The organism is Flavobacterium flabelliforme, assembly GCF_017948675.1.
GTDB classification, from domain to species: Bacteria; Bacteroidota; Bacteroidia; order Flavobacteriales; family Flavobacteriaceae; genus Flavobacterium; species Flavobacterium pygoscelis.
On record NZ_JAGFBU010000009.1, the window covers coordinates 1 to 57,671 of the forward strand.

43 protein-coding genes (1 of these 43 running past the window's edge) are annotated in these 57,671 nt (G+C 32.3%); 14 read left to right on the top strand and 29 right to left on the bottom strand.

The window, feature by feature from the left end; translation table 11 throughout:
* Positions 1-504: 504 nt before the first annotated feature.
* Positions 505-1,407, bottom strand: a complete 903-nt coding sequence (locus J3S90_RS15130; protein WP_236023984.1) for a DUF6268 family outer membrane beta-barrel protein — start codon at positions 1,405-1,407, stop codon at positions 505-507.
* A 371-nt stretch (positions 1,408-1,778) separates the two neighbouring features.
* On the opposite strand from J3S90_RS15130, the gene pafA reads away from it, so the two are divergent.
* Positions 1,779-3,392: an alkaline phosphatase PafA gene (pafA, locus tag J3S90_RS15135; protein ID WP_210646886.1), complete on the top strand. Its 1,614-nt coding sequence runs from the start codon at positions 1,779-1,781 to the stop codon at positions 3,390-3,392.
* A 121-nt stretch (positions 3,393-3,513) separates the two neighbouring features.
* Here pafA and lysA read toward each other — a convergent pair whose 3' ends face one another.
* From lysA to gltB, 3 genes are all read right to left on the bottom strand, one after another.
* The gene (gene lysA / locus J3S90_RS15140) at positions 3,514-4,734 is read right to left on the bottom strand and encodes a diaminopimelate decarboxylase (protein WP_188051691.1); all 1,221 of its coding nucleotides are present in this window, start codon (positions 4,732-4,734) and stop codon (positions 3,514-3,516) included.
* A gap of 161 nt (positions 4,735-4,895) precedes the next feature.
* The gene (locus J3S90_RS15145; protein WP_210646887.1) at positions 4,896-6,350 is read right to left on the bottom strand and encodes a glutamate synthase subunit beta; all 1,455 of its coding nucleotides are present in this window, start codon (positions 6,348-6,350) and stop codon (positions 4,896-4,898) included.
* A gap of 2 nt (positions 6,351-6,352) precedes the next feature.
* Complete coding sequence (gene gltB / locus J3S90_RS15150) at positions 6,353-10,870, bottom strand: glutamate synthase large subunit (protein ID WP_210646888.1); 4,518 nt, start codon at positions 10,868-10,870, stop codon at positions 6,353-6,355.
* 418 nt (positions 10,871-11,288) lie between these two features.
* Between gltB and sucC the strand changes: the two genes are divergently transcribed.
* Together sucC and J3S90_RS15160 are read left to right on the top strand one after the other, a co-directional pair.
* Positions 11,289-12,482, top strand: coding sequence for an ADP-forming succinate--CoA ligase subunit beta (sucC, locus tag J3S90_RS15155; RefSeq protein ID WP_188051688.1), 1,194 nt, complete (start codon positions 11,289-11,291; stop codon positions 12,480-12,482).
* A gap of 208 nt (positions 12,483-12,690) precedes the next feature.
* Complete coding sequence (locus J3S90_RS15160) at positions 12,691-14,256, top strand: protein adenylyltransferase SelO (protein WP_210646889.1); 1,566 nt, start codon at positions 12,691-12,693, stop codon at positions 14,254-14,256.
* Between the two features lie 88 nt (positions 14,257-14,344).
* Here the strand turns inward: J3S90_RS15160 and J3S90_RS15165 are convergent, their stop codons facing one another.
* Genes J3S90_RS15165 through J3S90_RS15180 form a run of 4 tightly spaced genes read right to left on the bottom strand, consistent with a single transcriptional unit; the run spans position 14,345 to position 17,577 of the window.
* A complete protein-coding gene (locus tag J3S90_RS15165; protein ID WP_210646890.1) occupies positions 14,345-15,004 on the bottom strand; it encodes an NAD(P)H-binding protein in 660 nt (219 codons plus the stop codon).
* A 1-nt stretch (position 15,005) separates the two neighbouring features.
* On the bottom strand, positions 15,006-15,473 hold the full coding sequence (locus tag J3S90_RS15170) for a DUF1456 family protein (RefSeq protein ID WP_188051694.1): 468 nt from the start codon (positions 15,471-15,473) through the stop codon (positions 15,006-15,008).
* 56 nt (positions 15,474-15,529) lie between these two features.
* Positions 15,530-16,561, bottom strand: a complete 1,032-nt coding sequence (locus J3S90_RS15175) for an aminotransferase class I/II-fold pyridoxal phosphate-dependent enzyme (RefSeq protein WP_210646891.1) — start codon at positions 16,559-16,561, stop codon at positions 15,530-15,532.
* Positions 16,562-16,566: 5 nt separating this feature from the next.
* Positions 16,567-17,577, bottom strand: coding sequence for a dipeptide epimerase (locus J3S90_RS15180; RefSeq protein ID WP_210646892.1), 1,011 nt, complete (start codon positions 17,575-17,577; stop codon positions 16,567-16,569).
* A gap of 283 nt (positions 17,578-17,860) precedes the next feature.
* On the opposite strand from J3S90_RS15180, the gene J3S90_RS15185 reads away from it, so the two are divergent.
* Positions 17,861-18,241 (top strand): hypothetical protein, encoded by a 381-nt coding sequence (locus J3S90_RS15185; protein WP_210646893.1) that lies wholly within the window; start codon positions 17,861-17,863, stop codon positions 18,239-18,241.
* Positions 18,242-18,327: 86 nt separating this feature from the next.
* Here the strand turns inward: J3S90_RS15185 and uvrB are convergent, their stop codons facing one another.
* The 9 genes from uvrB to trmD all read right to left on the bottom strand — a co-directional run bounded on the left by uvrB (position 18,328) and on the right by trmD (position 31,916).
* Positions 18,328-20,319, bottom strand: coding sequence for an excinuclease ABC subunit UvrB (gene uvrB / locus J3S90_RS15190; RefSeq protein ID WP_188051682.1), 1,992 nt, complete (start codon positions 20,317-20,319; stop codon positions 18,328-18,330).
* A gap of 123 nt (positions 20,320-20,442) precedes the next feature.
* The gene (locus J3S90_RS15195) at positions 20,443-23,535 is read right to left on the bottom strand and encodes a TonB-dependent receptor (protein WP_210646894.1); all 3,093 of its coding nucleotides are present in this window, start codon (positions 23,533-23,535) and stop codon (positions 20,443-20,445) included.
* 217 nt (positions 23,536-23,752) lie between these two features.
* Positions 23,753-24,736: a 23S rRNA (adenine(1618)-N(6))-methyltransferase RlmF gene (gene rlmF / locus J3S90_RS15200; protein ID WP_210646895.1), complete on the bottom strand. Its 984-nt coding sequence runs from the start codon at positions 24,734-24,736 to the stop codon at positions 23,753-23,755.
* 74 nt (positions 24,737-24,810) lie between these two features.
* Complete coding sequence (locus J3S90_RS15205) at positions 24,811-25,473, bottom strand: thiamine diphosphokinase (protein ID WP_188051679.1); 663 nt, start codon at positions 25,471-25,473, stop codon at positions 24,811-24,813.
* Positions 25,474-25,751: 278 nt separating this feature from the next.
* Entirely contained in the window at positions 25,752-26,573 is an 822-nt protein-coding gene (locus J3S90_RS15210; protein ID WP_210646896.1) for a DUF4249 domain-containing protein, read from the bottom strand.
* 5 nt (positions 26,574-26,578) lie between these two features.
* Positions 26,579-28,960: a TonB-dependent receptor gene (locus tag J3S90_RS15215; protein ID WP_210646897.1), complete on the bottom strand. Its 2,382-nt coding sequence runs from the start codon at positions 28,958-28,960 to the stop codon at positions 26,579-26,581.
* A 125-nt stretch (positions 28,961-29,085) separates the two neighbouring features.
* The gene (locus J3S90_RS15220) at positions 29,086-30,309 is read right to left on the bottom strand and encodes an isocitrate dehydrogenase (NADP(+)) (protein ID WP_188051676.1); all 1,224 of its coding nucleotides are present in this window, start codon (positions 30,307-30,309) and stop codon (positions 29,086-29,088) included.
* 343 nt (positions 30,310-30,652) lie between these two features.
* On the bottom strand, positions 30,653-31,003 hold the full coding sequence (gene rplS / locus J3S90_RS15225) for a 50S ribosomal protein L19 (protein WP_126454599.1): 351 nt from the start codon (positions 31,001-31,003) through the stop codon (positions 30,653-30,655).
* 238 nt (positions 31,004-31,241) lie between these two features.
* A complete protein-coding gene (gene trmD, locus J3S90_RS15230) occupies positions 31,242-31,916 on the bottom strand; it encodes a tRNA (guanosine(37)-N1)-methyltransferase TrmD (RefSeq protein ID WP_188051675.1) in 675 nt (224 codons plus the stop codon).
* 144 nt (positions 31,917-32,060) lie between these two features.
* Between trmD and J3S90_RS15235 the strand changes: the two genes are divergently transcribed.
* The gene (locus J3S90_RS15235; RefSeq protein WP_210646898.1) at positions 32,061-34,187 is read left to right on the top strand and encodes a M3 family metallopeptidase; all 2,127 of its coding nucleotides are present in this window, start codon (positions 32,061-32,063) and stop codon (positions 34,185-34,187) included.
* 197 nt (positions 34,188-34,384) lie between these two features.
* Positions 34,385-35,317, top strand: coding sequence for a peptidylprolyl isomerase (locus tag J3S90_RS15240; RefSeq protein ID WP_188051673.1), 933 nt, complete (start codon positions 34,385-34,387; stop codon positions 35,315-35,317).
* A gap of 328 nt (positions 35,318-35,645) precedes the next feature.
* Here J3S90_RS15240 and J3S90_RS15245 read toward each other — a convergent pair whose 3' ends face one another.
* Positions 35,646-36,026, bottom strand: coding sequence for a GreA/GreB family elongation factor (locus J3S90_RS15245; RefSeq protein WP_188051672.1), 381 nt, complete (start codon positions 36,024-36,026; stop codon positions 35,646-35,648).
* Between the two features lie 6 nt (positions 36,027-36,032).
* Positions 36,033-37,586: an FMN-binding glutamate synthase family protein gene (locus J3S90_RS15250; protein ID WP_210646899.1), complete on the bottom strand. Its 1,554-nt coding sequence runs from the start codon at positions 37,584-37,586 to the stop codon at positions 36,033-36,035.
* 408 nt (positions 37,587-37,994) lie between these two features.
* Here J3S90_RS15250 and J3S90_RS15255 point away from each other — a divergent pair, with 408 nt between their 5' ends.
* Both J3S90_RS15255 and J3S90_RS15260 read left to right on the top strand, forming a co-directional pair.
* The gene (locus tag J3S90_RS15255) at positions 37,995-38,330 is read left to right on the top strand and encodes a tRNA-binding protein (RefSeq protein ID WP_210646900.1); all 336 of its coding nucleotides are present in this window, start codon (positions 37,995-37,997) and stop codon (positions 38,328-38,330) included.
* A gap of 38 nt (positions 38,331-38,368) precedes the next feature.
* Entirely contained in the window at positions 38,369-38,872 is a 504-nt protein-coding gene (locus J3S90_RS15260) for a DUF2004 domain-containing protein (RefSeq protein WP_210646901.1), read from the top strand.
* Between the two features lie 196 nt (positions 38,873-39,068).
* Here the strand turns inward: J3S90_RS15260 and J3S90_RS15265 are convergent, their stop codons facing one another.
* The gene (locus tag J3S90_RS15265) at positions 39,069-39,449 is read right to left on the bottom strand and encodes a PUR family DNA/RNA-binding protein (RefSeq protein ID WP_188051668.1); all 381 of its coding nucleotides are present in this window, start codon (positions 39,447-39,449) and stop codon (positions 39,069-39,071) included.
* A 71-nt stretch (positions 39,450-39,520) separates the two neighbouring features.
* Complete coding sequence (locus tag J3S90_RS15270; protein ID WP_210646902.1) at positions 39,521-41,281, bottom strand: ABC transporter ATP-binding protein; 1,761 nt, start codon at positions 41,279-41,281, stop codon at positions 39,521-39,523.
* 205 nt (positions 41,282-41,486) lie between these two features.
* On the opposite strand from J3S90_RS15270, the gene J3S90_RS15275 reads away from it, so the two are divergent.
* From J3S90_RS15275 to yajC, 3 genes are all read left to right on the top strand, one after another.
* Positions 41,487-42,593, top strand: coding sequence for a Glu/Leu/Phe/Val family dehydrogenase (locus tag J3S90_RS15275; RefSeq protein ID WP_188051666.1), 1,107 nt, complete (start codon positions 41,487-41,489; stop codon positions 42,591-42,593).
* A gap of 179 nt (positions 42,594-42,772) precedes the next feature.
* Complete coding sequence (gene nusB, locus J3S90_RS15280; protein WP_188051693.1) at positions 42,773-43,684, top strand: transcription antitermination factor NusB; 912 nt, start codon at positions 42,773-42,775, stop codon at positions 43,682-43,684.
* A gap of 30 nt (positions 43,685-43,714) precedes the next feature.
* The gene (gene yajC, locus J3S90_RS15285; protein WP_188051665.1) at positions 43,715-43,987 is read left to right on the top strand and encodes a preprotein translocase subunit YajC; all 273 of its coding nucleotides are present in this window, start codon (positions 43,715-43,717) and stop codon (positions 43,985-43,987) included.
* Positions 43,988-44,046: 59 nt separating this feature from the next.
* Here yajC and pepT read toward each other — a convergent pair whose 3' ends face one another.
* Positions 44,047-45,294, bottom strand: a complete 1,248-nt coding sequence (gene pepT / locus J3S90_RS15290) for a peptidase T (RefSeq protein ID WP_210646903.1) — start codon at positions 45,292-45,294, stop codon at positions 44,047-44,049.
* 138 nt (positions 45,295-45,432) lie between these two features.
* On the opposite strand from pepT, the gene J3S90_RS15295 reads away from it, so the two are divergent.
* Complete coding sequence (locus J3S90_RS15295; RefSeq protein WP_210646904.1) at positions 45,433-46,455, top strand: quinone-dependent dihydroorotate dehydrogenase; 1,023 nt, start codon at positions 45,433-45,435, stop codon at positions 46,453-46,455.
* On the opposite strand, the gene J3S90_RS15300 is transcribed toward J3S90_RS15295, so the two are convergent.
* Positions 46,438-47,148: a DUF3307 domain-containing protein gene (locus J3S90_RS15300; protein WP_210646905.1), complete on the bottom strand. Its 711-nt coding sequence runs from the start codon at positions 47,146-47,148 to the stop codon at positions 46,438-46,440. The genes J3S90_RS15295 and J3S90_RS15300 overlap by 18 nt on opposite strands.
* Positions 47,145-47,756 carry a hypothetical protein gene (locus tag J3S90_RS15305; protein ID WP_210646906.1) on the bottom strand — a complete coding sequence of 204 codons (612 nt, stop codon included), beginning with the start codon at positions 47,754-47,756 and terminating at the stop codon, positions 47,145-47,147. The genes J3S90_RS15300 and J3S90_RS15305 overlap by 4 nt, the downstream gene beginning before the upstream one ends.
* A 172-nt stretch (positions 47,757-47,928) precedes the next feature.
* Between J3S90_RS15305 and J3S90_RS15310 the strand changes: the two genes are divergently transcribed.
* Entirely contained in the window at positions 47,929-48,792 is an 864-nt protein-coding gene (locus J3S90_RS15310; RefSeq protein ID WP_210646907.1) for a hydroxymethylglutaryl-CoA lyase, read from the top strand.
* A gap of 226 nt (positions 48,793-49,018) precedes the next feature.
* Here the strand turns inward: J3S90_RS15310 and J3S90_RS15315 are convergent, their stop codons facing one another.
* Positions 49,019-51,520 (bottom strand): cation-translocating P-type ATPase, encoded by a 2,502-nt coding sequence (locus J3S90_RS15315; RefSeq protein WP_210646908.1) that lies wholly within the window; start codon positions 51,518-51,520, stop codon positions 49,019-49,021.
* A 161-nt stretch (positions 51,521-51,681) separates the two neighbouring features.
* On the opposite strand from J3S90_RS15315, the gene guaB reads away from it, so the two are divergent.
* On the top strand, positions 51,682-53,154 hold the full coding sequence (gene guaB, locus J3S90_RS15320) for an IMP dehydrogenase (RefSeq protein ID WP_210646909.1): 1,473 nt from the start codon (positions 51,682-51,684) through the stop codon (positions 53,152-53,154).
* 542 nt (positions 53,155-53,696) lie between these two features.
* Here guaB and J3S90_RS15325 read toward each other — a convergent pair.
* The 4 genes from J3S90_RS15325 to J3S90_RS15340 all read right to left on the bottom strand — a co-directional run.
* A complete protein-coding gene (locus J3S90_RS15325) occupies positions 53,697-54,464 on the bottom strand; it encodes a carboxypeptidase-like regulatory domain-containing protein (protein ID WP_188051657.1) in 768 nt (255 codons plus the stop codon).
* An 88-nt stretch (positions 54,465-54,552) separates the two neighbouring features.
* Complete coding sequence (locus tag J3S90_RS15330) at positions 54,553-56,481, bottom strand: DEAD/DEAH box helicase (protein WP_188051656.1); 1,929 nt, start codon at positions 56,479-56,481, stop codon at positions 54,553-54,555.
* A 204-nt stretch (positions 56,482-56,685) separates the two neighbouring features.
* A complete protein-coding gene (locus J3S90_RS15335) occupies positions 56,686-57,264 on the bottom strand; it encodes a non-canonical purine NTP diphosphatase (protein WP_210646910.1) in 579 nt (192 codons plus the stop codon).
* Between the two features lie 151 nt (positions 57,265-57,415).
* Positions 57,416-57,671, bottom strand: the 3' end of a protein-coding gene (locus J3S90_RS15340) for an RluA family pseudouridine synthase (protein WP_210646911.1). It continues 434 nt past the right edge of the window; the window shows 256 of its 690 coding nt (coding positions 435-690); its start codon lies beyond the right edge, outside the window; it ends in the stop codon at positions 57,416-57,418.

Genomic DNA, 57,671 nt, shown 5'->3' on the forward strand with positions numbered 1-57,671 from the left:
ACTGCAGTTATGTGGGAGAGTATGTCGTCGCCTTTCTTTAAAAACCCTTCATCTATCGATGAAGGGTTTTTTGTTTTATATCAAATCCCCATTTTAATCTTCTATTTTATTTGTAATTAAAAGTATTGTGGGATCAATCTCAAAAGTTGGGTATTATCCGAAAATATTAGATTATGGATCAATACAAATTGTTATGGGAAATATTAAAATCTAGATATTTGTGATTTCAAATTCTACCAAATGCAAGATTTCTATAGCAAACTAATCAAGTTAATATTAACCGAAATCATTGTTGACTATTTTGTATTAATATGTTTTAAAAAGCAAGAAGAGACACTAAGGCTCATAACGATAGTAAAAAGTATGCATAGATATTCGTTAGATTAAAAAGGAAAAACGCTATGTTCCTCAAACCTCTAAATTAAGATCTAAAAGGTTTTACCTATTATATTAATGTATTTATTGTTGCTTGTATAGTTAATTTAATTTGAGTTTTAATATTATTTATTTAGAAGGAATATCAAAACGATATATTGCTTCTACTTTTAAAAAAGCAGAACTATTTAAATTTGTATTTAACTTTATTCGATTATCTCCAATTTTTATTGGTGTTATTGATAGATCAATTTTATCACCTTCTGTATAAACATCATATTTATTAGTTGAAAAGCCAAATTTTAGTCGAAGCAGAAGGTTTTTATACAATGAATTATTCTGTATGTATGATGAAGATTCAAGAGTTCGATTTTCGGTGTAAGTTATTTTTTTATTTTCCTCATGTATCTTATATGTTTCTGAAACTCCTTTGTAGTCAATACCTAATTTTGTTTTACTTGAAATTTTATAATTCATATCAAAAAGGCCCGGTAGTAAAGCACTAATTTCAAAATTAGAACTAGGGCTAATGTAATATATTCCTACCAATGGCGTAATATAGAAACCATAGGCTTCATTACCTGCATATACCCCAAATTTATAATTTAATCTCTTATTTTTTTTATAAGTCCACAATGCAATTCCACCAGCATAAATATCTTTAAAACTTAGTTTTTTATAATCTGATGAAACTACAGGTAGTAGTAAATACGTACCAGTCCAGTTATCTGAATGCTGACTTGTTACACCTAATTTAATACGATTATAAAATAATTTAGTATTGTCAGTATTAGTGAATAATTGTAATTCCTTGATACTAAAATCAAAACCAGTAATAAGTGCTGTTTTTTGGGTAAGTACAACTGGTAAAGTTAATTTAGCATCAAAAATTCTAATATTCGACGTATCTAAAGTATTTTTAAAAGAAGTTTTTTCAGTCTTTGAATAACTGACACTTAATACATCTACATATTCTTGAGCTTTAGTTAGTAGAGGAATAAATAAAAAGAGTAAAATAAGTGTTTTTCGCATTATATAAATATAACTGTTTTTATAATATGTTTTTTTTATTTACCGTTAATGTATTCATTATTAGTATTTATAATTTGAGTTTTATATTAAAATATTTTTCTTGATAATTTATATTTGATTATAATTCTATTTTAAAATTAGTATACTAATTTTCAATTGTTTTTTTGAATTTATAGTTTTGAAATTTACTTTCTATTCGCAATTAATTAAATTCTTACAATACATTATTTAAAAAAAAATAATAATAATAAGTAAGACTAATTTTTAGATTTTTATCAAGTTAATAATTCATTAAATTAAGAGTCTTATAGTAGTGTCTAAAGTTTGATTGGATTTTAAATTGTATTTTTGTTTAAATTTAAAATTATAATATGAAAAAAATTATTTTCTTTTTGGTATTTATTTTATCGGTTAGTTCGCAAGCTCAACAACGACCAAAATTAGTTGTTGGAATAGTGGTAGATCAGATGAAAATGGAGTATTTATATCGCTTTTCTGATGATTTTTCGCCAAATGGTTTTAAAAGATTAATCAATAATGGATACGTTTTTCAAAACATGCATTATAATTATATGCCTACTTACACTGCACCAGGACATGCTTCAATCTATACAGGGGCAACTCCTTCAACGCATGGAATTGTAGGTAATGAGTGGTTTAGTCGAACTCTTGGAAAACAGATGTATTGTACAGATGATGCTAGTGTCGCTACAATAGGTGATGGTACAAAAGAAGAAGGTGAAATGTCTCCTAAAAATCTACAAGCAACTACTATAACTGATGAACTTAAAATGGCAACTAATTTTAAAGGAAAAGTTATTGGAATAAGTATGAAAGACAGAGGAGCTATATTGCCAGCTGGACATTTTGCTGATTGGGCATTTTGGTTCAGTAAAACAGGAGCTTTTATTTCTAGTTCTTTTTATGGAAAAGAATTACCTAGCTGGGTAACTAAATTTAATTCTGAAAAAAGGTTTATGCCTTATTTAAATAAAGGTTGGGATTTGTATAAGCCTGCAGCTACATACAATGAAAGTATGGTAGATAATAATCCTTATGAAGGGAAACTTTATAAAAGTGAAACTCCAACAATGCCATACAATCTTAAAGATATGTATGATAAAAATGGTGCAGGAGTTATCCGTTCAACTCCTTTTGGGAATGATTTATTAGCCGAATTTGCTAAGGAAGCTATTGCTAAGGAAGAATTGGGTAAAGATAATATTACAGACTTTTTAGCAGTAAGTTTTTCTAGTACTGATTATGTAGGTCATTTATTAGGACCACGTTCGATGGAACTACAAGACACTTATTTACGTTTGGACCAAACAATTGCTGATTTTTTAACTTATTTAGACAAAACAGTGGGTAAGGATAATTATTTACTTTTCTTGACTGCGGATCATGCTGGTGCTGAAAATGTTAATTATTTGAAAGATAATAAATATGCGGTAGATTATATAAATCCAAAAGACATTCGTAAAAGTCTTTCTGACTTCTCTACAAAAACTTTTGGCACGGATCTAATTCTTAATTATTCAAATTTTAATTTGTTCTTTAATAAAGAAATTATCAAGTCAAAAGGATTAGAATTGAGCAAAGTAAAACAAGCTTTTAAAGATTTTCTAATGACACAAGACTATATGAAACGTGTTTATTCAGAGGAAGAAATTTTAGCTTCAACAGGTGCTGATTATTATTTAAATTTTATCACTAAAGGATATGATACTACTCAAAATGGTGATTTAGTTTTATTGCAAAAACCAGGTTATTCAGAGCACGGAGCATTGGGAACTTCACATGGTACTCCTTATTCCTATGATACACATGTGCCAGCTATTTTTTACGGATGGAATATTAAACAAGGTGAATCTTATTCTAAGAAAGAAATTACATCAATAGCGCCAACAATAGCTCAAAAGATTAAAATTACTTTCCCTAATGGAACAGAATCTCATGTATTAGAAGAAGTTTTAAACAAATAATTACTTTAAAAAAAAGCTGTATCATTTGATGCAGCTTTTTTTTTTGTTGTATTTTTTATTTTCTTTAGAAATAAAACAGCTCTATATTAAATGTAGTGCCGTTTTATATTGTAAATTAAATTTATACTTTGGTAACAGTTGTTGGTAATGGTATTTGATTTTTTAATAAATCTTCAAAAGTTTCATGAGCTCTGATTAAATGTCCTTCACCATTCATCCATAAAACTTCTGCAGGTTTGTAACGAGAATTATAATTGGAAGCCATTGAGAAACAATACGCTCCGGCATTCCTAAAACTTAAAATATCACCTTCTTTAATTTCTGAAATTCTTCTGTTGTTGGCAAAAGTGTCTGTTTCACAAATATATCCAACCACAGAATAGAATCGTTCTTTTCCTTTGGGATGTGAAATGTTTTCAATGTGATGTTGTGAACCGTATAACATAGGTCTTATTAAATGATTGAAGCCACTGTCAATACCAGCGAAAACCGTAGAGGTAGTTTGTTTTACCACATTCACTTTTGCTAAAAAATAACCTGCTTCACTCACTAAAAATTTTCCAGGTTCAAATATTAGTGTTAATTCTTTTCCATATTCAACACAAAAAGCATTGAATCTTTTAGATAATTTTTTACCTAACTCTTCTATATCTGTCTCTATATCATCTTTTTTATAAGGTACTTTAAAGCCGCTTCCGAAATCAAGAAATTCAAGATTTTTGAAGTTTTTAGCAGCATCAAATAATATTTCAGCAGCATACAAAAATACTTCTATGTCAAGAATATCTGAACCAGTATGCATGTGTATCCCCACAATATTCATCTTTGTATTTTCAACAATACGAACTAAATGAGGTAATTGATGTACAGAAATACCAAATTTACTATCAATGTGACCAACAGATATATTGGCATTTCCTCCTGCCATTACATGCGGATTTATTCTAATGCAAACGGGAACATTTGGATATTTTGTTCCAAATTGTTCTAGTATAGATAAGTTGTCAATATTAATTTGGACACCCATTGCATTAACTTCTTCAATTTCTTCTAAAGAAACACCATTTGGAGTGTAAAATATTTTATCTGGTTCATAACCCGCATGAAGTCCTAACATCACTTCTTGAATAGACACAGTATCAAGCCCTGACCCCATTTCCCTTAATAGTTGAAGAATAGCAACGTTTGAAAGTGCTTTCATTGCGTAATTAATACGTAACTTATTTACCTTAGAGAAAGCTTTTGATAATCTGTTGTATTGTGATTTTATTTTTTCGGCATCATAAACGTATAATGGACTGCCAAATTGTTCAGCTAATTGAAGTAAATCTTTTGATTGCATGATTATTAATTTTTAGCAAATTTATTGTTCTTTCTTTAGCTCTCCAACTTAATTAGTAGTTTCTAACAAATTATAACATAAAGTTATAAATTAAACAATTTTCTAATTTTTTAATAAATCATTTTATCATACAATTCAGTAAAAATAAAATAGTAATTAATTTATAAAGTTGGTAAATCGCCATTTCCTTTAGTTGGTAGGTTTGTATATCCCATTAAATACTTGTCGACTTCTCTGGCTGCTTCACGACCTTCAGCTATTGCCCAAACAATTAATGATTGTCCACGACGCATATCACCAGCGGTAAAAATATGAGGTATATTTGTTTGGTAATTAGTTGCTTTATAATTACTTCTTAAATCAACTTCTAAGCCTAATTGATCGCTCAACCTTTTTTCAGGACCTGTAAATCCTAAAGCTAATAACGCTAAATCACAAGGCCAAATTTTCTCAGAACCTTCTTTTTCAATTAATTCGGGCCTTTGTCCGGGAGTCATTTTCCAAAATACTTCAATTGTTTTTAAGCCAACTAACTCTCCTTTTTCATTCGAAATAAATTCTTTAGTATTAATTAACCAATTTCTATTGCAACCTTCTTCATGTGAAGAGGATGTTTTTAATTGCAATGGCCAAAAAGGCCAAGGTGTAGATTCACTTCTTCCAATTGGAGGTTTTGGTAAAATCTCAAAATTAGTAACCGATTTTGCTCCATGTCTGTTTGAAGTTCCTACACAATCGGAACCAGTATCTCCACCACCTATAACAATGACATCTTTGCCAGTTGCCATTACTTGATTTTCAATTTTTTCTCCGTACAATGCTTTGGTTTGTTGGGTCAAGAAATCCATTGCTTGCACAACTCCTTTACTTTCAATTCCTTTTGTTGGTAAACTTCTTCTTTCTGTTGCTCCTCCGCATAATACAATAGAGTCAAAAGAATTTAATTCTTCAACACTATAATTTATACCAACGTTTACATTGGTTTTAAAAATAATTCCTTCGGCTTCCAAAATGGCGACGCGTCTGTCAATAATTCCTTTTTCTAATTTAAAATTTGGAATTCCGTAACGCAATAAACCGCCAATTGCATTGTCTCTTTCGAAAACGGTAACAGTATTACCCGCACGATTTAATTGTTGTGCAGCGGCTAATCCTGCAGGCCCAGAACCTATAACAGCAATAGTTTTCCCTGTTCTTATTTTAGGAATTTGCGGTTTTATCCATCCTTCGGCAAAACCGCGTTCGATAATATTTTTCTCAATATTCTCAATTGCTACAGGTTCACTTATAATTCCTAAAACACAAGATTTCTCGCATGGAGCAGGGCATAAGCGACCGGTAAATTCTGGAAAATTATTGGTAGATTGCAAAATTTCTAATGCACTTTGCCATTCTTCTTGATGTACCATGTCATTAAAATCAGGTATCAAATTTCCTAAAGGACAAGCACTGTGACAAAAAGGAATTCCACAATCCATACATCGTGAACCTTGTTCCTTCATCTTGTCTTTTTCCAAAGGAATTGTAAATTCCATATAATTTGACACTCTTTCTTCGACAACTATATTATTTTCGTCCGTTCTATTATATTCTTTAAATCCTCCTATCTTTCCCATGATTATAGTGCTAGTAGTTCTTCAATCTGTTTTTCTTCCGTTAATCTTTGTAATGCTTTTTTATAATCTGTTGGCATTACTTTGATGAAATTTGTCTGTTGGTTTTCCCAATCTTCCAGAAGCCTTTTTGCTACTGGACTACTAGTATATAGAGAATGATTTTTAATTAAACGTCTTAATTTAGTAGTGTCTTGCTCTTCAAGAGTTTCAAAAGCAACCATTTCCATATTGCATAATGTAGCGTCAAACTTTTTATTTGGATCATAAACATAAGCAATACCACCGCTCATTCCAGCTGCAAAATTCCGTCCTGTTTTTCCTAAAACTACTACAGTGCCTCCAGTCATATATTCGCAACCGTGATCTCCAATTCCCTCTACAACGGCTATTGCTCCAGAGTTTCTAACACAAAAACGTTCCCCGGCCATTCCATTTATATAGGCTTCTCCAGTAATTGCTCCGTAAAGGGCAACATTTCCTATTATAATATTTTCTTCTGGTTTAAAAGTTGCAGTAGGAGGAACTTTGATAATTAATTTTGCTCCAGAAAGCCCTTTTCCTAGATAGTCATTGCAATTTCCATGAATTTTAAAAGAAAGTCCATTCGTTGCAAATGCACCAAAACTTTGCCCAGCAGAACCTTCAAAGTCCACTAATATCGTGTCATCTGGTAATCCTTGTGCGCCATATATTTTTGAAATTTCATTACTCAAAATAGCTCCAACAGAACGGTCCGTATTTTTAATTTTGAAAGTAACTCTTGTTTTTTCTTTTCTATAAATAGAAGGAATCGCTGCTTTTATAATATCAAAATCGAGTACGTGCTCTAATGCGTGATCTTGTGTTGTAGTATTGTGATTTGGAACCGTTTTTGCTTTTTCTGGTTTGTATAAAATGGCTGATAGATCTAATCCACTGGCTTTGTAATGTGTAATCGCCTTATTAACATTCAGTTTCTGAGATTGTCCCACCATTTCTTTTAGTGTTCTAAATCCTAATTGTGCCATTATTTCTCTTAATTCTTCTGCAATAAAATACATGAAATTAATAATGTGTTCTGGCGTTCCTTTGAAGTTTTTTCTCAATTCAGGATCTTGAGTGGCAATTCCGACAGGACAAGTATTCAAGTGACAAGCGCGTATCATAATACAACCGGATGCTACTAATGGAGCAGTTGCAAAACCAAATTCCTCAGCTCCAAGTAAGGCTGCAATAGCTACGTCACGACCTGTTTTTAATTGTCCATCACATTCTAAAACCACACGACTTCTTAAATCATTTAAAATTAGGGTTTGTTGTGCTTCGGCTAAACCAAGTTCCCAAGGAATTCCTGTATGTTGCAAGGATGTTAATGGTGCAGCACCAGTTCCTCCGTCATATCCTGAAATTAAAATTACATCAGCTTTTGCTTTAGCAACTCCTGCAGCAATGGTTCCAACACCAACTTCTGATACTAATTTTACATTAATACGCGCTTCTCGGTTTGCATTTTTTAAATCGAAAATTAATTGGGATAAATCTTCGATAGAATAAATATCATGATGTGGCGGAGGTGAAATTAATCCCACATAAGGAGTTGAGTTTCTTGTCGCTGCAATCCATGGTACTACTTTTTCACCGGGTAATTGCCCGCCTTCTCCAGGTTTAGCACCTTGAGCCATTTTTATTTGAATCTCTTTAGCGTTTGTCAAGTAGTTTATCGAAACTCCAAATCTCCCAGAGGCAACTTGTTTGATAGCACTGTTTTTAGAATCTCCATTTTCCTCTTTCTGAAAACGTCTTTGATCTTCTCCACCTTCTCCAGAATTACTTTTTCCGCCAATTCTGTTCATGGCTATTGCCAAATTTTCGTGCGCTTCCTGACTGATAGATCCGTATGACATCGCGCCAGTTTTGAATTTTTTTACAATTTCGGTCCAAGGTTCTACTTCATCAATTGAAATAGGATCTAGATTATTAAATTCGAATAAACCTCTAATAGTCATCAAGTTTTCGCTTTGATCATTCACCATCGTAGCATATTCTTTGTAACTTTCTGGGCTGTTTAATCGTACCGCTTGTTGTAGTTTAGAAATAGTCGTTGGGTTAAACATGTGTTTTTCTCCATTTCTTCTCCATCTATAAATTCCTCCAATTTCAAGTGGTAAAAGATTTGCAATTTCAGAATTTGGAAACGCTTTTTGGTATCTTTTCTTGATTTCTTTTTCGATTTCCATTAGACCAATTCCTTCAATTCTTGACGGAGTGTAAGGGAAATATTTAGAAGAGAATGTTTTATTTAAACCTAAAATTTCAAAAATCTGCGCTGCTCTGTACGAATGTAAAGTAGAGATGCCAATTTTATTCATGATTTTAAGAATTCCTTTTGCAATCGCTTTATTGTAGTTTTTGATGGCGTAATCTGCTTTTACACCAGTGATAAAACCTTGATTTATCTGGTTGTGAATAATTTCATTCACCATATATGGATTGATGGCACTTGCTCCATAACCAAATAATAAAGCAAAATGGTGCGGTTCACGAGGTTCTGCTGATTCGATAATGATGCCAAATTTAGAACGTGATTTAAGGATGTTCAGTGAATGATGAATGTAAGAACACGCCAATAACATTGGTATAGGAGCCATTTTATCACTTACGCGTCTATCCGAAATAATTACGATATTACAACCTTCAGAAACTGCTTTAAATGTTGCTTGAACCGCTCTTTCTAAAGCACGTTCTAATCCGTTTACTCCTTTTTCTATAACATATAATGTAGAAATGGTTACTGATTTGAAATCAACATGGTCAATATTTCTTAATTTATCCAAATCCTCATTAGAAATAACAGGATTTTGAATTTTTAGCTTTTTGCATTGCTTGGATTCAATCTCAAAAAGATTAAAATCACCACCAACAGCTAAACTAATATCTGTGATAATCTCTTCACGAATACCATCCAAAGGCGGATTAGTAACTTGTGCGAATAATTGTTTGAAATAATTATATAAAAGTTGTGGCTGATCGGATAAAACGGCTAGAGGAGTATCGTTTCCCATCGAGCTTAAAGCTTCTACACCATAAGCACCCATAGGATTTATGATTGTTTTTAAATCTTCGATGGTATAACCAAACAAACGCTGTCTGGTTCCAAAATCAACACTTTCAGTTGGAATTGCATTATTGGTATAAGGAACTTCAGCTAATTGGAGTAAGTTTTCATCCAACCATTTTTTATAAGGTCTTTTCGTTGCAATGGCATTTTTAATTTCATCATCCTCTATGATTCGGCCTTCGTTCATGTCTACTAAGAACATTTTCCCGGGCTCTAAACGACCGTGTTGAATTACATCTTCAGGCTTTATATCTAATACTCCAATTTCTGAAGACATAATCACAAAACCACTTTTGGTCAAGGTATAGCGAGAAGGACGCAATCCATTTCTATCGAGTAAAGCACCAATAACGTCACCATCAGTAAACGGAATAGAAGCGGGACCATCCCAAGGTTCCATAATACAAGCATTGTATTCGTAAAATGCTTTTTTCTCTTCAGACATGGTTTGGTGCTTTTCCCAAGCTTCTGGAACAACCATCATCATCGCTTCTGGTAAGGAGCGACCCGTCATCAATAATAATTCGACAACCATATCCATAGAAGCTGAATCTGATTTTCCTTCTAATATAATAGGGAATAATTTTTTTAAATCATCTCCAAAAATAGTACTTTCCATCAATTCTTCACGAGCTCGCATTCTACTGATGTTCCCTCGAAGTGTATTTATTTCCCCATTGTGACACATATACCTAAAAGGTTGTGCGAGTTCCCAAGACGGAAATGTATTGGTAGAAAATCGTTGGTGTACCAACGCTAATCTAGTTACTAGATCTGAATCCGATAAATCAGTATAATAACGACTGATGTCTTCTGGCATCAAGAGTCCTTTATAAATTATGGTTGTAGTCGAAAAACTAGAAAAATAGAACATGTGACTTTCTGAAGTTCTAGAATTTCGAATAGTGTGTTCTGCAATTTTTCTAGCGGCAAACATTTTAGCGTTAAATTGCTGTTCTGTTATTTCTAAACCATTTTTACCAACAAACACTTGTTTTACTGTTGGTTCTTTTTCAGCCGCAATTTGTCCTAGATTTTCAGTCGCAACTGGTACTTCTCTCCACCCTAAAATGGCTAGATTTTGATCTTTTATAGCATTTTCAAAAGCTGTTTTACAAAAAGCAACTTGATTTAAACTTTTTGGCATGAAAACCATTCCTACTGCATATTGTCTTACTTCGGGAAGTTCAAAGTCACATACTTTTTTAAAAAAATCATGAGGTATGTCAAAAAGTATTCCTGCTCCATCACCGGTTCTTCCATCGGCACTTACCGCACCACGATGCTCTAATTTTATTAAAATATCGAGTGCTTTGTGTATAATATCATTCGACTTAATTCCATTTAAATTACAAATGAATCCTGCTCCACAATTATCGTGTTCAAATTCTGGCAAATAAAGGCCTTGTTCTTTAATTTTCATTTTGTTGTGTTTTTAATACAAAAATAAATATTTAAGTGAATTTAATTTAATAAATAATTGATATTGATTCATTTTTCTCAATTTTATTCAAAAATTGATAAATAAATAGCAATTGTGTAATTTATATGTTCGTAAATGATAAATCTTTAAATTCTAATTTTTAAAAAAGTAAAATCGCTTTAATTATAGGGTGTTAGCTACTAATTACTCAATCGATATAGTAATTTTTAATGTATAAGGTCAAGAAGAATATTTTTTCTATTTTCCACTTAAAAACAAAAAAAAGACAAGTTGATTTTTAATTGGCTGTTATTATCTTTTTTTTAATATCAAAACATTTCTCTATTCAGATGAATTTTGCTATTTTTGTCGCACTTTTATTCTGAAAGAAATTCAGAAGCCAGACAAATTCTATATTATGAACATACACGAATATCAAGGAAAAGAGATTTTAGCAAGCTACGGAGTTCGCATTCAACGCGGAATCATTGCAAATAGCGCAGCAGAAGCTGTAGAAGCTGCAAAACAATTAACTACTGAAACAGGTACAAGTTGGTATGTTGTAAAAGCCCAAGTTCATGCAGGTGGACGTGGAAAAGGTGGTGGAGTTAAACTTGCCAAAAACTTACAACAAGTAGAAGAAATTGCAGGACAAATTATCGGAATGCAATTAGTTACACCTCAAACTTCGGCTGAGGGTAAAAAAGTAAGTACCGTTTTAATCGCAGAAGATGTTTACTATCCTGGAGAAAGTGAAACGTCTGAGTTTTATGTTTCTGTATTGTTAAACAGAGCGACTGGACGTAACATGATTATGTATTCTACTGAAGGTGGAATGGATATTGAAGAAGTTGCAGAGCACACACCCCATTTAATCTTTACTGAGGAAATTGATCCTGCTGTAGGATTACAAGGTTTTCAAGCTAGAAGAATTGCTTTTAACTTAGGTCTTTCTGGAAATGCTTTCAAAGAAATGGTAAAATTTATCGATTCTTTATATAATGCTTATATTGGATCTGATGCTTCGATGTTTGAAATTAACCCAGTGTTAAAAACATCTGACAATAAAATAATGGCTGTTGATGCTAAAGTAAATATCGATGATAATGCTTTATACAGACAAACTAAATATGCTGAAATGCGCGACATTCGTGAGGAGAATCCAATCGAAGTTGAAGCTAAAGAAGTAGGATTAAACTATGTAGATTTAGACGGTACTGTTGGATGTATGGTGAACGGAGCTGGTTTAGCAATGGCAACTATGGATTTAATTAAGTACGCTGGTTTTGAGCCTGCAAACTTCCTTGACGTAGGTGGAACTGCTGATGCAAAACGTGTTGAAACTGCTTTCCGTATTATCTTGAAAGATCCAAACGTTAAAGCAATTTTGATTAACATTTTTGGAGGAATCGTTCGTTGTGATCGTGTTGCTCAAGGAGTTGTTGATGCATACAAAAACATGGGTGATGCTATAAAAGTGCCAATTATTGTTCGTTTACAAGGGACTAATGCAGCAATTGCAAAAGAATTAATTGATAATTCAGGAATGCCAATATTATCTGCTGTTGAATTTCAAGAAGCTGCAGACCAAGTAAAAGCTGCACTTTCTTAATTACAAATTGTTATATATTAAAAAAACCTGTTTGCCTTAGCAAACAGGTTTTTTTTTGCTATTTACTTTTTATGAGGTATTTTCTAAATAAGAAAAAGGATTTCAATAATAGTATAAAGTTATCGTAAAAATAAAGGTATCTGTATTGTATAGAATATCTTTGTATCTACTCAAATTATTTAATTTGCGTAGCTAAACAATAGAAGATATGAAATTAAATATACAAAATAAATTTACTTCAGAATTACCAGCTGATCCTATACAAACTAACGATCCTAGACAAGTACATCAAGCTTGCTTCTCGTTTGTTGAACCTAAAAAAACAGAAAAACCTTTCTTAATTCATGCTTCTAAACAAGTAGCACTAGAAATTGGACTTTCAGAGGAAGACTTACTTTCTACTGACTTCTTAAATGTATTTTCTGGGAATTCCATTTATCCTGAAACCCAACCTTTTGCCATGTGTTATGCTGGACATCAATTTGGAAATTGGGCGGGACAATTAGGAGACGGTCGTGCTATAAATCTTACTGAAGTTACTCATGATGGTAAGAAGTATACTTTGCAATTAAAAGGAGCAGGACCAACGCCATATTCAAGAACAGCCGACGGTTTAGCTGTTTTACGATCTTCTATTAGAGAATATTTGTGTGCAGAAGCGATGTTTTATTTAGGCGTTCCCACAACACGTTCTCTTTCTTTGATGCTTTCTGGAGATCAAGTACTACGTGATGTTTTGTACAATGGAAACCCAGCATACGAAAAAGGCGCTATTGTTAGTAGAGTAGCACCTTCTTTTATTCGTTTTGGTAGTTTTGAAATCTTTGCCGCTAGAGAAGATCTCGTTAATCTTAAACTTTTAGCTGATTTCACAATCAAAAATCATTTTCAGAATGTTAAGTCGGAAGGTGTCGAAAAATATTTATCATTTTTTGAAGAGGTTACTCAAGCCACTTTAAAAATGATTGTAGAATGGCAACGTGTTGGTTTTGTTCACGGAGTTATGAACACGGATAACATGTCTATTCACGGACTAACGATTGATTATGGGCCTTACGGTTGGTTAGAAGATTATAATACTGGTTGGACACCCAATACTACAGATAATCAGCATAAAAGATACCGATTTGGCAACCAACCTGAAATTGCCTTGTGGAATTTATATCAGTTAGCGAATGCACTCTATCCTTTAATAGAAGATGCTAAACCTTTAGAAGCAATTCTAGAAGCCTATAGTTCTAATTATGAAAAGCAATATCTGAATATGATGCAAGATAAATTAGGTATTGAAAACAAAAGCAACTATGATCTATTTTTAGTTAATCGATTGACTGAATTACTTGAAAAAGTAGAAACAGACATGACTATTTTCTTTAGGAATTTAGGCAACATAACAAAAGAAGATGCAGTAGTGGTAGCTTTTGGAAAAATAAAAGAAGCTTTTTATAATGAAAAAGAATTGAATGAAGTGCTCTTGAAAGAATGGTATGATTGGTTTGAAATTTATAATTTTAGAATAAATGAACAAACGCTTTCCGACTTAGAAAGAAAACAAAAAATGAATGGTATTAATCCTAAATATGTATTACGAAACTATATCTCACAATTAGGTATTGATGATGCAGAGAAAGGTGATTATTCTTTGTTATATGAATTAATTGAAATGCTTAAAAAACCCTATGATGAACAACCTAATTTTCAAAAATGGTTTGCCAAAAGACCGGATTGGGCAAGAAATAAAGTGGGTTCATCAATGTTAAGCTGTAGTTCTTAAAATATATTTTAATAAATAATTAATTTACTTCAGCAACATTAAAAATAGTAATAAAAAAACCTGCTTGTTACAAGCAGGTTTAAATTTGTTATGATTCTCCCATTTCTTGGAGTAAAGCTGATTCGTATATTTTGAAACCTTTATGCTTTTGCTGTGCAATCTTAAAAAGTGCTTTCGCGACTATTTTGCCCTCTATAGGTTTGTATTTTTTTAAATTTCCAAAGAATAAAAAGGGGAGCATTTTCATAAAAAGACCACCTATTTTCTCTGCTAATCTAAATTCATTACGGTCACCTAATAAAAGAGAAGGCTGTAATACAGCAATGGTTTCAAAATCTGAAGTGCGAAGATAATCTTGAATTTCGCCTTTAGTTTTTAAATAAAAATTACTAGAATTTGCATCGGCACGTAGAGATGAAATTATCAAGAATTGTTTCACCTTGTTTTGTGAAGCAATTTCTGCAAACTGTTTTGGATATTCATAATCTACTTTCCTAAAAGCTTTTTGGCTTCCCGCTTGCTTAATGGTTGTGCCAATTGTACAAAAGAAATCATCTCCAACCACTAATTCTTTATAGCTTTCTGGTTGATCAAAATCAATGATATGTTGCTTTAATTTAGGATGCTTTATACCAGTATCTCTTTTTGAAAAAGTGATTACATGACTGTATTGATCACTTTCTAAAAGTTCCGTTAAGAGGTATGAACCAATTAAACCAGTACTTCCAATTACCAAAGCCGTTTTCATACTAGGATTTTTTATTCTTACCAAAATTAAATTTTACTTTTTCAACTACTTGAACTTTTGAATTTCCTTTTGGATATTGCTTTTTAGATGTGTTTTTTGTAGCAGGTCTTGACTTAGAAGGAGCTTCATCACCTCTTGATTTTTCTTCATCTCTTGGTTTTGCCTTAAACTCAGGTCTGTCTTTCGCTCCGTCTTTCGCCGGAATTTGTGCTTTATGTTTAGCTAAAACATCGTTGGGATTTTTAGGATTCTCTTTTGTTCCACGCAAATGAATTACTAATGCATTTAGGAAATTACGCAACACCTGGTCACCACATTCCATGTAGTTTTCATGTTTTTCATCACGAAAAAAAGCACCTAATTCTGATTTAGTGATTCTAAAATCTACTAGTTCTAATATTTCAACTATTTGATCATCACGTAACATTAAAGCTACACGAAGTTTTTTAAAGATATCGTTGTTAGTCATCATTTTTATTTTTTACAAAGGTACGGTTAAAATGCAATTACACCACGTTTTTAAAATTACAATTGAGGTGCGTTTAAAATTCGAATTATAGTGTCTAAATCTTCTTTAGTATGATTAGCAGTAATAACAATTCTATTTAAATTAGTATTTCCAGTTGGATATTTAAAATTTGTTGCGATGATTTTATTTGTGAGGAGAATTTCCTTTAAACCTTCAATAGAAGGATAAATTAAAGGGTAATTTTCATGAAAAAGAATTAATTTATTTTTGTTTAATTGTTTATCAATGTATTGTAAATTAACTTTTAATTTTTGATGTTGTTGCGAATATATTTCTTCAGCATCAGCTATAGTTTGGACAAATGCAGGATTCATGCCAGCACTAGAAACAAAGGTGTCTAGCTTACTGATTTTGCTAATAAAATCAGTATCGCTTGCAACAACTCCTCCAGTAAGACCTAATGCTTTTCCTAAAGAGGCAATCATAATTTTTCTCTTGATATTTGGAAATAAAATATCCGAATACATACCACATCCATTCGTTCCTAAAATCCCTAGTGAATGCGATTCATCAACCAACAAAGTAATTTCTTTGTTTGAAGGAATGGAATTCAAAACGGAAAGATCAATAAGTTTTGTATGAAAAGAAGGAACTGAATCCGTTAAAATAGTAATTTTTTCAGATACTGAATTTAGCAAACGAGGATTTAATTCTTTTTCTACAAAAAAGGGTAGGCTAGAAGCTACTTTCAGCGCTGTATGTGTGTTAGGGAAATGAAAAAAACAATCCGTTTGACGGGCTAAAACTTCCAACGCTAATTTCCCAGCCAACATACCAGAAGAAACGGTAAGAGCGGCTTCTGCTTTTATATATTTCGCTAAAAATAATTCTCCATTCTCGTATGCAGTTAGTTCGATATTAGCACTTCTGGAACTTCCATAAGCCGTTCCCCATCTCAAAATATTTTGAATAACCAATTCTTGAAAAGCTTTATTTGTTGGCAAACCTAAATAGGCCGTTCCGCCAAAATAAAGAAATTCTTCATTATCGATTTTAATTCTTCGATCTGGAAATTGGTTAACTTTCATTAGTTTTAAATTAAAGTCACGCCAGTTCCATTAAGTTTAGAATAGGATATTTTTCCAAAATCTATGGTCACTCCAGTTGCAATATCTTGGGCTAAAAGCAATCCTCCATCCATATCTACATAATCAAGAAGTGGTAACAATTGCGCAATTGCAGATATTCCTACAGTAGATTCAGTCATGCAACCTACCATTGTTTTTAGGCCTAATTTTTTAGCTTCTTGAATCATTCGTCTTCCAGGAGTCAAGCCACCACATTTCACTAATTTAACATTTACGCCATGAAAATGAGAATGACATTTAGATACATCTTCTTCGATAATACAACTTTCATCGGCAATAATGGGTAGAACTGAATGTTTGAAAACTTCTTTATGTCCTTCCCAATTATCTGCTTTAAGCGGTTGTTCCAGGAATTCAACACCTAGTTTTTTTAATTCTACTGCATTATTTATAGTTTCTTCAACGCTCCAGCCACAATTAGCGTCTATTCTAAAAATAGCATTGGTATGTTTTCTAAGTTCTTTAATAATAGCGATGTCTTCTTTTGTGCCTAATTTAATTTTGTAAATAGGCCACGGAAGTTCTTGCATTTTAGCTACCATTTTCTCAATGGAAGCAATTCCAATAGTATAATCTGTTAACGGATTTGAATTGGTGCTGTAATTCCACAATTCATATAATTTTTTTCCTTTTTGGCGTGCATATAAATCATTGTATGCCATATCCAGAGCGCACAAAGCAAACATATCATGTTTTAAATAAGGATGAATTTTTGCCCAAAATTCTTCGGGTGTTTCGTTAGTAGTATTTTGGATTAGAGTTCTAATTTTTTCTAAATCCTGCATCATTACCGGAACGGTAGTTTTATAATAAGGATTTGAAGTGGCTTCGCCAAAACCAGAAAAACCTTCATTTCTAAGTTCAACAATAAGCGAGGGCTGAAAGTCTATTGATTCTCTAGAAATCGTAAACGTATGTTTTAACTTGAGGTTGTATTCTCTTATAATGAGTTCCATTTAATTCGAAATTTAGAATTTAAAATTAATAATAATTATTGTAATACGGATGATTATTTTATTTTAATAGATATATTATTTTAATACTTTTAAAATTTTATTTTATAAAAATGTTCTTTTGTCTGTTATTTTTTTTAAATTTTTTGGATGTTGATTTACAATTATTTATGCTTTTTTTTGAGTTGGTTTTTGCTTAAATTTTATAAATTCCTATTTAAGCTTTTTTTTACTGGCACACTTATTGTTTTTTGAAAAAAAAGTTAATAATTTAAATTTTGAAAAAATGAAAAATATAAAAGTACTTACATTATTAGGAATGGCTTTATTTGCTACAAGTGCCATGAACGCACAAGTTTCAGTCGGATTTAATATTGGACTCCCAAGCGTAGTTGTCTCAGGAAGTGTTAATAGAGCTCCTGCTCCTCAAAGAGTATATAGAGAATATTACGAAGCTCCTGTTGTATATACCAATGTATATCATAATCGTAGAGATTATGATATAAGAAGATATGAAGCGCAACGTCGATACGAAGCACAAAGAAGATACGAGGCGCAACGCCGATATGAAAATAAATGTAATGATAAGAGATATTACCATCATAAATATAAAAAAAGAGATCACCACGATCGATATGATGATGATGATGATAGAGATGATCGTTAATACGTAATACAAAAAAATAAAAAAGAGAATCATTAATGATTCTCTTTTTTATTTAGAGGTTTTATTTTTTATAAAAATCTATGAGATTAGGTCAATTGGCCTTGTAATTTTTTTATATCGTCACGTAATTTTGCTGCTTGTAAAAAGTCTAATTCTTTTGCTGCTTTCTCCATAGATTTTCGTTTCTCCCTGATCAGTTTTTCAATTTCAGGTTTCGCCATATAAGCAGTTTCTGGTTCAGCAGCGGTATCAAGACTTAAGCCTAATTCATAATCTACTAATGGATTTTTAGTAAAGGCACTTTCAATTTTCTTATTAAGTGCCATCGGAATTAAATTGTTTTCCGTGTTGTAATTTATTTGTTTGGTTCTGCGATACTCCGTTTCGTCAATAGTTTTTTGCATGCTTTTAGTGATTTTATCTGCATACATAATTGCTTTACCGTTTAGGTTTCTCGCTGCTCTACCAATAGTTTGAGTGAGCGATCGATGACTACGTAAGAAACCTTCTTTATCAGCATCTAGAATTGCTACAAGGGATACTTCGGGTAAATCTAGCCCTTCACGTAGTAAATTGACACCAATAAGTACATCAAAAATTCCCTTTCGCAAATCTTGCATGATTTCAATTCGTTCTAGCGTATCCACTTCTGAGTGAATGTAACGACAGCGAATATTAACTTTCGTTAAATATTTTGCTAATTCTTCTGCCATTCTTTTCGTTAGTGTAGTTACTAAAACACGCTCGTCTAGTTCGGCTCGAACCTGAATTTCTTCAATTAAATCATCAATTTGATTTAAACTTGGTCTAATTTCAATAATTGGATCTAATAATCCAGTTGGTCTAATCACTTGTTCTACAACTACACCATCTGTTTTTTCTAATTCATAATCAGCAGGAGTTGCTGATACATAAATTACTTGATTTTGCATGGCTTCAAATTCCTCAAATTTCAACGGTCGGTTGTCCATTGCTGCAGGAAGTCGGAAACCATATTCTACTAAATTTTCTTTTCTACTTCTGTCACCACCATACATGGCGCTAACTTGTGATAGAGTTACATGGCTTTCATCCACCACCATCAAATAATCTTTAGGAAAATAATCCAGTAAACAAAAAGGTCTTGTTCCGGGTAAGCGACCATCTAAATAACGGGAATAGTTCTCAATTCCTGAGCAATAACCTAATTCTCGAATCATTTCTAAATCAAAATTAGTACGTTCTTCTAATCGTTTTGCTTCTAAATGTTTTCCAATTTCTTTAAAATAATCCACTTGTTTAACTAAATCTTGTTGGATTTCCCAAATGGCTCCTTGCAATACATCAGGAGAAGTCACGAACATATTGGCTGGATATATAGTCAATCTTTCAAATTTTTCGAGAACTTTAGAATCTTTAGTGTCAAAACTTTCAATTTCTTCAATTTCATCTCCAAAGAAGTGAATTCGATAAGCTTCATCGGCGTAACTAGGATAAACATCTACAGTATCTCCTTTTATTCTAAAACTCCCTGGATTAAAATCGGCTTCTGTTCTCGAATATAAACTTTGTACTAATTGGTGCAATAATTTTGTTCTAGAAATGTTTTGTCCTTTCTCAATTGGAATCAAATTTTTCTGAAATTCTACTGGATTTCCAATACCATATAAACAGGAAACGGATGCAACAACTAAAATATCCCTGCGTCCAGAAAGTAATGAAGCTGTTGTTGACATTCTCATTTTTTCGAGTTCTTCATTGATGGATAAATCCTTTTCAATAAAAACACCAGTTACGGGCATAAACGCTTCTGGTTGATAATAATCGTAATAAGAAACAAAATATTCTACCGCATTATTGGGGAAAAACTGTTTGAATTCAGAGTACAATTGTGCGGCTAGTGTTTTGTTATGCGCCAATACTAATGTAGGTCTTTGCACTTCCTGAATTACATTGGCAACGGTAAAGGTTTTTCCTGATCCAGTAACTCCTAAAAGCGTTTGAAATTGATCACCATCAATAATTCCTTGAGCTAATTTTTCAATGGCTTGTGGTTGGTCGCCTTTCGGCTGATAATCGGATACTACTTGGAAATTCATTTAATTAAGGTACAAAGTTTTATAATTACAAAGGTACAAAGTTAGATTTCTTTATGCACTTAAGTTTTAGCCAAAAAAAAACCATTCGCCTTAACGAATGGTTTTACTTTAAAAAGATAAAGACTAGAAACTGAAACTTAATCTTGCAAAAAGGAATCTTCCGTTTTGACCAAATTGAGAAGTGTTTCTTGAATATACAAATTGATTTGCATTTGATAAATCTATAGAAGATGGCGCAGCTGTATAATCAATTGCTCCAGCGACTAATCTAGGTTTAATCACATTTTGTGGACCAAGATTTTTATCTGGATAAATATCAAAAATATTATTGGCTCCAATCACAATTTTTGTTGCCTCTGTTATTTTGAAACCAACAGATAAATCAGTGATTATTTTTGCTCCCCAAATTGGGTGTTCTACTTCAACCACTTGGCCATTTACTATTGCTCCTTCAACTCTTCCGTCGCCATTTGCATCAGCTGTATTTGGATCAGTTACTTTTCCAAAATAAACGTTTCTCAAGAAGAAATCGAATTTTTTATAAGAAAGAGAGTTGGTTAAATTTGCTTTTACTCTAGGAATTGCTTCTTGTAGATATACTCTGCTTGCTTCAGAGTAATATCTGTTTACTTGACCTGCAGCTTCTAAAACTGGAGAAGCGTGAATATTTCCTACTCTGTACGTATTGGAGAATGTTCCGGATAAATCTGATTTTAAAGAAACATTGTTTCCGAAATTTGTTTTATGACTTAACACAACATCAATACCTTTTGATTCTGTGTCAATAGCATTAGCAAAAAAAGTAGCAGCAGTTGCACCTGCAGTATCAAACAAGGCATTCAAATTTGCATTTGCAGTTCCTGGTGCTGGATTTCCTCCTGGTCTTGAAAACTGATCTGTAAGAACAACTCTGTCATCAATTTGTACAATGTAAGCGTCGGCAGTTAAAGTAAGATTTGCCGACGGAATTTTGGCAGTAAAACCGATACTTGCACTTTTAGATTCCTCTTGTTTTAATTTTGGAATTCCTAATAATTGTGCAGGTTGTGAGTCGTTACTAAATGTTCCAACTTCAAATGGTACACCGCCTACAAATTGGGTAGCGGTTGAGTTAAAATAGATTTGGTGTAATGAAGGTGCTCTAAATCCTGTAGAAACCGCTCCACGTAAATTAATATTATCAGTTAATTTGTAGCGAGTCGCTATTTTAAAATTGGTTGTATTTCCAAAATCAGAATAATTTTCAAAACGAAGAGCTCCGTTTACTAACCATTTTTCGGTAACATCTAATTCTAAATCTGTATATAAAGCATAACTGTTGCGACCTTTGTCAATCGCATTTGCTGGTCTGAATCCAGGGAAAACTTGTGCTCCACCTGGTCTTGCTCCGTTATAAGCAGAAGATGCGGATCCGTAAATTGCTCCGGGATATCCTCCCAAAACGCCGTTATAAAAGTCAGTAACTTTAATATTGTTTGGCGTTGTTCCGGTTACAATTCCTCCATTAATATCATATAAGTTGTAAGAGTCTGGTACACCTTCATTAATAGAGAAATTTTCATGTCGATACTCTGCACCAAAAGCAACGTTTAAATTTCCAAATTTACGGTTCATGTCAAAATTGGTAGTATTTTGTGCGAAAGCTAAACCTCCAGCATCAAATTTTGTAGGAGAACCTTCTCTCATCGAAGAATTGACTGTATTTTCTATAGAATAATCCATTGCATTTCTTCCATAAGTATTGCTTAAATCAAAATTCCAATTTTCAAGTAAAATACCTCTAAAGCCTGCAGCAATGGAAACATCATTGATTGTAGAATGAATTTCAGGTAAAAAACCATTAGGATACAATCCAGAATACCCTCTAGATTGATTTGGTCTTCTGTAAAAACCTGCTGCTTCTCCATCTCTGTAACTTGTTCCCCCAAAGGCATAGGCTTCTAATTTATCATTAATAGGATAAGCAGCATTCAAAAAGAATTGAGCACTTTTTAAAGAAGATTGTCCTACTCTCATATTAAAATCTTTTCTTTCTAAACCACGGTAAGCTAATTCGCCTGCTGTAGCATCAAAATTTAAAGCGGTTTGCATTTGGGCAATTGTAGTTGCTCCACTGATAGCTGATTGTTGAGCTGTTGTAAAATAACTTACTGATGGAGAGTAAGTTTTGATTGCATTTACAATTTGCGTTTCGTTAGCAGTATTATTAATATTTCCAAATAGAGCGTTTATATTTGTTCCTGCAGCTGCAGCTCTATCTTCTACGGCATTGTACGCATTAAATAAAGTCCCAGTTACATCTTTTGCTCTGCTAGTAGCATCTCTAACTTGAAAGCTTGCTGTTGCATTGATAAAGCTTTTTTCTTTACCAAGACTTGTTCCGTAGTTTAAGTCCAATTGATAATTTCCCCCATCTACGCCACCAGAATGATCGTTAGATCCTTTAGAGAAATTTGCTCCTGAAAAGAGATTTACATCTAATTTATTGGTGTTTTTCTTTACATTGATATTGATAACTCCAGCAATAGCATCAGATCCATATTGTGCCGAAGCGCCATCTCTTAGTACTTCAATTTTTTCTATAGCAAAAGCAGGAATTGCATTCAAATCCGTTCCTACAGATCCTCTTCCTGGGGAACCATTTATGTTAACTAATGACGAAGTATGTCTTCTTTTCCCGTTCACCAAAACTAAAACTTGGTCAGGACCTAAACCTCTTAATTGTGCAGGATCTATATGGTCCGTTCCGTCGGCAACAGTGGTAGAATTTGACGTAAATGATGGTGCCACCATGTTTAAAATTTGACTTAAATTTACTTGTGGACCTTGTGAAGCAATGTCTTTCATTGCAATTACATCAATTGGAACGGCAGATTCAGTTACTGTTCTAGTGGGATTACGAGATCCTATTACAACTACGTCTTGTAATGATTCACCAGATCCCTTTAAGGAAACATTTAGTATTGCTCCGGTTATAGTTACCGTTTTGGTTTCTAATCCTACATAAGAAAATTGCAATACGTCTCCTATTTTTGCACTAATAGAGTACTTACCATCAAAATCTGATGTGGTTCCTTTTGTCGTTCCCTTTACTATAATAGTTGTTCCTGGTAACGAAGCTTTAGATTCATCAGTTACAATACCTGAAATTTTAATTTCCTGCGCTGTCATTCCGACGGAGAAAACCAAGGTTAGAATAAAAATAAATTTTTTCATTTTTCGGTTATTTAAGATTATATTTGCTAAAATACTACTTAAATAACGTTAAAACCTGATAATTTAACTTAATTTATGTTAAATATTATATTGTTCTTTTTCGATACTCTTTTTGAAGTAATCTTAAAATGGATTTGTTTTTTTTGAAATATGATAATTTTATTTTTTTCTGAGTTTGAAAAAAGATCATTAACGGATAAGTGAAATATTTACTTTTTTAAAATTTCCAGTTTTTTTGTTGGCTTTCAGACATAAATGTCCAAGCCAAAATACGGCTTGTTTTTTGACCTTGAGCCATGTTTATTTCTTTGATTTTGACTGCACCTACTTTGTTCAATATTCTAATTAAAGAAATACTATTTTCTTTTTTAGATACTAAAGTAGTAAACCATAAACATTGCATTGGGTATTTTGCACTTTCATATATCATTTGAGTAATAAAACCTAACTCACCGCCTTCACACCAAAGTTCTGCATTGTGTCCGCCAAAATTTAAAACAGGTTTTAATATTTTAGTTTTTGTGTTTCTTGATTCTAAATTATTTACTTTTCGAATAGAACTTTTTGTCGCTTCCTCTTGAGAAGCATGAAAAGGAGGATTACAAATCGTGAATGCAAATCGATCCTCTGGAGTAATTATGTTTTTGAATAGGAATCGAGATTCTGTTTGTAACTGCAAGCTAATCCCATCCATGAGTTTAGGATTCATGGCAATTATCTTTTTGCAATTCTGAATCGCTTTTTCATCAATATCAGTTGCTACAAAACTCCATCCATAAGCAGAATTTCCTATTATTGGATATATGCAATTAGCTCCTACGCCAATATCTAATCCCTGAATCCTATCACCTTCTGGAATAACGCCATTATTAGTTTCAGCTAATAAATCAGCTAGGTAATGAATGTAATCGGCTCTGCCAGGAATGGGTGGGCATAGGTAATTAGCGGGAATATCCCAATCCTGAATATCGTAATGTTGAATTAATAGCGCTTTATTTAATGCTTTTACTGCATCTGGATTACTGAAATCGATAGTTTGCTTTGCGTGTTCGCTATCGCTCGAGTCGATTTGATGTTTGTTTATCGAAACAAACTGTTGTAATTCTGGGGAGAGTTTGATTAATTGTTCAAAATTATATCCAAATCTATCTAGATTTCTTGGGTGTAGTTTTGTTTTTTCGGTAGTTGTTTTCGCTTTCATTTTCTATATTTCGGTGTAAAGATAGGTAATCTGCTTTTATCAAAATATATGAAAATTAAATTTGCTTTTCAGTATTAGTCTAGGCATTCCATCATTAGTAAATCACCTTCTTTGTAATTTATTTTTACAATACCATCTTTAATTACTCGATTGCTGCTTCCGGTTCTGTAACCAATAGTTAGTGCATCATCGTTTAATGGATAATATAAATTTTCAGAGTGAATTCCGGTGACATGACCTATGGGAATCAAAGATATTGGAGTATTTGCAGTGTACCACTTTTCGAATTTTTTAGGTAATAAAAACACTTTTGAATGGTCGTCTAGAATAACAATTTTTAAGGTTTCGCGGTATCTTGTGATGTTGGTAATATTGGTAATGGTATGATCGGCTCTTTTTCCTGTTGCCCAAACTACGTTTACGGCTGGAATTTTTCTTTCTATCAAATAATCAAATGCTTTTTCTAAATCTGTTTTGTTTTGATCGGGCGTATGAATAATTTCAATTGGATATTGTGAGGTTTGGTATTGCTCTGGGTCAAAACCACGATCAAAATCACCTAAAAGTACATCTACTTTTATGTTTAATTCCATGACTCTTTCCATTGCAGAATCTAATACGATTACTAAAGGCGACCATTCTAACAATTGCCCCAATAATTCTGGATCACATGCGGCTCCATTGGCAATTATTAAAGCAGGTTCTTGATCATCGCGAACAATATGGTGTGAGGACATTGGAATTTTAGATTTAAGAATTTTGATTTAAGATTTTTTAGACTAGAAATAAAAATTTTTGATTTGTAGTTTGTAAAGTTAGTTAAAAAAATAGGCAACTTAAAACCAGAGTGCCTAGCCCAGATTGCAATGGAAAGCTTCTTGCAGCCAAAAAGTATTTTTTCTTGTTCTTGCAAAGCGACCATCGGAAGCTCTTGCAAGAATTTAGAAAAAACTTTTTGGCTAGAGAACTTGTAATGTAAAGCTGGAATAGCTCGTAAAAAAGCGGTAAATAGACTTTATTCTATCACGTAGTTTTTGGTGTCAATCTCGCTCAAGGAGAAATAACCTAAAGGATAATTGGAGCTATTTGTAGTATTGATTACGTTTCCTCTGATGGTTCCTGGAGGAGACTGAAATGGGCTACCGCCACTATTGCTAGAAATACTAACCAAAACACTCATGTAGTTATAATATTGTTTTGAAATTCCGTAATGGGTTATTTCGATCTTATCTCCTTTTTTTAATTCATCGTTTTGTGAAATACTAAAGAATTTGTTGCCATTAAAAAATTCATCTTGATCTACATAGAAATTAGATTTTACTTGATTAGAGTAAGAATATTTATATAAGTAAAAGTTTGTTTCATTTGATGGATCGTTATAAAACGTTTTAATTTCTATTTGATCTGCAGTAAAACCACCCATGTCATTTTGTACAATTTCGGTTATAGGTGCAACTGATTTCATGGTTTCTGTGGCGGTATATGTTGTTCCTTGGCTAATTATTGTCAAAGTGTAATTTTCGTTTATAGCAGGAACAAAATTGGTACAAAGGTATTCTCCTTTTACGCTGGTTTCTACAAAGTCGAATTTAACATTACTGCTGTTTTTTATGTACACAATTGCATTGGAGACTTTTGGAATGTTTTGACTGTAGAAATCGGAAGTTGTTGTTAAATATATTTTTTGTTGATTTCCAGTCGTTCCTTTTTTCCAATTGATAGAAGCTGTAACAACCAGTTTTGGCGCAGCAGTTTTTAAATCTAATTGAACTACGTCTTCGCAACTGCTAACTAAAGCAGCTGTTATAATTAGGAAATATAAAGCTATTTTTTTCATTAGAATTAAAATTTGAAGTTATAACTAACAGCTGGCACAATACCAAAAATGGATGTTTTTACTGCTTCATTGTTTCCAGTATCGGCATTTTGTCTAAAATTAATTGACGCAGCATTTTTGCGATTGTACACGTTGTAAACGCTAAAAACCCATTCTCCTTTCCAATTTCTACCTAAATTCTTTTTAGGGGTTAGTGTAGCTGAGAGATCTAAGTGATGGTAGGTTGGAAGTCTATTTTCATTTCTCAAGCCATAACTAGGAACGGTAATGCCAAGATACTCGTAACGGCCATCGGGATAGGTAACAGGCTGACCACTTTGCATTGCGAAATTGCCTCCAAAAGACCATTTTTCGTTAAGATTATAAGCAGCAGTTATAGCAATATTGTGTAATTTGTCATAGGCAGAACTGTACCAAGCTCCATTGTTTATTCCGGATTCTAAATTTGTTCTTCCTGGTGTTTGTTGCTCGGATTTAGATAAGGTATAGGAAATCCATCCATTTAATTTCCCTTCATTTTTTTTAAACATCAATTCTAAACCATAAGAACGCAACTGCCCATTTAGAATTACTTGTTCAATGGCTCTGTTAGCAATTAGGTTGGCACCATCAATATAATCTAATCTGTTTTTTACTTTTTTATAATAAGTTTCTACTTCTAAAGAGTAATCGCCGTCTTTAAAATTTCTAAAATAACCCAAAGCTACTTGATCCGCTATTTGAGGTTTTATAAAGTTATCACTGGGTGTCCAAATATCTAGTGGAGTAGGAGATGAGGTGTTTGAAATTAACTGTAAATATTGAACCATTCTATTGTAACTCGTTTTTATAGATTGGTTTTCGCTAAGTTGATAGGATAAAGAAAAACGGGGTTCAAAGTTATCGTAGGATTGTATGGTTTTATTTTTTTTGTAGAATTCTGTTCCAATTGGTGTTGCTTTTTCATAAATCTTAAGATCAGAATTAAAAGTAACCGGACTATTGTTTTCGTAAATATTTACAGTAGATTGTCCTAATCGATAAAAAAGGCTATATCGAATTCCGTATGAAATGGCTATTTTATCTGAGAGGTCATGATCTGCATTTATATATAAAGCAGGTTCAAAGGCATATTTTTTATCGAGTTGATCAAAATTTATTCCGGAGTTGTCATCGGTAGGTTTTATCGTTCCTGGATTAAATTTATAATAAATACCATTTACACCATAATTTAATTTGAATTTATCAGAAATATAATTCTTAAAATCGTACTTGATATTGTAGTTTTTTATTCCTGAATCCCATTTAAATCCTACAAAGTCTAAATCTAAACCGTAATAATAATCACTATAAATTAATGATAAATTTGAAAATAATTTATCAGAAAATAGATGATTCCATCTTAAGTTTAAGGTTGAGTTTCCATAAATATTGGTAAAGCTTTTGTTGAGTGCGAATACATCTCTTCCAAAATAACCAGATAAATAAAGGTTGTTGTTTGGATTTAATTTATAACTCAATTTTGTGTTTAAGTCATAAAAATAAGCTGCATTGTCTTTTTGTTTTTCAGAAAGTTTTAGAAATAAATGCGCATAGGAGCTTCTACCTCCAATTAGGAAGGAACCTTTGTCTTTCACTAATGGACCTTCTGCCAAAATTCTACTGGATATTAATCCGATACCACCATTTACATGAAATCCCTTACTACTCCCATCTTTTTGATAAATATCAAGTACAGAAGAAGCTCTACCGCCATAACGGGCTGGAATTCCTCCTTTATATAATTTTAAATCTTTGATTGCATCGGGATTAAATACGGAGAAAAAACCAAATACATGAGAGGAGTTAAATATTGTAGCTTCGTCTAATAAGATTAAGTTTTGATCCGCACCACCACCACGAACATTAAAACCAGATGCGCCCTCTCCAGCATTTGTTACTCCTGGAAGCAGTAATAATGATTTTATTACATCTACTTCACCTAGTACTACAGGCATTTTTTTTATAGTAGAAATAGAGAGTTTGTTTACACTCATTTCAGGTCTTTTAATGTCGGTTTTGCTTGATGATCCTGTAATTACAACTTCTTTTAAAGCCGTTTCATTACTGGATAGATTAAAGTTTTTTTTGTTGTTTTGTGTCAAATTGATTGATTCTTGGATCGTTTGGTATCCTAGAGAACTTATTTGTAAGACATGGGTTCCTTGTGGGAGTGTAATAGAATAAAAACCATATTCATTTGTGGTAACTCCTATCTTTAGCTCTGGTATAACTATGTTTACTCCAATCAAAGTTTCGTTGGTGTTGGCATCCATAATGGTTCCGCTAAGTGTAAACTTATCTTGGGAGAAAGCTGTAGATGAAAATAAGATAATAATAAAAAGGCTAATGATTTTCTTTGGATTCATTTCTAGGATTTTGAATTGCAAATTTCAACTAAAACGCGTTAATTCTTGTTTAAAAAATGTTAATCTATTTTAAAAAAAAAGACAACTGTTGCCAGTTGTCTTTCATAATTCAGTAAGAAATAAGTTTAGGCTAATTTAGCATCTAAATTTTCTTTTATTGCTGCTAAGAAATCTTCAGTTGTTAAATAATCAGCTGCAGTCAAACCTTCTGGTTTCACTAGCATAGCTAAATCTTTAGTCATTTTTCCGCTTTCTACAGTATCAATACATACTTGTTCCAGAGCATGACAAAAATCAATTAAAGCTTGATTTTCATCTAACTTACCTCTGTGCTCTAATCCTCTTGTCCATGCAAAAATAGAAGCAATTGGATTTGTAGAAGTAGCTTTTCCTTGTTGGTGTTGTCTGTAGTGTCTTGTAACTGTTCCGTGCGCTGCCTCAGCTTCAACTGTTTTTCCATCAGGAGTTACTAAAACAGAAGTCATTAATCCTAAAGAACCAAAACCTTGTGCTACAGTATCTGATTGTACATCACCATCGTAATTTTTACAAGCCCAAACAAAACCACCATTCCACTTCATTACAGAAGCTACCATGTCATCGATCAAGCGGTGCTCATAGGTAATTCCAGTTTCTTCAAATTGAGTTTTATAATCTTTTTGGTAAACTTCTTCAAAAATATCTTTGAAACGACCATCGTAAGCTTTTAAAATGGTGTTTTTTGTAGAAAGGTATAATGGCCATTTTTTTGTTAATGCCATTTGAAAAGAAGAATGAGCAAAACCATAAATGCTTTCGTCAGTATTGTACATAGACATAGCAACACCGTCACCTTTATAGTCATATACTTCCCAAGTTTGTGTTTCACCTTCTTCTGGTACGAAAGTCATTGTAAGCTTTCCTTTTCCTTTTATAACTGTATCAGTTGCTTTGTATTGATCTCCAAAAGCATGACGACCAATTACAATAGGTTTTGTCCATCCTTGTACATAACGAGGAACATTTTTCATGATGATTGGCTCACGGAAAACAGTTCCGCCAACAATATTACGAATAGTTCCGTTTGGAGATTTCCACATTTTCTTTAAACCAAATTCTTTTACACGATCTTCATCAGGAGTAATAGTCGCACATTTAATACCAACATTGTATTTTTTTATTGCTTCGGCAGAATCTATAGTGATTTGATCATTAGTAGCATCTCTGCTCTCCATTCCTAAATCATAGTATTTTATATCTAAATCTAAATATGGAAGAATTAATTTTTCTTTAATAAAAGACCAAATAATTCGTGTCATTTCATCTCCATCCAATTCAACTACTGGATTGGCTACTTTAATTTTTGTCATAATGTATTGTTATATATAATTCTTATTTTTAATCGCAACAGCAAAGGTAATAAAACGATATCGTAAAAGAAAATGCCTTTTCACTAAGTTTTTGATAGTTCAAATTGAATTATGAAATAACGAATATTGTTCGAACAAATAACGAATATGAAAATGTTATATCGTAATAACTATCAAATATGAATTTAATAAAATGACTTCTTTTTTTAAAACCGCTAGCAAAAACAAGTAAAGTTTTGTTATTGGAGTGCAGTTGTGTTTTTACAAATTTAATTTCTAAATTTCAACTCAAAAAAAAATCCTCAACAGTGTTGAGGATTTTTTATAATAAAGAGACAGTAAACTATCTTCTTTTGTCTTTAATCTTAGCTTTTTTACCAGTAAGTTCTCTGAAGTAGAAAATTCTAGCTCTACGAACTGCACCTTTTTTGTTGATTTCAACTTTTTGTAAAGCAGGCAAGTTAACTGGAAAGATACGCTCTACTCCAATTGCACCAGACATTTTACGAATTGTAAAAGTTTCTGTATTAGCAGAACCTCTTCTTTGAATAACAACTCCTTTAAAAAACTGTGTTCTAGTTTTTTCACCCTCTCTAATTTCGTAGTAAACGGTGATTGTATCTCCAGCTGCAAAAACAGGGAAATCTTTTCTTGTTACAAATTCGTCTTGAACGAATTTCATTAAATCTGCCATGATATCTTTAATTATGGTTTTTATCAAATCAACATTCGCGGATCTCGCCAGAGGTTGGTCTGAATTCGGGTGCAAATATAGAACTATTGTTTTAATTTACAAGTTTTATTTATAGTATTCAGCGTTCATTTTTAGTCTATACACTTGTTTACTTTCCTTAAATAGAAACTAATAGGATTTGCAGTTTTATATTCAAGTGAAAAAGATTGTAAAAAAATCAAATAGCTATTATTTTGATTTATTCTAATAAATCGGGTCTTCTGTTTTTAGTATGTTCGTAGGCTGTGTCCTCACGCCATTTGTCTATTTTGGCAAAATTTCCGCTGGTTAAAACTTCGGGAACTTTCCATCCTTTATAATCTGCGGGTCTAGTATATATAGGGCCAGACAATAATCCGTCTTGAAAACTATCCGTTAGTGCTGAGGTTTCGTCACTTAGTACACCTGGAATTAGTCGGATTAAAGCGTCCGATAAAACTAAAGCGCCTAGTTCACCTCCTGATAAAACGTAATCTCCAATTGAGATTTCCTTAGTAATAAAATGATCTCGTACGCGTTGATCTACTCCTTTATAATGGCCACAAAGAATAATAATATTTTCATACATTGACATTGTGTTGGCCATTTTCTGATTTAGAGTTTCCCCATCAGGCGACATATAGATGATTTCATCATAAGTTCTTTCGCTTTTCAAATGCGAAATACAAGCGTCAATAGGTTGTACGGTCATCACCATTCCAGCACCACCACCATAAGGATAGTCATCTACACTTTTCTGTTTATTGGTTGTATAGTCTCGTAAATTATGAAAGTGAACTTCAACTAAGCCTTTATCGATGGCACGTTTCATAATCGAAGCCTCAAAAGGACTTCTTAATAATTCAGGTAAAAGAGTAACAATGTCTATGCGCATTTTTTTTATTTTCTAAGGTGCAAAGTTAATACTAATAATTGGGTAGTGCTTAAAATTGAACTTCAAACTGTTTTAAAATGGATTAGTAAAATTTTAAAACGTTCTTTTTTACTATATTTATACCCAAATTTTAAAATATTAATTATGCGATTTATTTCAAAAATATTTTTGACAGCGTCGGTGATTTTTGTAGCTCCAATGGCAACAGAAACCATATATGCACAAACAAAATCTGTAAAAACAACAAATCCTCTTTTGCAAAGAAGTACGCTACAATATCAGGCGCCTCCTTTTAATTTGATAAAAGATGAAAATTTTAAACCTGCTTTTGTTTATGCATTAAAAATGCACGATCAAGAAATTGCTAAAATAGCAACTAATAAAGCAAAGCCTACTTTTATGAATACCGTTGTGGCTTTAGAGACCAGCGGTGTCGATTTAAATAGAGCAGCTACTGTCTTTTATAATCTTACAGGTTCTAATACCAATCCCACATTGCAAAGTATAGAAGCAGAATATGCTCCTGTTTTTTCTGCTCACAATGATAAAATTTATCTAAACAGTCAATTGTATAATCGTTTTAAGGCTATTGATTTAAAGACTCTAAAAGGAGAAGATAAAAAATTAACGGAATATTATTTGCAGAAATTTGAACTTGCAGGGGCTAATCTTACGCCGCAGAGCAAAGAAAAAATGAAGCAAATTAACGAGGAATTGGCAAGTCTAAGTACTCTTTATGGAAATAAACTTTTAATAGCTCGTAAAAATGGAGCTGTATTATTTGATAATGCTACAGCACTTGAAGGATTGAGTGCTGGTGAAATAGCTGCTGCAAAACTAAAAGCTACAGAAGCGGGGCATGATGGTAAATATTTAATTGGATTATTAAATACAACACAACAACCAGTTTTAGGAAGTCTTACCAATCGATCTAGTAGAGAAAAAATATTTAAAGCATCATGGACTCGCGCTGAGAAAAATGATGATGGCGATACTCGTGAAGTATTAGAGAAAATAGCCAAATTGCGTTTGCAAAAGGCAAAACTAATGGGGAAAAAGAGTTTTGCTGAATGGAAATTACAAGACCAAATGGCTCAAACTCCAGCTCCAGCTATTGAATTATTAGCCAAAATTGCTACTCCAGCGGTAGCTAAAGCTAAAATAGAAGCAAAGGAAATTCAAGATTTGATAGATTCTCAAAAAGGGAATTTTAAATTGGAACCATGGGATTGGGATTTTTATTCAGAACAAGTTCGTAAAGCAAAATACGATTTAGATGAAAGTGAAATAAAACCATATTTTGAAATTACAACGGTTTTAGAAAAAGGAGTATTTTTTGCTGCAAAACAAATGTATGGCATCACATTTAAAGAGAGAAATGATTTGCCTGTCTATCATCCTGATGTAAAAGTGTATGAGGTTTTTGATAACGATGGTTCTTCAATCGCTATTTATTATTTGGATTTTTATACAAGAGATAATAAAAATGGAGGCGCTTGGATGAGTAATTTTGTAAATCAATCTCATTATTTAAAACAAAAACCAGTAATAGTAAACGTCTATAATTTTGCGAAACCTATAAATGGAAATCCATCTTTAATTAGTTTTGATGATGTAACAACAATGTTTCATGAGTTTGGTCATACCTTACACGGCCTATTTGCGAATCAGCAATATGAATCACTTTCTGGTACCGCTGTGCCAAGAGATTATGTCGAATTTCCTTCTCAAATTAATGAGCATGCAGCATTAGATCCAATGGTTTTAAAAAATTATGCAATTCATTATAAAACTAAAGAGGTGATTCCGCAAGCACTAATTGATAAAATTAAAAAGGCGGATACTTTTAATAAAGGTTATGTAGTTACAGAACTTTTAGCAGCAGCTACATTAGATATGGCTTGGCATACAGTAGAAAATGAAGCAGATTTTAAACCTACATTAGAATTTGAAAAAGAAGCACTTACAAAATATGGTTTATTAGTTAATGAAGTGCCAACTAGATATCACACACCGTACTTTGCTCATATTTGGGGTGGAGGTTATGCTGCTGGATACTACGCCTATACTTGGTCAAAAACCTTAGATTATACCGTTTATGATTGGATGAAAGCTAATGGTGGTATGACTAGAGAAAATTGCGAGCGTTTTAGAAAATACATTTTATCGGTTGGTAATAGTGTTGATTTGAATAAAGCCTTCAAAGATTTTATTGGTCATGATATGCAAGTAGAGTCGTATTTAAATAATGCGGGTCTTAATGAAAAATAAATAATTTAAATATATTTCAATAAAAAGGTATTCCTACAAGAATACCTTTTTTTATGATCGATAATTCTTTATTTAAAATATTTTAGCAATGTATAGATGCTAATAAAGTGTTTTGAGCATTAAATGACTAAACGCGTAATATTGGTAATTATCTAATTTAATTCGTAAATTTGCCTTTCAATAAAAATTATACAAAAATGGAAAATGGAATATATGCTAAATTTAACACTACAAAAGGTGCTATTTTAGTAAAACTAACACACGATTTGACTCCAGGAACAGTGGGGAATTTCGTAGGATTGGCTGAAGGAAATTTAGAAAATAAAGTTAAACCGCAAGGAGTTAAATTTTATGATGGATTAAAATTCCATAGAGTTATTCCAGACTTTATGATTCAAGGTGGATGTCCACAAGGAACAGGAACTGGAGATCCAGGATATAAATTTGATGATGAATTTCACCCAAGTTTAAAACACAACCGTCCAGGAGTTTTAGCAATGGCTAATTCAGGACCAGGGACTAATGGTTCTCAGTTTTATATTACACATATTCCAACAGATTGGTTAGATAACAAGCATACTGTTTTTGGACATGTTGTAGAAGGTCAAGATATTGTAGATGCTGTAGAGCAAGGAGATACTCTAGAGTCAATAGAAATCATTAGAGAAGGAGAAGAAGCTAAAAATTGGAATCCAATTGAAGCTTTCATTGCTTTTAAGGGAGCGCGTAACAAACGTGATATCGCTTTGAAAGCTGAAGCTGAGGCAGCAATGGAAAAATTAGCCGCAGGTTTTGAAAAAACAGAAAGTGGTTTACGTTACCAATTCATCCAAAGAGGTGAAGGGAAAAAAGCAGAAAGTGGTAAAACAGTTGCTGTTCACTACGAAGGTTCATTAGAGAATGGTAAAGTTTTTGATTCTTCTTACCCTAGAAAAAAGCCAATCGAATTTAGATTAGGTCAAGGTCAAGTTATTGAAGGATGGGACGAAGGAATTGCTTTGTTACAAGTAGGTGATAAAGCTCGTTTTGTAATTCCATCTCATTTGGGTTATGGATCACGTGGTGCAGGAGGTGCAATTCCACCTAACGCTACTTTGATTTTTGACGTTGAATTAATGGAAGTTAAGTAAATTAATAGTAGATTAAGTTCAATTATCTTTTTTAATTGTACTTAATTACCATTTTTATTATCTTAAAAAGCCCCAAATAGTATTTTACTATTTGGGGCTTTTTTTTGTCAAGTAAAAATAAAATCTCTTTTAATATTTATAATTTTCTAAATAATTAAAAATTTTAAAATGATTTACTTTGGAAGTCATCATCTATTTTGACCGTATTTAAAAGTAGTAAGTTAGATTGAAAAAAAGGATAAGTCTTTGATTTATAATCAAAAGTTAAAAAATAAGCAAAAAAAAACACCTCCATAAAAGAGGTGTTTAGTAGAAACATAAAAAATCCTTATGAATTGATTACATTAATTATTTTTAAGTTTTTAATGCCAGAAGGCAATTGCCATTCTACTTCAGCATCTTCTTTAAATCCAATAATTGCTACGCATAAAGGCGCTAATATTGAAACCTTTCCTTCCTTTAAGTTCGCTTGTGATGGCATCACGATTTGAACTTTCATTTGCTGTTTGGTTTTTAAATCTTCAATGGTTACTTGCGAATTCATTCTAACAATGCTTTCGTCTACAACACCGTCTTTATTGATAACGGCACGATCTAACTCTTGTGTTAGCAAAGCGATTTCTCTAATATTAGTGCTGTCTTTTGCGTTTTTAGTTAATTCTCTAAGAATGTTATAATCGGTACTTGTTAAAACAGGTATTGGTTTCATGATGATTTAATTTAAGGTTATTTTTTCGTTTTTAGCAGTTTTTTCAACATCGTTAAAAAATAATGAAGCAAAACTTTCATTGGTTTTATGGTCAATTCGTCTGTAAAATACATTTGGAGTAATTGCTTTTGGACTGTCAAAACCACAAGCACCAATAAACTCTGCAAATGCTTTTAATGTATTGTTATGAAAATGTGCAACACGTACACTTTTGTCAGTAATATCCAATCCTTTGTACAATTTTTGATCTTGAGTAGCAATACCTACCGGACATTTTCCGCTGTCGCATTGAAGCGCTTGGATGCATCCTAAGGCAAACATCATTCCTCTGGCGCTGTAACAAGCATCTGCTCCAAGAGACATCGCTTTAGCAATATCAAAACCTGTAATGATTTTTCCAGAAGCCATAATTTTGATTTGATCTCTAAGACCATATTCTTTTAGAACTTTGCTAGCAAATATTACTCCATCTGCCATTGCCATTCCCATGTAATCAATAAATTCTAAAGGCGCTGCTCCAGTTCCTCCTTCAGCACCGTCAATAGTGATAAAATCGGGAACAATTCCTGTTTGTTTCATTGCTTCAATAATAGCAATAAACTCATCTTGACGACCAATACAAATTTTAAAACCAATTGGTTTACCATTTGAAAGTTCTCTCATTTTTTGTAAAAACTGCAACAATTCTACACTGTTTGAAAAGGCAGTGTGTCCAGCTGGGGAGTGAACGGCTATATGAGGTTTAATATTTCTAATTTTAGCGATCTCTGGTGTATTTTTCTCACCAGGTAATAGTCCACCATGTCCAGGTTTAGCACCTTGAGAGAGTTTTAATTCGATCATTTTAACTTGAGGATAAGCCGCTTTTTCTTTAAATAATTCTGGTGAAAATGAACCATCATCGTTTCTGCAACCAAAATATCCTGTTCCTATTTGCCATATTAAATCTCCACCTTCTAAGTGAAAATCACTAATTCCACCTTCACCAGTATTATGAGCAAAACCACCCAATTGAGCTCCTTTATTTAGAGATGAAATAGCAGTTTTACTCAAAGCTCCGTAACTCATAGCACTGATATTGTAAATGCTGGCGCTATAAGGTTGAAGACATTGCTCATTTCCAACTGTAGTTCTAAAAAATTGCTTGTCTGCTCTTTTTGGGTAAATTGAATGTGCCGCCCATTCGTAACCAATACGGTTAGGATCATCTTGCATTCCAAATGAAATAGTTTGCTTTACATTTTTAGCTCTTTGATATACAATAGAACGTTGTCTGCGATTAAAAGGTTTTCCGTCTAATTCTCCTTCAAAGAAATACTGACGAATCTCAGGTCTAAAAGATTCTAACAAATATCTAAATCGACCTACGATTGGATAATTTTTCCTAATAGTATGGCTCGGTTGAAACGTATCCTGAACTAATAAAACGAGTAATAGTAGTGGAACAATCAAAAAGAAGTAATTAATATCACCTAAGTAAGCCAATACACAAGTGATTACTAAAAATGAAATGGTAGCTAACCAAATAATTTGGTGTACTGCTAATTTTTTTAAAAACATGTTTTTATATTTTTTAAATTAGATTTAGGCATTAAAAAGATAGCTTTTTAAAACCGCAGAATAAATAAATGATGTTAAGTAAAACCTTCGTCTGGAAGTAGTTTGTTTTTATATAGACGAAGGTCTAATTGACAAAGGCTTTTGAATGTGAAAATTTAGCGACAAGCACAAAATCCTCTTTGAAAAAAGAGGTACATGTTGGCGGTACGTTTGAAAAGGTTTTCATAAACATTAAATTACACAGTGCAAAAGTACATTCATTTTTCGTTATAAATAACTTTTTTTTCTTTTTATGTTAATTTTAGCGTTCTTTATCAGTTCATTCTTGCATCCTTCTTAAAAATACTGCCTTAAATATGTAGATTTAATTTTTTTTAAATAAGTAATAATGTAAAAAATCAAATTAAAATGGAACTAACTTGGAATGATTTTGAAAAAGTAGCTATGCATGTTGGTACTATTATGATGGTGAATGATTTTCCAGAAGCCCAAAAACCAGCGTATCAAATCACTATTGATTTTGGAGAAACGATTGGTATCAGGAAATCCTCTGCTCAAATAACGAAACGATACCCTAAAGCAGATTTAATAGGAAGACAAATTATCGCTGTAATTAACTTTCCTAAAAAGCAAATAGGGAAATTTGGGAGTGAATGTTTAGTTCTTGGTGCAGTAGGCGAGGATGGAGACGTAGTTTTGATCGCTCCTGATTTTAAGATCGAGAACGGATTGCGCATAGGGTAACTGATTATTAATAATATAAATTAAATTAAATACAAAAGATGAATACTATTCAAAACTATAATTTACCAATTTTTGGAGAAATTGACCTTAATAATTTAGAGGATTACTATCAAAAAGAGATTGTAATTAATGGTAATAAAATTGTTGCCAATTTAAGTTTTGACGAGAAAAACGTCACGGCAAAAAACTTTAAAACCATCGAAAAAGCATTACATGAAATTAATAAATTTGAAAATATAGCTAAAACAGCAATTGAGAATGATTTTAATAACGGAACGGAAGTCAAAGAATATATAGAACAAAATTTAGACGAAATTGATTTTGAGCAATTAAACTTAAAAATAGATCATTCCGATTTTGTAAATTCAGTTGAAAATGAAATGTATAAAAAACTTCATTTAGTTACTGTTACTTTCTATCCAGAATATGATGAGGAACATATCGTTTTTGATTATACAATAGGAAAAAAACTAACAGATCTTTTGATAGCAGTTAAGTTTAATTATAATGGAGAATTGCAAGATCTAGTTATAGAAAGCTAAAAAAAAAACTAAGTGAGTTAAATTTTTAATCCACTTAAAGTCTTATTTATATTATTTTTTACAAAGAAATAATATAAACTTTACAAATTTGCTAATTAAAGGTATGGCTAAATAATTTTAAATTATTATTTTATAAAAAAAAAGTCCAAAAAAAACATTGTTTTTCTGGACTTTTTTAATTGTAAGTAAATAAAAATTAAATATCATCAAATTCTATATTGGTAAAAGTTGATGTTTGAGGTATGAAATCGTCATCTGTTTTTTCAGTAACGTATTCTTTCTTGAAATCTTTTTGGTGTCTTTCTGAAATTACTTCTTCTCCTTTATGATTTAAGACATAAGAAGTCATTTCTTCTAGAATTTCTGCAAAAGCAGTAAAGTCTTCTTTATATAAATAGATTTTATGTTTTTTGAAGTGAAATGATCCATCTTCTTCAGTAAACTTTTTGCTTTCGGTAATGGTAATGTAATAATCATCTGCTTTTGTAGCTCTCACATCAAAGAAATATGTTCTTCTTCCAGCTCGTAAAACTTTAGAAAATATCTCTTCTTTTTCTAACATGTCATGTTCTCTCATAATCCTTTCTATCAATTTATGGTTGTTAACTAGTATCCAAAAATCTATAAAAAATATGTATTACACAACAATTAAAGCATTTCTTTTTCTGAAAGTTGCTTCAAATACAAAGCAGAATAATAACCTTCTTGATTTATCAATTGATTATGAGAACCTTGTTGAATAATTTGCCCATTATCCATAATGATGATTTTATCAGCATTTTTAGCTGACGAAACACGGTGACTTACTATTATGGTAGTTTTGTCTTTACAGATGTCATTAAGGTTATTTAATATCGTTTCTTCTGTCTGCGTATCAACGGCAGATAAACAATCATCAAATAGTAAAATTGGAGGATTCTTTATAATGGCTCTAGCAATAGAAACTCTTTGTTTTTGTCCTCCAGAAAGTGTAATTCCTCTTTCGCCAAGAACGGTTTCGTATTGCTTATTAAAGCCCATAATGTTATCATGCACAACGGCACTTTTGGCAGCGGCTTTTACTTCCTCGTCTGTAGCATCAGCTTTACCAAACATAATATTGTTCTTAATACTATCAGAGAATAGGAAAGCATCTTGAGGAACGATTCCAATGCTATTACGTAAATCGAATAAGTTGATCGTGCTGATCTCGTTTTTATCAATGTTAATAGCTCCTTCGGTAACATCGTACATGCGTGAAATCAAAGATAAAATTGTTGATTTTCCTGATCCGGTTTTTCCTAAAATGGCTAAAGTTTCTCCTTTTTTTACAGTAAAAGAGATGTTTTTAAGCGCTGTTATATTAGTATCTTGATAAGTGTAACTTACATTTTCAAAAGAAATTGAACCTTCAATTATAGATTTATTTTGATTCTTGTTTTTTATTTCTGGTTCTATTTTTAAAAACTCATTCAGTCTTTTTTGAGAAGCTTCTGCTTCCTGAACCATTGAGGAAACCCAACCTAATGAAGCCACAGGCCAAGTAAGCATATTGACATATAAAATAAATTCAGCAATTGTTCCAATGTTTTTTATAGTGCCGTCGATATACATTAAACCTCCAAAATAAATAACCACAAGGTTACTAATTCCTATTAAAGCTAACATCAAAGGACCAAATAAAGATTGCACTTTAGCTAAATTCAAACTTTTGCTTTTGCTTTCATTTGCCAAATTCACCATATTTGCTTGATGCTGATTTTCCATAGAGTAAGCTTTGATTACTCGGATACCAGAAAATATCTCTTGCGAAAAACTAGAAACTTTTGAGAGATACTGTTGAAAAATAGTACTTCTAACATTAATTTCAGAGCTTAATTTAAAAATAGCATAGGATAAAATAGGTAGAGGTAAGATTGTATACAGCGTTAGTCGTGGCGATACATTATACATATATACAATAACTATAGTAAATCGAATGACTGTATTAATGGTGTACATTACTGCAGGCCCCACATACATTCTTACTTTAGAAACATCTTCACTAATACGATTCATTAAATCTCCAGTACGATTTTGCTTATAAAAGTTTTGAGATAAGTTTTCGTATTGACGGAAAACTTCGTTTTTCAAATCAAATTCGATGTGTCTCGACATTACAATTAAGGTTTGTCTCATTAAAAAAGTAAGAAAACCTGCAATTATCGTTGTGGCAATAATCAATAAGATATTCGAAATTAATTCGTCATAAATAACAGCTTTTGCCACTGTTTTATCTTTAGCAAAAGCTTCAATAACCTTAAATGATTTACTAATCAATTTAGGGGTAAAGAGCATGAATATTTGTGCGATTATGGTAAAAATAATTCCTAGTAAGAAACTGTATTTATATTTGACAAAGTATTTGTTGAGATAGCGTAATTCTTTCATTATTTTATGATATTCTGTGTTGAAATTGATTTATTTTTAGAATTAAGTTTCGAATTTGATAAATTCATTAAATAAACTAAAAGATTAATTTAATTATCGAATTAACGATTTTTTGACAAAACAGCAATAGATCTTTATTTTTTTGTGTAAATTTGAATTGTCTTTTTGACAAATTCATAATTTTATCACTATAAAAAATTACACTATGAACGCAGCTTTCACAACCGGGAAGGAACTTCAAAAAATGGATCCCGTTTTTGGCCAAATGTCATTTGATGATCACGAGCAAATTGTATTTTGTAACGACAAAGATACGGGTTTAAAAGCAATTATTGGTATTCATAATTCAGTTATGGGTCCAGCTTTAGGAGGAACAAGGATGTATAATTACGCAAATGAATGGGAAGCATTAAATGATGTTTTGCGTCTTTCCAGAGGAATGACTTTCAAAGCGGCAATTACAGGACTAGATATAGGAGGTGGTAAAGCGGTAATTATTGGAGACGCTAAAACTCAAAAAACACCCGAATTAATGCGCAAGTTTGGTGAGTTTGTTCACTCTCTAAGTGGTAGGTATATCACTGCTGAAGATGTCGGAATGGAAACTAAAGACATGGATATTGTAAGAGATGTTACGCCATACGTTACGGGTATTTCTGAAGAAAGAGGAGGTTCTGGAAATCCTTCTCCAGTTACTGCTTATGGTGTTTTCATGGGAATGAAGGCGGCTGCTAAGCAAAAATTTGGCTCCGATAATTTGAGTGGTAAAAAGGTTTTAGTACAAGGAATTGGTCACGTTGGAGAAACTTTAGTAGAGTATTTGACAAAAGAAGGTGCTATTGTTACTATTGCAGATATCAATGAAGAAAAACTAAATGAAGTAAGTACAAAGTATCATTCAGAAATTTATAGAGGTGAAGATTTATATACAGCTGATGTAGATATTTATGCGCCTTGTGCAATGGGAGCGACGCTAAATGATGATACGGTGCGTAAAATTAAAGCAAAAGTTATTGCAGGTGCTGCCAATAATCAATTAGCAGATGAGAATATTCACGGTGCAATTCTTCAAGAAAGAGGCATCTTGTATGCTCCGGATTTCTTGATTAATGCGGGCGGAATAATTAATGTTTATGCGGAGTTAGCACATTATGATAAAGCTGAAATTATGCGTAAAACCGAAAATATCTATAACACTACTTTAGAAATATTCGATTTTGCAATTGCTAATAATATCACTACTCACAAAGCTGCTCTAACTATTGCTCAAAATCGTATTGATCAGAGAAAATTAGAGAATAGTAAGAAATAATTTTTTTCAGCAAACACCTATAGCGATTCCATTCGTGACTTCGTAGTGGGTGTTTGCTGAATACTTTTAAAATAAGCCACTATATATTTTATTTTAAAAAAGGAAATTCTTATTTTTGCACCCTAATTAATAAAAGTTCTTACAAGGTGGTAAATAGAAGACACATTCGCGTCAAAGTTATGCAGTCCATTTATGCGATGCATCAAAGTGGTTCAGATAATCTAGAGAAAGAAGAAAAATTCCTTTTTTATAGCATCGATAATATTCAAGATTTATACCTTATAATGCTCTCTTCGCTTATTGAAATTTGTAAAACAGAAACTGTCTTTTTACATAAATCAAGCCTTAAGCATCTTGCAACTCCAGAAGAGCGTAAGCCGAACGAAAAATTCATTAAAAATCAAATTTTTCAAATTCTTTCCGAAAACAACTCATTAAGTATTGCGCTGGAAAACCGTAAAATTAATAATTGGTCTTTAAATGACGATTATATTTTATTGCTTTTGAGTGATATTAAAGCTAGTCAATTGTATGCTGATTACATGAGTAATGCTGTGAATACATTTGAAGAAGATCGACAATTTATCGTTGATTTGTTTATGGATGTAATTGTGCCTAATGAAAAGCTGTATGAATATCTAGAAGATGATAAGTTAACTTGGGTTGATGATATTCCTTTAGTGAATACCCATATTATTAAGCAATTAAAAGCAATTAAGTCTGGCGAAAATGATAATTTTAGAGTTCCAAAATTATTTAAAGACAATGAGGATAAGGATTTTGTAAAAGACTTGTTTAGAAAAACAGTTTTAAACGAAAAAGAATTGGCTAAGGAATATTTAGACAAAACACCTAATTGGGACAGTGAGAGAATTGCCGAGATTGACACTATTATCCTTAAAATGGCTATATGTGAATTTCTAAAATTCCCTTCAATTCCTGTAAAAGTAACACTTAATGAATATTTAGAAGTTGCAAAGGAATATTCTACTCCAAAAAGTAGTATTTTTATCAACGGAATTTTAGATAATTTAGTAAAAGAACTTGAGAAAAGTAAAAGAATCATTAAAGCTGGTCGTGGTTTAATGTAATAATTAATTAATAAAAAGAGAATTAAAATTATGGAACAGTTAACTCAATTTGCACCGTTTATATTAATGTTTGTGGTAATCTATTTTTTCATGATTAGACCACAGCAGAAAAAAGCGAAAAGCGAAAAAGAATTTGAAAGCACATTAAAAGTAGGTGATAAAATAATCACTAAAAGTGGTCTTCACGGAAAAATTTCTGAATTGGCAGATACAACAGTAGTTGTTGAAACGATGTCTGGAAAATTGAAAATGGAGCGTTCTGCTATTTCTATGGAAATGAGTGCTGCTTTGAGTAAAAAATAAGAATAAAGTAATAATTAAAAATCCCAAATTTCAATTGAAATTTGGGATTTTTTTTTGGTTTATTTAGATTTTTGCAATGCTGTTAGTTCAGCGATTTTTACAATTACCTCTATTGCTTTTTGCATACTTTCTGCAGGAACATATTCATATTTTCCATGAAAATTGTGTCCTCCTGCAAATATATTAGGACACGGTAAACCCATGTATGACAATTGAGAGCCATCTGTTCCGCCTCTAATCGGTTTAATTAATGGTTTAATTCCAATTTCTTTCATTGCTTTTTCAGCAATATCTACGATGTGTTTTACCGGAACAACCTTTTCTTTCATATTGTAATATTGATCTTTGATCTCTGTAATTACAATATCTTCGCCAAATTGCTTTGCAAATTTTTTATTAATCTTACGAGTAATTTTTTCAATTAATTCTTTACGTTTTTCAAATTTCTTCTTGCTGTGATCGCGAATAATTAATTCTAAAACGGTTTCTTCAATGCTTCCTGTTAAATGGTGAACGTGAAAAAAACCTTCGTAACCTTTAGTTTCTTGTGGTGTTTCCTCTGGCGGTAATTTGTTTATAAAATCATTAGCAATCAGCATCGAATTAATCATTTTGCCTTTTGCATATCCAGGATGTACGCTTTTTCCTTTAAAAGTAATTTTAGCCCCAGCTGCATTAAAATTTTCATATTCAAGTTCTCCTACTTGACTTCCATCCATGGTGTAAGCCCATTCTGCCCCAAATTTAGCCACATCAAAATGGTGTGCGCCGCGACCAATTTCTTCGTCAGGAGTAAAACCAACTCTAATTTTCCCGTGCTTAATTTCAGGATTATTGATTAGGAATTCCATGGCAGTAACAATTTCTGTAATTCCTGCTTTGTCATCTGCTCCTAATAATGTAGTTCCATCAGTAGTAATCAAAGTTTGTCCTTTGTATAACAATAAATCTTTGAAATAGTTAGGTGACAAAACTATATTTTTCTCAGCATTTAAGACGATGTCTTTGCCATCATAGTTAGGAACAATTTGTGGTTTAATATTAGCACCGCAAAAATCTGGAGAGGTGTCAAAATGAGAAATAAATCCAATCGTTGGTACTTCATGATCTACATTGCTAGGTAAAGTAGCCATTATATATGATTTATCATCTATTGTAACGTCTTGCATTCCAATAGTTTTTAATTCTTCTACCAATTTGTTGGCAAGATCCCATTGCCTTTTAGTGCTAGGTGTAGTTTCTGAATTTGCATCAGACTCAGTGTCAATAATAACGTAACTTATGAAACGATCTATAATATGTTGCATTTTACTTTGTTTTATGCAAATATAATCATTTTTTCAGGATCATTTTTTAGCGTTTAAAAAATGATTATATAAATTGTTTTGCAAATATTTATTTATCAAAGAGATAATTCTATTTTTGCACAACACAACAACACTATCATGTATAAATTAATTATTCGTCCTTTTCTTTTTTGTTTTGATCCAGAAAAAGTTCACTATTTCACTTTTTCGATGATTCGATTTCTGTCTAAAATACCAGGCTTAACTTCTGTTTTTAAGTCAATTTATTTAGTTGATGATAAGAGATTAGAGACAGAGGTCTTTGGATTAAAATTTAAAAATCCTGTAGGATTAGCAGCGGGTTTTGACAAAGATGCTAGTTTGTACAGTGAATTATCTAATTTTGGTTTTGGCTTTATTGAAATTGGAACGCTTACACCCGTTGGACAAGAAGGAAATCCTAAAAAACGTTTGTTTAGATTGAAAGAGGATTCGGCAATCATCAATAGAATGGGGTTTAATAACGGTGGCGTGAAAGAAGCCGTAGAACGATTGAAAAAAAATAAAGGTGTTTTGATTGGAGGAAACATTGGTAAAAATAAGTTGACTCCTAATGAAAATGCAACACAAGATTATGAAATTTGTTTTGAAACACTTTTTGATTATGTTGATTATTTTGTAGTTAATGTAAGTTCTCCAAACACACCAAATCTAAGGGCTTTACAAGACAAAGAACCGTTGACTGAATTGTTGCAAACGTTGCAAAATAAGAATTTAGCAAAGCCAAAACAAAAACCAATTTTATTGAAAATTGCTCCCGATTTAACGAACGAACAATTGCTAGATATTATTGATATAATCAATCAAACTAAAATAGCAGGTGTTATTGCAACAAATACGACTCTTTCTCGCGAAGGATTAACGTCGGTAAATAAAATTGAAATGGGTGGGTTATCTGGAAAACCTTTGACAAAGCGTTCAACAGAAATTATTCGTTTTTTATCTGAAAAAAGTAACAAATCATTTCCTATAATTGGAGTAGGAGGGATTCATTCAGCTCAAGATGCTATAGAAAAACTAGAAGCTGGTGCAAGTTTAATACAATTGTACACTGGCTTTATTTATGAAGGTCCTGCTTTAGTAAAAGCAATTAATAAGGAAATTTTAAAAAGAAAATTCTAAACTCAATTGTACTAGGATTCCAATTAGTAAAGCAATGCCAAAACTCAATAACGTTCCAATTAGTACGTATTCAGTTAGTTTTCGGTCTTTGGCTTCTTTTAAATCACCAAATCTAAAAATTGATTTTGCAGCCAATAAAAAACCAATTGCTTCAAAATGACCTGTTAATATAAAAATTAAAATAAAAAGACGCTCGAGAATGCCTATGTAGTTTCCAGCATTTTGTAGTGATTTATCTTTGCTTTTATTCTCTGGTGTCCAGATAGAAATAATATTTTTTATAATTATCGATGTAGGTTTGGTGAGAAAAAATACAGCAGTAATTACGATCCAAAATTGATTTCCTAGCGCTTCGAAATTTACACTAGTTTTAGTATAACTAAAGGCAATAACCAGAATTAGTATTGTGTTTAGGCTCTGCTCTACTGTAAACCAGTTTCTTTTTGTTTTTGATGTTTGATACTGTAGTTTTATAATAGCTACAAACCCGTGAATAATTGCTAAGATTAGGGCAAACCAACCAAAAGAAAGTTCTCCAACAAAGATCCAGGATAGTATAAAATGCAGCGCAATATCTAGATAGAAATAAAGGCTTTTGTGCTTTTTATGCTCTTTGACTTTTATCCACGAATTGGGTTGTAGTAAAAAATCAGTTATGAGGTGTGCTAAAATTAATTTTACAAATACAATCATGCTGTAAGGGTTTTAATTTTTTTTCTAAAATAGCGATCTACTTGAAGAACTAGTTCGTAATTAGAACGCTTTTGTCTTCTGCTCACAGCAGCTTGATTTATACCTAATTTAAAACCTATTTCCTCTTGAGTGGCAGTTGGATTTTGAATAGCAACTAGTATAAAAGTAGCAGATTGCTGAAGCCAATTGTCCATGAAAGATAAACTTAATTTTAATATTAAATTTAATTCTTCGTCAAAAAGGGAATCATTTGAATTTACAATTAAGTTTATTTTTTGTTTTTTTAAAATTTCAAATTTTTCTCCAGAGCGAATAAAAGCAGTTCCGTTGCTTTCTGTTATTTTTTTTGATGTATAGGTTTTATTTCCAAATCCGATGCTCATTCTCACATCTAAACGAATCGACTTAAAAAAAGCTTTAATTTGAAATGCTATTAATAAAGCCTCTTCAGGATTTTTTATTTCCAACTGAAACTCATCTCCACGATAAATTTCCCAATCATTTGGAGTTTTTCCAAATTGGGATAAAAAAACTTTTAGATCGTCCATCCATTTCTGAGATGGGAGTTTTCGTGAATTGATAATATCGGCAGTAAGTATTGCAATCATATTTCAAATATAATTTAAAAATTTAAATTATATTACATAAATAAGTAATATTTTAAATTATTACCTAAAATTGTAATACTTATATTTATTACTTAAAATTGTAATATTTTTTTTTTGTTAATACGATAAAACGATTTCGTAAAAACAATTTCTTTAGTATCTTTGGCTGCCTATGAAACCAATAAAAATTATAGAATGTCCACGTGATGCAATGCAAGGCATCAAACCGTTTATTCCTACTGAGAAGAAAGTAGCTTATATTCAATCTTTACTACGTGTAGGTTTTGATAGTATAGATTTTGGTAGCTTTGTTTCGCCTAAAGCGATTCCTCAAATGCAGGATACTGCGGAAGTTCTAGCACAACTAGACTTATCTCAAACTCAAAGTAAATTATTGGCTATTATTGCTAATACTCAGGGAGCAAAATTAGCTTCTGAACATGCTGAAATACGTTATTTAGGTTTTCCGTTTTCAATTTCTGAAAATTTTCAGATGAGAAATACACATAAAACAATAGCAGAGTCATTGATTACGCTTCAAGAAATTTTAGAAATTGCTGCTAGTGAAGATAAAGAAGTGGTGGCTTATTTGTCAATGGGTTTTGGAAATCCTTACGGAGATCCCTGGGATGTGGAAATCGTGGGCGAATGGACTCAAAGATTAGCAAATATGGGAGTTAAAATTTTATCACTTTCTGATACAGTAGGAAGCTCTACTCCAGATGTGATTTCCTATTTATTTTCAAATTTAATTCCTGCTTATCCGGAAATAGAGTTTGGAGCTCATTTGCATACCACTCCTGATAAATGGTTTGAAAAAATTGATGCTGCCTACAAAGCAGGTTGTCGTCGTTTTGATGGTGCGATTCAAGGTTTTGGAGGTTGTCCTATGGCTACTGATGATCTAACAGGTAATATGCCTACGGAGAAATTATTATCCTATTTTACCGCTCAAAAAGAAATTACTAATTTGAGTCCGATGAGTTTTGAAAGTTCCTATAATGATGCTTCAAAGTTGTTTGGTGAATTTCATTAGAAATATAATTTTCATATAAAGTCTTTTTCTCTATAACTCCGATTGAAAACGCTGTTTGTTTGCGTGCTTTTTTATTTTCTTTTATATATTTTTAAAATAAAATGGAACTATCGTTTTAACTTAAAGTTTAGCAGAATACTTATCAAAATTATTTTATAATCTCAATCCATATGCGGTTTTAGACTCTATTTTTGATGTTCGTAATTATTCAATAAGTAATAGCTATTTATAATATTTCATTTTTTTTCCTTTTAAATACTTTGTAAATTTCTATCCATAATACTGATATCGAACCTACTAAAATACTTAATCCTATTTGTAGACCAGAAAGGCTTTCGAATTCGAAAAAGTTGGCGAATAAAGGAATGAAAAGTAAGCAAGCTGTTGTTACAATAGTGGTAGAAATAATCAGTAAAACCAAATTATTTTTATAACGCAATGTTGTAAAAATGGAGTAATAAAAAGAACGGTTGGTAAGGGTTAAAAAAATGTTTGCTGAGATTAAAGTTATAAAAACCACAGTTCTAGTAGCGGCTTCAGAAAACGTATTGGTTACACAATACTGATAAACAAACAATAAACCAATTGTTATAACGATTCCTTGTATAATGCTAATTGTGATTTCTTTGAGTTTAAAGAAAGTATTTGTAATTGGCCTTGGTTTGAGCTGCATCAAATTGCTTTCCATTGGTTCGTTTTCATAAATTATAGAGCAAGTTGGCCCCATAATTATTTCTAAAAAGATAACGTGTACAGGAGAAAAAATATTAGGATAAATCCATCCCAATGCTAGTGGAATGAAAACTATTAATATAATAGGAATATGTATTGAAATGATATACTGAATTGCTTTTTTTAGATTGCTATAAATTTTCCGACCCATTGCAATGGCTTCAATCATTTTAGAAAAATCATCATCAATAAGAATTAGATTTGCGGCTTGTTTGGCAATTTCAGTACCTTTTTTTCCCATAGCAATTCCGATATGAGCTGATTTTAGTGCGGGCCCATCATTTACGCCATCTCCAGTCATTGCCACAATTTGATTATTATCCTTTAATGCTTTAATGATTTTTAGTTTTGCTTCGGGAAACATTCTGGTAAAAATTGATGTTTCCATTACTCTTTTTCTTAGAGTTGTTTCGTCCATTGCCATTAATTCATCTCCGTTTAATGTTTGGTCGGCATTTCTAAACCCAATTTGCTTGGCAATTGTGGCGGTTGTTTCTGCATTGTCGCCAGTCACTATTTTTATTTGAATACCAGCTTTATATAAGGTTTCGAATGTTGCTTTTATATTTGCTTTAGGAGGATCGTAAAAAGCTACTAATCCTTTAAAATCAAAAGTGAATTCTTGCTGTTTTTTTGGATAATCAGTGCCAATAAATGAAGCAATTCCAACTCCTAAAACACGATAACCTTCTAGAGCCATTTTTTTCATCGCTGCTAATATGTCTTTCGTTTCTTTTTCAGATAAGTTTGACGTTGCTATTAAAGCTTCTGTAGCGCCTTTAGCCGCAATAATTCGGGTTCCTTTAAAATCCTCGAAAACATGTGTCATCATTGGAGGTTTACCATCTAATGGATATTCGTGTACTAATTTAAAATTAGGTCGTTCGTCTGTTACTTCTAATTTTGAATAGGCATCATGAAGCGCTATTTCCATGGCATCATAAGGAATGGGTTCGCTTGCCCACATAGCAATAGTTAATAATTCAATACTATTTGGATCTGTATAATTTTCTTTTATATGGTTGTCGGATAAAGAGTAGCACTGCGCTAGAGTCATCCTGTTTTCTGTAATCGTTCCTGTTTTGTCTGTGCAAATTACATCGGCACTTCCTAATGTCTCGACCGTTTTTGTCTGTTTTACAATAACTCCTATTTTCATTAATCGCCAAGAACCTAACGCCATAAAGGTGGTAAAAGCCACTGGAATTTCTTCTGGAATAATACTCATCGCTAACGTCAATGCTTTTAATAAGCTGTCAAGAAGCATTTTTGAATTGTAATAGTTAATGATCCAGACCAAAATGAAAATTCCTAAACCTACCAGCGACATTTTTTTTACGAAGCTTCCTATTTGAACTTGAAGCGGTGTTTTCTCTTCGACTATAGCTTCTAAACTTTGACCAATTTTACCTAACTGAGTTTGGTTTCCAATAGCAATTACTTTGCAAATTGCTAAACCACTTGTAACAATAGTTCCAAGAAAAACAGAGTCATTATTTGTATTTTCATTTTTGAACACTGCCATTGATTCCCCAGTGAGAATAGATTCGTTAACTGCAAAATCATTAGATTGAATAATAGTAGCGTCGGCAGGAATAAATGTACCTTCTTCAGTTTGGATCAGATCACCAATGACAATCTCTTCGCTCGGAATTTCTGATGTTATGCCGTTGCGAATGACCTTGCTTTTAGGTTGCGAAAGTTTCTTTAAATCGTTAATGGCAGATCTACTTTTAGATTCCTGATATAGCGAAATGGCAGAAACTAATAAGATAGCCATTCCCATAAAAATACCGTTGCCGTAATCACCAGTTATAAAATAAATACTTGTTGCAGTAAGTAATAATAAGAACATTGGCTCTTTTATCATTTCAAGTACGGAGTTCAAAAAAACATTCTTTTTTTGTTGAATAATAGTATTTGATCCAAATTTTGTTCTAGATTGTACTATTTCTTCATTTGAAAGACCTTTGAATTGCTTTTTTATTTCAGTCATTATAAATAAATATATTGGAGAATGGTTTAGAATTACGGATGAGAATTTTTGTCAAATAATTGACTTTGAATTGCAAATTAATTAATTATTCTAAGATTTAACTGTTTTTTCGCTTAAGATTGTCTATATTTGCACGCAATTAAACTCCAACTACAATTGCAATGATCGCACACAACTCTAAAATTATCGGTGAAGGATTAACTTACGATGATGTTTTATTAGTTCCTAATTACTCAAATGTGCTTCCTCGCGAAGTGAGTATCAAATCAAAATTTTCTAGAAATATAACGCTTAATGTTCCTATTGTATCTGCTGCTATGGATACAGTTACTCAGAGCGCAATGGCAATAGCTATGGCTCAAGAAGGAGGAATTGGTGTACTGCACAAAAATATGACTATAGAGCAACAAGCGGCTAAAGTTAGAAAAGTAAAACGTGCAGAATCTGGAATGATTATCGATCCTGTTACTTTACCATTAACTTCGACTGTTGCAGACGCTAAGAATGCGATGAAAGAATTTGGAATTGGTGGTATTCCAATTGTGGATGATAACAAAATTTTAAAAGGAATTGTTACGAATAGAGATTTGCGTTTTGAAAAAAATAGTTCAAGACCAATTGTTGAGGTAATGACTACTGAAAATTTAGTTACTGTTCCGGAAGGAACTTCACTAGAACAAGCAGAAATTGTTTTACAAGGACACAAAATAGAAAAATTACCAGTTGTAAATGATAAATATGAATTAGTTGGTTTAATTACCTTTAGAGATATTACCAAACTAACTCAAAAACCAAACGCCAATAAAGATAAATTTGGACGATTAAGAGTTGCTGCTGCGTTAGGAGTTACTGCTGATGCCGTCGAAAGAGCAACAGCTTTAGTTAATGCTGGAGTTGATGCTGTAATTATTGATACTGCTCACGGACATACAAAAGGAGTAGTAGACGTTTTGAAAGCGGTAAAAGCTAAATTTCCAGAATTGGATGTTATTGTGGGTAATATCGCTACTCCAGAAGCGGCCAAATATTTAGTCGAAAATGGTGCTGATGGTGTAAAAGTTGGTATTGGTCCAGGTTCAATTTGTACTACTCGTATTGTTGCTGGTGTAGGCTTTCCTCAGTTCTCTGCCGTTCTTGAAGTAGCTGCGGCTATCAAAGGAACTGGAGTTCCTGTAATTGCAGATGGTGGAATACGTTACACAGGTGATATTCCTAAAGCGATTGCTGCAGGTGCAGATTGTGTAATGCTAGGTTCATTGCTTGCTGGTACTAAGGAATCTCCTGGGGAAACTATTATTTTTGAAGGAAGAAAATTTAAATCATACCGCGGAATGGGATCTGTTGAAGCAATGCAAGAAGGTTCTAAAGATCGTTATTTTCAAGATGTTGAAGATGATGTAAAGAAATTAGTTCCAGAAGGAATTGTCGGTCGTGTTCCTTATAAAGGTGAATTAAACGAAAGTATGCAGCAATTTATTGGTGGTCTTCGAGCAGGAATGGGATATTGTGGTTCCAAAGATATTCCTACTTTGCAAGAAACAGGTCGTTTTGTTCGTATTACTGCTAGTGGTATCAACGAAAGTCACCCTCATAATGTGACAATTACTAAAGAAGCTCCTAATTATTCAAGGTAAATTTAAGCTCAAAATATTAAAAAGGCTGTTAAGAGTATTCGAACTCTAAACAGCCTTTTTTATTTGTAATTAGTCTCTTTTCGGAGCATTTTTCTTATCTCTTTTTTCTTCTTTCTTTTCCTTTGCTGTTTTTAAAGGCTCTTTTTTCGCAGTTTTCTTTGCGTCTTGACTTTTTGCCATGATAATAGATATTTAAAATTAGTTCTTGTTATGTAAGTAAATATATGTAATCTTTTTTGATTTTGAAACTGAATTACTTTAAAAAGACCTTTTCTTTATCTAATTAGTATAAGTCTTTTTCTGTTTCGGAATTTAATGATTTATTTTAAAATTGTACAAGATGAGATTTAATTTTTACTTTTATAAAGTACATTATCCTTACAAAGAGATTTTTTTTTAAAAGTAGTTTTTTAATCACCATAGCTCTAAACTGGCATGGGATTTTTTTATTGGAGAATTGTAATAACTTGAATTTCTATCAAAAAATAATTCCTCAACTACTTAGTGTAATTGAGGAATTATTTTAAATATTTAAAATCACTTTATTTTTTCTTTAATACTTTATATTCTTCATAACATCCGCTAATAGCATCCATAATTTGCAAGTCATTAGCTGTTTGTATGAATGATTCGGAGTAATTACAGCGTTGTAAAATTTCGGCTATTTCATTTTTATCTACTCCTAATAGTACGGCAATCATTTCTCTATCAAATTTAGATTCTAAAAGATTACGAACTGTATCGTCTTTCTTCATTTCTTTAAGTTTCTTAAGTTCTTTGGGGTTTTTGCCAAAAAAGTTATAAAGAACATCTGCAGGGTTAAAGATAGATCCTAATACCCTTCCAAAGGCATTTGGAGAGTATTCTCCCGCCTCATATCCTTGACTAAGTCCAGAAATACTATATCTGAAATTTTCTTTAACAGGAATGATTTTAGTGTCAACTTCTAGATAACCTGTTAGGTTAAAAGGGCGTATTACTACTTCCTCTAGCGCTATGGCTTTTTCTGTTAGTTGTATTTTTGTGCTTTTATTTTTTAACCAGTCATTGGTAACTCGAACACGAAGGGATTGAAATCCTAAACTCGTAATGTGTAAGGTGTCATTTACTTGCACATCTAGCTCAAAGTAACCGCCTAAATCGGTAGTTGCTCCTCTTACTTTATTTACATTAATGATGTTAACGCCTACTAAAGGTTCTTTAGTCGTATTACTGATTATGATACCATTAACTTTCTGGGAGGGTTCTTTAACTTGCGCAATGGCAGTTGAGGAAAGTACTAAAAAAAAGAAAACTACAAAATATTTCATATGCTAATTTAAAACTTTAAAAGTAATAAATCAAGATTGAATATTTTGTAGTTTCCTTATATAATTATAAGAAGATTAACAATGCATGTTAGTCTCTTCTTGGTCTTCTTGGTCTTGGTGAATCACCAGATCCTTCAGAACGTCTTGGAGCTCTATCAGAAGAACCTTCCGTTCTAGGTCTGTCCGATGTAAAGCCACCTTCTCTTCTAGGAGCAGATGAACTTCTTGGTCCGAAACCACCTTCTCTTGGAGCTGAATTTCTATCACTTCTAAATCCACCACCTGAAGAACCTTCTCTTCTTGGTGCAAAACTACCTTCTCTTCTTGGAGCAGCACTTCTTGAACCACCAAAACTTCCACCTGAACTTCTTCCATTGTGATCACGTCTTCCGCCACCATCATTTTTAGAAATTTCAACATTGATTCTACGTCCTTCTAATTGTACGTTGTTCAATATTTCCATTACTTTATCCGTGTGTTCTGGATCTGTGTTAAAGAAAGAGAAACCTTCTTTTACGTCTACTTTGAAAACGTCATCACGACCTAAGTCTAATGTTTCTTTCAAGTAGTCTTTTAATGACATCCAATCAAAGTTATCTCTAGAACCAATGTTCACGAAATATCTTGTTGCGCCACTATTATTGTTCTCTCTTGGAGCTCCATCTCTATCATCACGCTCGCGTCTTTCGCCAGATTGAGAAGAAATGTCTCTGTTTTTCTTGTAATAATTGATAAAACGGTTAAATTCTACCGATACCATTTTCTTGATTAATTCCTCTTTCGATAAATCTTCAAGAACGCTATTAATTGCAGGTAAGTAGTTGTCAATTTCGTGATCAACTTCAGTATCTTTAATTTTTGTAGCTAGGTGTAACAATTGAATTTCGCAGATTTCAATTCCAGAAGGGATTGTTTTTTCTTCGAATTTTTGTTTGATGATTCTCTCGATAGAAGAAATCTTACGCAATTCACTTTTAGTAACAATTACAATAGAAGTTCCTAATTTACCAGCACGACCTGTACGACCTGAACGGTGATTGTACGTTTCTATTTCGTCAGGTAATTGGTAATTTACTACGTGCGTAATATTGTCAACATCAATTCCACGTGCAGCAACGTCAGTAGCTACAAGCATTTGGATTTGTCTTCCACGGAAAGATTTCATTACACCATCACGTTGCGCTTGAGATAAATCTCCGTGCAAAGCAGCAGCGCTGTATCCATCTTCAACCAATTTTTCGGCAACAGCTTGAGTATCACGTTTTGTTCTACAAAAAACTACTGAGAAAATGTCTGGATTAGCATCAGCTAAACGTTTCAAAGCTTCGTAACGATCACGTGCATTTACTAAGTAAAATTCGTGAGAAACTGTAGCTGAACCTGAATTTTTAGCTCCAACTGTAATTTCAATTGGGTCTTTCATGAATTGTTTTCCAATGCGTGCTACTTCAGCAGGCATTGTTGCAGAGAACAACCATGTGTTTTTGTCGTCTGGCGTAGTCGAAAGGATGTTTACGATATCTTCGTAGAAACCCATGTTCAACATTTCGTCAGCTTCGTCAAGAATACAATAGTTAATTTGAGAAATGTTAACCAATCCTCTATTAATCATGTCTTGCATTCTTCCTGGAGTTGCCACAATAATTTGTGCACCTCTCTTTATGTCTCTCGCTTGTTCTGTAATGCTAGCTCCACCGTAAACTGCTACCACATTAATACCTTTTTCGTATTTAGAGTAGTTTTTAATTTCGTTGGTAATCTGCAAACACAATTCACGTGTTGGAGATAAAATTAATGCTTGTGTGTTTCTGTTGTTAGCATCAATTTTTTGGATAACTGGAAAACCAAAAGCTGCCGTTTTCCCTGTCCCTGTCTGAGCCAACGCAACCATATCTGTATCTTTTTCCAATAATAGGGGAATCGCTTTCTCCTGTACTTCGGTCGGACTTTCAAATCCTAGATCTAAAATCGCCTTCAGTAACGATTCACTCAATCCTAATTGTTCAAATTTATTCATATGTATTTTTAAAATAGGGTGCAAAATTACTGTTTATAATTCATATAAACTAATGCTATTTTAAGAATTAATGATTTATTGTGATTTGATTATCAGAATGTTAGGATTTTATTTAAGAATTGGTATTTTTTATTTACTCAAATTTAAGTGAAATTCATGCTTTGAATAGGATATTATGTTGTAAAAAACCTATTTTTTGCCTACTTATTTGATTCCTATTAAAAATTTAATCAAATCTTGGGTTGCTTTTCCTCTGTGACTGATTTCATTTTTTATCTCTAAAGATAATTCTGCAAAAGTTTCTGTATATCCCAATGGGCGAAAGATAGGGTCGTATCCAAAACCTTTGTTTCCAGTTTTTTCTAAAGTGATTTCTCCTTCTGCTATACCTGTAAATAATTGTTGTTTACCGTTTATGTTTAGTGCAATTACGGTTTTAAATTGTGCTTTTCTATTATTTTTATCCGATAAATTGTCTAATAATTTATTCATATTATCTTCAGAACTCCGCTGCTCTCCGGCATATCTTGCAGAGTAAACACCTGGTTCCCCATTTAAAGCGGAAACTTCAAGTCCTGTATCATCAGCAAAACAATCATACCCATATTTTTTTGTTACATAATCCGCCTTCAGGATAGCATTCCCCATAATGGTATCTGCGGTTTCTGGTATTTCTTCTAGGCAACCAATGTCTTCTAGACTAAGAATTTGAATGCTTTCGGGAAGCATACTTTGAATTTCTATAATTTTATTTTTGTTGCTGGAGGCGAAGACAATTTGCATATTTTTACTATTGAAATTTTTAACTTTCAAATATACATTTTTGGATGTTAGATTTTGGGTAAATCATCCCAGAATCCATTTTTAAATTTAAACTTTTAAACATCAATTTTATAATAGTAGTAAGTTGAAGTTTAAGTTCATTTTTTTAAAATTATAATGCTTTCCAAAGTACTTCATCTGGAGTGGGAGCAATGATAATTGTATTTTCTTTAGTTACTGGATGAATAAATACTAATTTTCGAGCGTGTAGATGAATACCACCATCAGGATTACTTCTATCAAAACCATATTTTAAATCCCCTTTTATTGGGGAACCTATTGCAGACAGTTGTGCCCGTATTTGATGATGTCTTCCCGTATGAAGATTAATTTCTAAGGCAAAATAATTAGTGAGTTCCTTTATGATT

Excerpts from the sequence above, each read along its gene's own strand:
- J3S90_RS15130 (WP_236023984.1), bottom strand. The coding sequence starts at position 1,407 with ATGCGAAAAACACTTATTTTACTCTTTTTATTTATTCCTCTACTAACT.
- pafA (WP_210646886.1), top strand. The coding sequence starts at position 1,779 with ATGAAAAAAATTATTTTCTTTTTGGTATTTATTTTATCGGTTAGTTCG.
- lysA (WP_188051691.1), bottom strand. The coding sequence starts at position 4,734 with ATGCAATCAAAAGATTTACTTCAATTAGCTGAACAATTTGGCAGTCCA.
- J3S90_RS15145 (WP_210646887.1), bottom strand. The coding sequence starts at position 6,350 with ATGGGAAAGATAGGAGGATTTAAAGAATATAATAGAACGGACGAAAAT.
- gltB (WP_210646888.1), bottom strand. The coding sequence starts at position 10,870 with ATGAAAATTAAAGAACAAGGCCTTTATTTGCCAGAATTTGAACACGAT.
- sucC (WP_188051688.1), top strand. The coding sequence starts at position 11,289 with ATGAACATACACGAATATCAAGGAAAAGAGATTTTAGCAAGCTACGGA.
- J3S90_RS15160 (WP_210646889.1), top strand. The coding sequence starts at position 12,691 with ATGAAATTAAATATACAAAATAAATTTACTTCAGAATTACCAGCTGAT.
- J3S90_RS15165 (WP_210646890.1), bottom strand. The coding sequence starts at position 15,004 with ATGAAAACGGCTTTGGTAATTGGAAGTACTGGTTTAATTGGTTCATAC.
- J3S90_RS15170 (WP_188051694.1), bottom strand. The coding sequence starts at position 15,473 with ATGACTAACAACGATATCTTTAAAAAACTTCGTGTAGCTTTAATGTTA.
- J3S90_RS15175 (WP_210646891.1), bottom strand. The coding sequence starts at position 16,561 with ATGAAAGTTAACCAATTTCCAGATCGAAGAATTAAAATCGATAATGAA.
- J3S90_RS15180 (WP_210646892.1), bottom strand. The coding sequence starts at position 17,577 with ATGGAACTCATTATAAGAGAATACAACCTCAAGTTAAAACATACGTTT.
- J3S90_RS15185 (WP_210646893.1), top strand. The coding sequence starts at position 17,861 with ATGAAAAATATAAAAGTACTTACATTATTAGGAATGGCTTTATTTGCT.
- uvrB (WP_188051682.1), bottom strand. The coding sequence starts at position 20,319 with ATGAATTTCCAAGTAGTATCCGATTATCAGCCGAAAGGCGACCAACCA.
- J3S90_RS15195 (WP_210646894.1), bottom strand. The coding sequence starts at position 23,535 with ATGAAAAAATTTATTTTTATTCTAACCTTGGTTTTCTCCGTCGGAATG.
- rlmF (WP_210646895.1), bottom strand. The coding sequence starts at position 24,736 with ATGAAAGCGAAAACAACTACCGAAAAAACAAAACTACACCCAAGAAAT.
- J3S90_RS15205 (WP_188051679.1), bottom strand. The coding sequence starts at position 25,473 with ATGTCCTCACACCATATTGTTCGCGATGATCAAGAACCTGCTTTAATA.
- J3S90_RS15210 (WP_210646896.1), bottom strand. The coding sequence starts at position 26,573 with ATGAAAAAAATAGCTTTATATTTCCTAATTATAACAGCTGCTTTAGTT.
- J3S90_RS15215 (WP_210646897.1), bottom strand. The coding sequence starts at position 28,960 with ATGAATCCAAAGAAAATCATTAGCCTTTTTATTATTATCTTATTTTCA.
- J3S90_RS15220 (WP_188051676.1), bottom strand. The coding sequence starts at position 30,309 with ATGACAAAAATTAAAGTAGCCAATCCAGTAGTTGAATTGGATGGAGAT.
- rplS (WP_126454599.1), bottom strand. The coding sequence starts at position 31,003 with ATGGCAGATTTAATGAAATTCGTTCAAGACGAATTTGTAACAAGAAAA.
- trmD (WP_188051675.1), bottom strand. The coding sequence starts at position 31,916 with ATGCGCATAGACATTGTTACTCTTTTACCTGAATTATTAAGAAGTCCT.
- J3S90_RS15235 (WP_210646898.1), top strand. The coding sequence starts at position 32,061 with ATGCGATTTATTTCAAAAATATTTTTGACAGCGTCGGTGATTTTTGTA.
- J3S90_RS15240 (WP_188051673.1), top strand. The coding sequence starts at position 34,385 with ATGGAAAATGGAATATATGCTAAATTTAACACTACAAAAGGTGCTATT.
- J3S90_RS15245 (WP_188051672.1), bottom strand. The coding sequence starts at position 36,026 with ATGAAACCAATACCTGTTTTAACAAGTACCGATTATAACATTCTTAGA.
- J3S90_RS15250 (WP_210646899.1), bottom strand. The coding sequence starts at position 37,586 with ATGTTTTTAAAAAAATTAGCAGTACACCAAATTATTTGGTTAGCTACC.
- J3S90_RS15255 (WP_210646900.1), top strand. The coding sequence starts at position 37,995 with ATGGAACTAACTTGGAATGATTTTGAAAAAGTAGCTATGCATGTTGGT.
- J3S90_RS15260 (WP_210646901.1), top strand. The coding sequence starts at position 38,369 with ATGAATACTATTCAAAACTATAATTTACCAATTTTTGGAGAAATTGAC.
- J3S90_RS15265 (WP_188051668.1), bottom strand. The coding sequence starts at position 39,449 with ATGAGAGAACATGACATGTTAGAAAAAGAAGAGATATTTTCTAAAGTT.
- J3S90_RS15270 (WP_210646902.1), bottom strand. The coding sequence starts at position 41,281 with ATGAAAGAATTACGCTATCTCAACAAATACTTTGTCAAATATAAATAC.
- J3S90_RS15275 (WP_188051666.1), top strand. The coding sequence starts at position 41,487 with ATGAACGCAGCTTTCACAACCGGGAAGGAACTTCAAAAAATGGATCCC.
- nusB (WP_188051693.1), top strand. The coding sequence starts at position 42,773 with ATGCAGTCCATTTATGCGATGCATCAAAGTGGTTCAGATAATCTAGAG.
- yajC (WP_188051665.1), top strand. The coding sequence starts at position 43,715 with ATGGAACAGTTAACTCAATTTGCACCGTTTATATTAATGTTTGTGGTA.
- pepT (WP_210646903.1), bottom strand. The coding sequence starts at position 45,294 with ATGCAACATATTATAGATCGTTTCATAAGTTACGTTATTATTGACACT.
- J3S90_RS15295 (WP_210646904.1), top strand. The coding sequence starts at position 45,433 with ATGTATAAATTAATTATTCGTCCTTTTCTTTTTTGTTTTGATCCAGAA.
- J3S90_RS15300 (WP_210646905.1), bottom strand. The coding sequence starts at position 47,148 with ATGATTGTATTTGTAAAATTAATTTTAGCACACCTCATAACTGATTTT.
- J3S90_RS15305 (WP_210646906.1), bottom strand. The coding sequence starts at position 47,756 with ATGATTGCAATACTTACTGCCGATATTATCAATTCACGAAAACTCCCA.
- J3S90_RS15310 (WP_210646907.1), top strand. The coding sequence starts at position 47,929 with ATGAAACCAATAAAAATTATAGAATGTCCACGTGATGCAATGCAAGGC.
- J3S90_RS15315 (WP_210646908.1), bottom strand. The coding sequence starts at position 51,520 with ATGACTGAAATAAAAAAGCAATTCAAAGGTCTTTCAAATGAAGAAATA.
- guaB (WP_210646909.1), top strand. The coding sequence starts at position 51,682 with ATGATCGCACACAACTCTAAAATTATCGGTGAAGGATTAACTTACGAT.
- J3S90_RS15325 (WP_188051657.1), bottom strand. The coding sequence starts at position 54,464 with ATGAAATATTTTGTAGTTTTCTTTTTTTTAGTACTTTCCTCAACTGCC.
- J3S90_RS15330 (WP_188051656.1), bottom strand. The coding sequence starts at position 56,481 with ATGAATAAATTTGAACAATTAGGATTGAGTGAATCGTTACTGAAGGCG.
- J3S90_RS15335 (WP_210646910.1), bottom strand. The coding sequence starts at position 57,264 with ATGCAAATTGTCTTCGCCTCCAGCAACAAAAATAAAATTATAGAAATT.